Annotated in this window: 52 protein-coding genes and 3 pseudogenes (2 of these 55 running past the window's edge); 28 read left to right on the top strand and 27 right to left on the bottom strand. The window is 59.8% G+C overall.

Annotation, left to right across the window (positions count from 1 at the left end; translation table 11 throughout):
• The 8 genes from KW841_RS04615 to KW841_RS04580 form a co-directional block, all read left to right on the top strand.
• Positions 1–170: the 3' portion of a thermostable hemolysin gene (locus tag KW841_RS04615; protein ID WP_218473942.1), read on the top strand. 508 nt of this gene lie to the left of the window's left edge; the window shows 170 of its 678 coding nt (coding positions 509–678); the start codon falls outside the window, past its left edge; it ends in the stop codon at positions 168–170.
• The gene (locus KW841_RS04610) at positions 160–1,641 is read left to right on the top strand and encodes an AMP-binding protein (RefSeq protein ID WP_218473940.1); all 1,482 of its coding nucleotides are present in this window, start codon (positions 160–162) and stop codon (positions 1,639–1,641) included. The genes KW841_RS04615 and KW841_RS04610 overlap by 11 nt, the downstream gene beginning before the upstream one ends.
• Positions 1,638–2,312: a TenA family transcriptional regulator gene (locus KW841_RS04605; RefSeq protein WP_007979163.1), complete on the top strand. Its 675-nt coding sequence runs from the start codon at positions 1,638–1,640 to the stop codon at positions 2,310–2,312. The genes KW841_RS04610 and KW841_RS04605 overlap by 4 nt, the downstream gene beginning before the upstream one ends.
• Positions 2,299–3,108: an SDR family oxidoreductase gene (locus tag KW841_RS04600; protein WP_218473938.1), complete on the top strand. Its 810-nt coding sequence runs from the start codon at positions 2,299–2,301 to the stop codon at positions 3,106–3,108. The genes KW841_RS04605 and KW841_RS04600 overlap by 14 nt, the downstream gene beginning before the upstream one ends.
• Positions 3,105–3,749 carry a tetratricopeptide repeat protein gene (locus tag KW841_RS04595; protein WP_218473936.1) on the top strand — a complete coding sequence of 215 codons (645 nt, stop codon included), beginning with the start codon at positions 3,105–3,107 and terminating at the stop codon, positions 3,747–3,749. The genes KW841_RS04600 and KW841_RS04595 overlap by 4 nt, the downstream gene beginning before the upstream one ends.
• Before the next feature lie 11 nt (positions 3,750–3,760).
• Positions 3,761–4,423 carry a response regulator gene (locus KW841_RS04590; RefSeq protein WP_033048300.1) on the top strand — a complete coding sequence of 221 codons (663 nt, stop codon included), beginning with the start codon at positions 3,761–3,763 and terminating at the stop codon, positions 4,421–4,423.
• The gene (locus KW841_RS04585) at positions 4,420–5,787 is read left to right on the top strand and encodes a HAMP domain-containing sensor histidine kinase (protein ID WP_218473934.1); all 1,368 of its coding nucleotides are present in this window, start codon (positions 4,420–4,422) and stop codon (positions 5,785–5,787) included. Before KW841_RS04590 ends, KW841_RS04585 begins: the two co-directional genes overlap by 4 nt.
• A gap of 320 nt (positions 5,788–6,107) precedes the next feature.
• Entirely contained in the window at positions 6,108–6,809 is a 702-nt protein-coding gene (locus tag KW841_RS04580; RefSeq protein WP_218474576.1) for a response regulator transcription factor, read from the top strand.
• Here KW841_RS04580 and KW841_RS04575 read toward each other — a convergent pair.
• The 4 genes from KW841_RS04575 to KW841_RS04560 form a co-directional block, all read right to left on the bottom strand.
• Positions 6,806–8,293, bottom strand: coding sequence for a sensor histidine kinase (locus KW841_RS04575; protein WP_218473932.1), 1,488 nt, complete (start codon positions 8,291–8,293; stop codon positions 6,806–6,808). The two genes, KW841_RS04580 and KW841_RS04575, sit on opposite strands and share 4 nt — an antisense overlap.
• Positions 8,294–9,022: 729 nt before the next feature.
• Positions 9,023–10,288, bottom strand: a complete 1,266-nt coding sequence (locus tag KW841_RS04570; protein WP_218473930.1) for a nitrate/nitrite transporter — start codon at positions 10,286–10,288, stop codon at positions 9,023–9,025.
• Positions 10,289–10,339: 51 nt separating this feature from the next.
• Entirely contained in the window at positions 10,340–11,410 is a 1,071-nt protein-coding gene (locus KW841_RS04565) for a sugar phosphate isomerase/epimerase (RefSeq protein ID WP_218473928.1), read from the bottom strand.
• A gap of 112 nt (positions 11,411–11,522) precedes the next feature.
• A complete protein-coding gene (locus KW841_RS04560; protein ID WP_218473926.1) occupies positions 11,523–13,028 on the bottom strand; it encodes a PLP-dependent aminotransferase family protein in 1,506 nt (501 codons plus the stop codon).
• A gap of 329 nt (positions 13,029–13,357) precedes the next feature.
• On the opposite strand from KW841_RS04560, the gene KW841_RS04555 reads away from it, so the two are divergent.
• The 3 genes from KW841_RS04555 (at position 13,358) to KW841_RS04545 (ending at position 16,909) form a co-directional block, all read left to right on the top strand.
• A complete protein-coding gene (locus tag KW841_RS04555; protein WP_116579431.1) occupies positions 13,358–14,230 on the top strand; it encodes a DNA/RNA non-specific endonuclease in 873 nt (290 codons plus the stop codon).
• A gap of 384 nt (positions 14,231–14,614) precedes the next feature.
• Positions 14,615–15,961, top strand: a complete 1,347-nt coding sequence (potE, locus tag KW841_RS04550) for a putrescine-ornithine antiporter (protein ID WP_218473924.1) — start codon at positions 14,615–14,617, stop codon at positions 15,959–15,961.
• Positions 15,962–16,003: 42 nt separating this feature from the next.
• On the top strand, positions 16,004–16,909 hold the full coding sequence (locus tag KW841_RS04545; protein ID WP_218473922.1) for an amino acid ABC transporter substrate-binding protein: 906 nt from the start codon (positions 16,004–16,006) through the stop codon (positions 16,907–16,909).
• A 192-nt stretch (positions 16,910–17,101) separates the two neighbouring features.
• Here the strand turns inward: KW841_RS04545 and KW841_RS29995 are convergent.
• The 3 genes and pseudogenes from KW841_RS29995 to KW841_RS04535 form a co-directional block, all read right to left on the bottom strand.
• Positions 17,102–18,076 (bottom strand): annotated as a pseudogene (locus KW841_RS29995) (methyl-accepting chemotaxis protein); the annotation flags it as partial.
• Positions 18,077–18,388: 312 nt separating this feature from the next.
• Positions 18,389–18,667: pseudogene (locus tag KW841_RS29990) on the bottom strand (PAS domain-containing protein); the annotation flags it as partial.
• A 726-nt stretch (positions 18,668–19,393) separates the two neighbouring features.
• Positions 19,394–20,731 carry an MFS transporter gene (locus KW841_RS04535; RefSeq protein ID WP_218473918.1) on the bottom strand — a complete coding sequence of 446 codons (1,338 nt, stop codon included), beginning with the start codon at positions 20,729–20,731 and terminating at the stop codon, positions 19,394–19,396.
• Between the two features lie 218 nt (positions 20,732–20,949).
• Here KW841_RS04535 and KW841_RS04530 point away from each other — a divergent pair, with 218 nt between their 5' ends.
• Positions 20,950–21,516 (top strand): nucleotidyltransferase family protein, encoded by a 567-nt coding sequence (locus KW841_RS04530; protein ID WP_256357707.1) that lies wholly within the window; start codon positions 20,950–20,952, stop codon positions 21,514–21,516.
• A gap of 73 nt (positions 21,517–21,589) precedes the next feature.
• Here the strand turns inward: KW841_RS04530 and KW841_RS04525 are convergent, their stop codons facing one another.
• Positions 21,590–24,910: an Ig-like domain-containing protein gene (locus tag KW841_RS04525; protein ID WP_256357721.1), complete on the bottom strand. Its 3,321-nt coding sequence runs from the start codon at positions 24,908–24,910 to the stop codon at positions 21,590–21,592.
• A 363-nt stretch (positions 24,911–25,273) separates the two neighbouring features.
• Here KW841_RS04525 and KW841_RS04520 point away from each other — a divergent pair, with 363 nt between their 5' ends.
• The gene (locus KW841_RS04520; protein WP_218473914.1) at positions 25,274–25,435 is read left to right on the top strand and encodes a DUF2986 domain-containing protein; all 162 of its coding nucleotides are present in this window, start codon (positions 25,274–25,276) and stop codon (positions 25,433–25,435) included.
• A gap of 53 nt (positions 25,436–25,488) precedes the next feature.
• Here KW841_RS04520 and KW841_RS04515 read toward each other — a convergent pair whose 3' ends face one another.
• Positions 25,489–26,811: a DUF1329 domain-containing protein gene (locus KW841_RS04515; protein ID WP_218473912.1), complete on the bottom strand. Its 1,323-nt coding sequence runs from the start codon at positions 26,809–26,811 to the stop codon at positions 25,489–25,491.
• A 339-nt stretch (positions 26,812–27,150) separates the two neighbouring features.
• Between KW841_RS04515 and KW841_RS29580 the strand changes: the two genes are divergently transcribed.
• The 3 genes from KW841_RS29580 (at position 27,151) to KW841_RS04500 (ending at position 31,281) form a co-directional block, all read left to right on the top strand.
• Positions 27,151–27,381, top strand: coding sequence for a hypothetical protein (locus tag KW841_RS29580; protein ID WP_007974872.1), 231 nt, complete (start codon positions 27,151–27,153; stop codon positions 27,379–27,381).
• A gap of 370 nt (positions 27,382–27,751) precedes the next feature.
• Positions 27,752–30,676 carry an EAL domain-containing protein gene (locus KW841_RS04505; protein WP_218473908.1) on the top strand — a complete coding sequence of 975 codons (2,925 nt, stop codon included), beginning with the start codon at positions 27,752–27,754 and terminating at the stop codon, positions 30,674–30,676.
• Positions 30,677–30,702: 26 nt separating this feature from the next.
• A complete protein-coding gene (locus tag KW841_RS04500) occupies positions 30,703–31,281 on the top strand; it encodes a DUF4157 domain-containing protein (RefSeq protein ID WP_218473906.1) in 579 nt (192 codons plus the stop codon).
• A 107-nt stretch (positions 31,282–31,388) separates the two neighbouring features.
• Here KW841_RS04500 and KW841_RS04495 read toward each other — a convergent pair whose 3' ends face one another.
• On the bottom strand, positions 31,389–32,672 hold the full coding sequence (locus tag KW841_RS04495) for an MFS transporter (RefSeq protein WP_218473905.1): 1,284 nt from the start codon (positions 32,670–32,672) through the stop codon (positions 31,389–31,391).
• 135 nt (positions 32,673–32,807) lie between these two features.
• Here KW841_RS04495 and KW841_RS04490 point away from each other — a divergent pair, with 135 nt between their 5' ends.
• Entirely contained in the window at positions 32,808–33,266 is a 459-nt protein-coding gene (locus KW841_RS04490; RefSeq protein WP_218473903.1) for a helix-turn-helix domain-containing protein, read from the top strand.
• Positions 33,267–33,364: 98 nt separating this feature from the next.
• On the opposite strand, the gene KW841_RS04485 is transcribed toward KW841_RS04490, so the two are convergent.
• From KW841_RS04485 to KW841_RS04475, 3 genes are all read right to left on the bottom strand, one after another.
• A complete protein-coding gene (locus KW841_RS04485; RefSeq protein ID WP_218474571.1) occupies positions 33,365–33,823 on the bottom strand; it encodes a metallophosphoesterase family protein in 459 nt (152 codons plus the stop codon).
• A gap of 58 nt (positions 33,824–33,881) precedes the next feature.
• Positions 33,882–34,337 (bottom strand): glycine zipper 2TM domain-containing protein, encoded by a 456-nt coding sequence (locus KW841_RS04480; RefSeq protein WP_218473901.1) that lies wholly within the window; start codon positions 34,335–34,337, stop codon positions 33,882–33,884.
• 83 nt (positions 34,338–34,420) lie between these two features.
• Complete coding sequence (locus KW841_RS04475) at positions 34,421–35,119, bottom strand: potassium channel family protein (RefSeq protein WP_218474570.1); 699 nt, start codon at positions 35,117–35,119, stop codon at positions 34,421–34,423.
• 236 nt (positions 35,120–35,355) lie between these two features.
• Between KW841_RS04475 and KW841_RS04470 the strand changes: the two genes are divergently transcribed.
• Positions 35,356–36,129 carry a ParA family protein gene (locus KW841_RS04470; RefSeq protein ID WP_218473900.1) on the top strand — a complete coding sequence of 258 codons (774 nt, stop codon included), beginning with the start codon at positions 35,356–35,358 and terminating at the stop codon, positions 36,127–36,129.
• A gap of 57 nt (positions 36,130–36,186) precedes the next feature.
• Here the strand turns inward: KW841_RS04470 and KW841_RS04465 are convergent, their stop codons facing one another.
• Together KW841_RS04465 and KW841_RS04460 are read right to left on the bottom strand one after the other, a co-directional pair.
• Positions 36,187–37,359: a DUF1624 domain-containing protein gene (locus KW841_RS04465; protein WP_218473898.1), complete on the bottom strand. Its 1,173-nt coding sequence runs from the start codon at positions 37,357–37,359 to the stop codon at positions 36,187–36,189.
• A gap of 153 nt (positions 37,360–37,512) precedes the next feature.
• Positions 37,513–37,860: pseudogene (locus tag KW841_RS04460) on the bottom strand (Tn3 family transposase); the annotation flags it as partial.
• Between the two features lie 125 nt (positions 37,861–37,985).
• Here KW841_RS04460 and KW841_RS29575 point away from each other — a divergent pair.
• Genes KW841_RS29575 through KW841_RS04440 form a run of 3 tightly spaced genes read left to right on the top strand, consistent with a single transcriptional unit; the run spans position 37,986 to position 38,785 of the window.
• The gene (locus tag KW841_RS29575; protein ID WP_256357706.1) at positions 37,986–38,216 is read left to right on the top strand and encodes a hypothetical protein; all 231 of its coding nucleotides are present in this window, start codon (positions 37,986–37,988) and stop codon (positions 38,214–38,216) included.
• A gap of 21 nt (positions 38,217–38,237) precedes the next feature.
• Entirely contained in the window at positions 38,238–38,510 is a 273-nt protein-coding gene (locus KW841_RS04445) for a CopG family ribbon-helix-helix protein (protein WP_218473896.1), read from the top strand.
• The gene (locus KW841_RS04440) at positions 38,510–38,785 is read left to right on the top strand and encodes a type II toxin-antitoxin system RelE/ParE family toxin (RefSeq protein WP_218473894.1); all 276 of its coding nucleotides are present in this window, start codon (positions 38,510–38,512) and stop codon (positions 38,783–38,785) included. Before KW841_RS04445 ends, KW841_RS04440 begins: the two co-directional genes overlap by 1 nt.
• Positions 38,786–38,817: 32 nt before the next feature.
• Here KW841_RS04440 and KW841_RS04435 read toward each other — a convergent pair whose 3' ends face one another.
• Complete coding sequence (locus KW841_RS04435) at positions 38,818–39,129, bottom strand: hypothetical protein (RefSeq protein WP_218473893.1); 312 nt, start codon at positions 39,127–39,129, stop codon at positions 38,818–38,820.
• A gap of 199 nt (positions 39,130–39,328) precedes the next feature.
• On the opposite strand from KW841_RS04435, the gene KW841_RS04430 reads away from it, so the two are divergent.
• Genes KW841_RS04430 through KW841_RS04420 form a run of 3 tightly spaced genes read left to right on the top strand, consistent with a single transcriptional unit; the run spans position 39,329 to position 42,403 of the window.
• A complete protein-coding gene (locus KW841_RS04430; RefSeq protein WP_116579466.1) occupies positions 39,329–40,141 on the top strand; it encodes an ABC transporter substrate-binding protein in 813 nt (270 codons plus the stop codon).
• Positions 40,138–40,983 carry an amino acid ABC transporter permease gene (locus tag KW841_RS04425; protein ID WP_218473891.1) on the top strand — a complete coding sequence of 282 codons (846 nt, stop codon included), beginning with the start codon at positions 40,138–40,140 and terminating at the stop codon, positions 40,981–40,983. The genes KW841_RS04430 and KW841_RS04425 overlap by 4 nt, the downstream gene beginning before the upstream one ends.
• Positions 40,984–41,020: 37 nt before the next feature.
• Positions 41,021–42,403 carry an LLM class flavin-dependent oxidoreductase gene (locus KW841_RS04420; protein ID WP_218473889.1) on the top strand — a complete coding sequence of 461 codons (1,383 nt, stop codon included), beginning with the start codon at positions 41,021–41,023 and terminating at the stop codon, positions 42,401–42,403.
• 440 nt (positions 42,404–42,843) lie between these two features.
• Here the strand turns inward: KW841_RS04420 and KW841_RS04415 are convergent, their stop codons facing one another.
• Positions 42,844–43,620, bottom strand: coding sequence for an ABC transporter substrate-binding protein (locus KW841_RS04415; RefSeq protein WP_218473887.1), 777 nt, complete (start codon positions 43,618–43,620; stop codon positions 42,844–42,846).
• Between the two features lie 156 nt (positions 43,621–43,776).
• Here KW841_RS04415 and KW841_RS04410 point away from each other — a divergent pair, with 156 nt between their 5' ends.
• On the top strand, positions 43,777–44,655 hold the full coding sequence (locus tag KW841_RS04410) for an MliC family protein (protein ID WP_256357705.1): 879 nt from the start codon (positions 43,777–43,779) through the stop codon (positions 44,653–44,655).
• Between the two features lie 56 nt (positions 44,656–44,711).
• Here KW841_RS04410 and KW841_RS04405 read toward each other — a convergent pair whose 3' ends face one another.
• The 5 genes from KW841_RS04405 to KW841_RS04385 form a co-directional block, all read right to left on the bottom strand.
• The gene (locus KW841_RS04405) at positions 44,712–45,413 is read right to left on the bottom strand and encodes a VIT family protein (RefSeq protein ID WP_007974824.1); all 702 of its coding nucleotides are present in this window, start codon (positions 45,411–45,413) and stop codon (positions 44,712–44,714) included.
• A gap of 60 nt (positions 45,414–45,473) precedes the next feature.
• A complete protein-coding gene (locus KW841_RS04400) occupies positions 45,474–46,445 on the bottom strand; it encodes an FAD:protein FMN transferase (RefSeq protein ID WP_371319488.1) in 972 nt (323 codons plus the stop codon).
• Positions 46,429–48,609 carry a PepSY domain-containing protein gene (locus tag KW841_RS04395; protein ID WP_218473885.1) on the bottom strand — a complete coding sequence of 727 codons (2,181 nt, stop codon included), beginning with the start codon at positions 48,607–48,609 and terminating at the stop codon, positions 46,429–46,431. The genes KW841_RS04400 and KW841_RS04395 overlap by 17 nt, the downstream gene beginning before the upstream one ends.
• Before the next feature lie 25 nt (positions 48,610–48,634).
• Complete coding sequence (locus KW841_RS04390; RefSeq protein ID WP_218473883.1) at positions 48,635–49,105, bottom strand: DUF2271 domain-containing protein; 471 nt, start codon at positions 49,103–49,105, stop codon at positions 48,635–48,637.
• Between the two features lie 92 nt (positions 49,106–49,197).
• Positions 49,198–49,521, bottom strand: coding sequence for a PepSY domain-containing protein (locus KW841_RS04385; RefSeq protein WP_218473881.1), 324 nt, complete (start codon positions 49,519–49,521; stop codon positions 49,198–49,200).
• A 132-nt stretch (positions 49,522–49,653) separates the two neighbouring features.
• On the opposite strand from KW841_RS04385, the gene KW841_RS04380 reads away from it, so the two are divergent.
• Both KW841_RS04380 and KW841_RS04375 read left to right on the top strand, forming a co-directional pair.
• Positions 49,654–50,313 (top strand): response regulator transcription factor, encoded by a 660-nt coding sequence (locus tag KW841_RS04380; RefSeq protein WP_218473879.1) that lies wholly within the window; start codon positions 49,654–49,656, stop codon positions 50,311–50,313.
• On the top strand, positions 50,310–51,653 hold the full coding sequence (locus KW841_RS04375) for a HAMP domain-containing sensor histidine kinase (protein WP_007974815.1): 1,344 nt from the start codon (positions 50,310–50,312) through the stop codon (positions 51,651–51,653). The genes KW841_RS04380 and KW841_RS04375 overlap by 4 nt, the downstream gene beginning before the upstream one ends.
• A gap of 8 nt (positions 51,654–51,661) precedes the next feature.
• On the opposite strand, the gene KW841_RS04370 is transcribed toward KW841_RS04375, so the two are convergent.
• From KW841_RS04370 to KW841_RS04350, 5 genes are all read right to left on the bottom strand, one after another.
• Positions 51,662–51,832 (bottom strand): DUF1289 domain-containing protein, encoded by a 171-nt coding sequence (locus tag KW841_RS04370; RefSeq protein ID WP_218474564.1) that lies wholly within the window; start codon positions 51,830–51,832, stop codon positions 51,662–51,664.
• 13 nt (positions 51,833–51,845) lie between these two features.
• Positions 51,846–52,217: a hypothetical protein gene (locus tag KW841_RS04365; protein WP_218473876.1), complete on the bottom strand. Its 372-nt coding sequence runs from the start codon at positions 52,215–52,217 to the stop codon at positions 51,846–51,848.
• A 39-nt stretch (positions 52,218–52,256) separates the two neighbouring features.
• The gene (gene dmeF / locus KW841_RS04360; protein ID WP_218473874.1) at positions 52,257–53,186 is read right to left on the bottom strand and encodes a CDF family Co(II)/Ni(II) efflux transporter DmeF; all 930 of its coding nucleotides are present in this window, start codon (positions 53,184–53,186) and stop codon (positions 52,257–52,259) included.
• A 19-nt stretch (positions 53,187–53,205) separates the two neighbouring features.
• Entirely contained in the window at positions 53,206–53,481 is a 276-nt protein-coding gene (locus KW841_RS04355) for a metal/formaldehyde-sensitive transcriptional repressor (protein ID WP_218473872.1), read from the bottom strand.
• 248 nt (positions 53,482–53,729) lie between these two features.
• Positions 53,730–55,001, bottom strand: coding sequence for an MFS transporter (locus KW841_RS04350; RefSeq protein ID WP_218474562.1), 1,272 nt, complete (start codon positions 54,999–55,001; stop codon positions 53,730–53,732).
• Between the two features lie 301 nt (positions 55,002–55,302).
• On the opposite strand from KW841_RS04350, the gene KW841_RS04345 reads away from it, so the two are divergent.
• Positions 55,303–55,988: the 5' portion of an MFS transporter gene (locus KW841_RS04345; protein WP_218474560.1), read on the top strand. Its footprint extends 442 nt past the window's final position; 686 of the gene's 1,128 nt are visible here — the first part of the coding sequence; it begins with the start codon at positions 55,303–55,305; its stop codon lies beyond the right edge, outside the window.

Raw genomic sequence — 55,988 nt, 5'->3', positions numbered from 1 at the left:
ATCCGGCGCGCCTGGGCGACGACCGCCACGCCTGGGGCAGCTACTACGAAAGCAAACCCTGGGTTCATTTCGGCAATATCCGCTCCGGGTTCATTCATTTGCGCAACATCGGCCTGTTCAGTCGCCTGGGTTTGCCGACCTCCATTGAAGGGGCCTGCCATGTCGCCTGAAATGGAGCATTTCAAACAGACCCTGCGTAATCATGCTGAGCAAAAAAACAACGCCATTGCCTTGTGGGACGACCATCGCAAGCTCGACTACGCCACGCTTTATGCCGAGGTCATTGATCGTCAGCAGCGCTTGCGTGATGAACGGGTCAGGGTGCTCGCCCTGGCCCTGGACAATGGTATCGAAGCCCTGCTGTGGGACCTGGCCGCGCTGTTCGAGGGTTTGACCTGCGTGGCCTTGCCGCCTTTTTTCAGTCCGGCGCAACGCAAGCATTGCCTGGAGCAGAGCCAGGCCGAACACGTCATTGCCGAACCGCCATTGCAGGACGAACTGCAAGCCACTGGATATCAGAAGTGCGGCGAGTTCTGGCACCGCACATTCAGTGGCCCGAACCGGATGCCTGAAGGCACCGCGAAGTTGACCTTCACCTCGGGCACCACAGGCACACCCAAGGGCGTGTGTTTGAGTGCCGACAGCATTCTGCGGGTCGCGCGCGAGCTGGACCTGGCCAGCCAACCCACCGACCCGCAACACCACCTGGCGCTGCTGCCGCTGGCCATTTTGCTGGAAAACATCGGTTGTTACGCCGCGCTGTATGCCGGGGCCACCTTGAGCCTGCCCAGCCAGAAAACCCTGGGGATTGCAGGCGCCAGCGGTGTGGAAGTGCCGAAACTGTTGGGTTGCCTGGCCAGCCGCTCCCCCCAGAGCCTGGTCCTGGTGCCGCAGTTGTTGCTGATGCTGGTCGGTGCTGCCGAGCAGAAGGCTTTCGACCCACAGCACCTGCGTTTTGCCGCCGTGGGCGGTGCCCGGGTCAGTGAAGATCTACTGCATCGCGCTGAACGCGTGCGCATACCCGTCTATGAAGGTTACGGGCTGTCCGAGTGCGCATCGGTGGTGTGCCTCAATCGCCCGCAAGCTCAGCGCCCCGGCAGTGTCGGACGGCCATTGCCCCATGTGGAGATTCGCCTGGCGGATGACGGAGAAGTGCTGATCAAGGGTTCAACCTTGCTGGGCTATCTGGGAGAGGCGCCGCACACCGCCCAGTGGTGGCCCAGTGGCGATCTCGGCGAGTTCGACGCCGAAGGTTTTCTCTACCTCAAGGGACGCAAGAAGCATCAGTTCGTGACCAGTTTCGGGCGCAACGTGAACCCCGAGTGGGTGGAAGCCGAATTGACCCAGCGCGGGCCTGTCGCCCAGGCCTTCGTCTACGGCGAGGCGATGCCCCACAACCATGCGCTGCTGTGGCCGCATCGCCCGGATTGTACCGACGAACAACTGGCCGCCGCCGTGTCCCAGGCCAACGAGGCCTTGCCCGAGTACGCCCAGGTCCGCCACTGGAGTCGGCTCGACCAACCCTTTACCGCCACCAACGGTTTGCTCACCGCCAATGGCCGGCCCCGCCGTGACGCCATCATCGAGCGCTACCGGCGGCAATTGACCGAATCTGCATTTTCCGAGGAATCCGCACCATGAGTTTTTTTGACACGTTGCAGCAAGCCACTGAGCAAGAACGCAATGAGTTGTTCAACCTGCCGATCATCCGTGATGCGCTGCAGGGCGACGTCAGCCTGGAAAGTTACCGGGCCTTTCTGGCACAGGCCTATTACCACGTACGCCATACCGTGCCGTTGATGATGGCCTGCGGAGCGCGCCTGCCTTCGCGCCTGGAATGGCTGCGCAAAGCGGTCTGTGAATACATCGAGGACGAATACGGCCACGAACAATGGGTACTCAATGACATTCAAGCCTGCGGCGGTGACAGGGACGCTGTACGCGATGGGCGCCCTTCATTGCCGATCGAATTGATGGTCAGCTTCCTCTACGACCTGATTGCCCGGGACAACCCGGTGGGACTGTTCGGCATGGTCAACGTACTTGAAGGCACGAGCATCGCCTTGGCGACCCACGCCGCGGGCAGTATTCGCCAGCGCCTGGACTTGCCGGAAAGCGCTTTCAGCTACCTCAGTTCCCACGGTTCGCTGGATATCGAACACATGCAGACCTACCGTCGACTGATGGACACTCTGGATGACCCGCACGACCAGGCCGCCGTCATTCATGCCTCCAAAGTGGTATACCGGCTCTACGCCGATATGTTTCGTGGCTTGCCGCGTAACGGGGAGAACCTGCATGCGCCTGTCTGAAGCCCGCGTCGTGTTGACCGGTGCCAGTGGCGGCATCGGCCTGGCCATCGCCACTGCACTGTGCGCCAGTGGTGCCAAGGTGCTGGCCGTGGCTCGTCACCGAGAACCCCTGGTGCCGCTGCTTGAGCGATATCCCGATAATCTGTGTTGGATCCGTGCAGACCTGACATTGCTCTGCGACCGCCGCGAGGTGCTGGCACGGGCCCAGGGCATCGGCGGCATCAACCTGCTGATCAATGCCGCCGGGGTCAACCATTTCGCGATGCTCGAACAGCTCGACGACAGTGAGATCAATTCGATGCTCGCGGTGAACATCAGTGCACCGATATGCCTGACAAAACTGATGTTGCCACTGCTCAAGCAAGCCGACAGTGCCATGGTGGTGAACGTCGGGTCGACCTATGGCTCCATTGGCTACCCCGGCTACGCCAGTTACTGCGCCACCAAGTTTGCCCTGCGCGGGTTCTCCGAAGCCCTGCGCCGAGAGCTGGCGGACACACGGGTCAGCGTGCTTTACGTCGCCCCGCGAGCGACCCGTACCGGCATGAACAGCCCGGCAGCCCAAGCGCTCAATGATGCGCTCAAGGCCAATGTCGACGATCCGCAAACCGTGGCGGCGGCGGTGATTCACGCCATTGCCGGTGACCGTCGCGACTTGTACCTGGGCTGGCCCGAGCGTTTTTTTGTACGCCTGAACAGCTTCCTGCCCCATCTGGTGGACCGTGGGTTGCGCAAGCAATTGCCACTGATCCGCCGCCTGAGCCAGAAACCCGACCAGGAGAATCTCGAACCATGAAAAAGATCATCGCTTGCCTGCTGCTGGGCGCATTGAGCCAGAGTGCCTGGGCGCTGGATGCTGCCGACCAGCAGCGTCTCAACGGTATCCAGCAAAGCTGGGCGCACATTCAGTACGAGTTGCCGGAGGGACAACGCACTGCGGCTTTTGAAAAGCTGGCCGCCCAGGCTTCGAGCTTCAAGCAGGAACGCCAAACGGTGGCGGAGGCGTGGATCTGGTCTGGCATCGTCACCAGTAGCTGGGCGGGCGCCCAGGGCGGGCTGGGTGCGCTGAGCAAGGTCAAGGATGCCAAGGCCGATCTGGAAAAAGCCCTGGCCCTGGACCCCAAGGCCCTGCAAGGCTCAGCCTATACCAGTCTGGGGGCCCTGTATGACCGCGTACCGGGCTGGCCCATCGGTTTCGGTGATTCGGACAAGGCCGAGCAGTTGCTCAAGCTGGCATTGCAAATAAACCCCAACGGCATCGACAGCCTGTACTTCTGGGGCGATCACCTCTACCGTCAGAAGCGGTATGTCGAAGCCAGGGCAGCGTTGCAAAAAGCCTTGCAGGCTGCGCCCCGACCTGGCCGCGAGAGCGCTGATGCCGGGCGCCGCAAGGAGATCGAAGCGCTGTTGGTAGACGTGAACAAGAAACTCGGCTGACAGGAGACCCTGTGCGTTTATTACTTGTAGAGGATGACATGGCGCTCGGCGAGGGCATTCATCAGGCCCTGCGCCGTGAAGGTTATACCGTCGACTGGTTGCAGGACGGCAACAGTGCCTTGCACTCGCTGCTCAGTGAAATCTTCGATCTGGCGGTGCTCGACCTTGGCCTGCCACGCATGGACGGTCTCGAAGTACTCAGGCGCTTGCGTGACAGCGGCTCCAACCTGCCGGTGTTGATCCTGACGGCGCGCGATGCCACCGAAGACCGCATCGCCGGCCTGGATGCCGGCGCCGATGACTACCTGATCAAGCCTTTCGACCTGGCAGAATTGAAGGCGCGCCTGCGTGCGTTGCTTCGGCGCAGCGCCGGGCGTGGGCAATCGCTGATCGAGCACGCGGGTATCAGCCTGAACCCCGGCACCCAGCAAGTCAGCTACAAAGGCGAACCGGTGGCCCTGACACCCAAGGAATACCAGTTGCTCCACGAACTGCTCTCGCCACCGGGCCGGGTAATGACTCGCGATCATCTGATGCAGTTACTGTACGGCTGGAGCGAGGAGGCCGAAAGCAACACGCTGGAAGTGCACATCCATCACCTGCGCAAGAAACTCTCCACCGACCTGATTCGCACCGTCCGCGGTATCGGTTATCTGGTGGAGGAGCGTCGATGACCTCGATCCGGCGTCGCACCCTGACCCTGATCATTGGCCTGATGCTCGCAGGTCTGACAGTGATCAGCGTGCTGAACCTGCACGACAGCAACCATGAAATTGCCGAAGTCTATGATGCCCAACTGGCCCAGAATGCTCGCCTGCTGCAAGGCGTCATGCGTATGCCCATGGTGAGCAAGGATCACGCAGATCTGTACAAGGCTTTCAACCAGGCCCTGAACGAGGCGACGCCCAGGGACGATGGGCATCCGTACGAAACGAAGATTGCGTTTCAGGTCTGGAATGCCAGGAATGAAGTGCTGGTACATACCGCCAGTTCTCCTTCCTTCAGCCAACCCCCGGTCACACCAGGCTTCAGTGATGTCATCGACCTGAACAACCGGCATTGGCGGGCCTTCCTGCTTGAAGACAAGCAGAACAACCTGCGGATCTGGGTGGGCGAACGGGACGATGTGCGAATGGACCTGGTGGACCGCATCGTACGCCACACCTTGTGGCCTAATATTCTGGGGAGCTTGATACTGGCCGCCATGCTCTGGCTGGCCATCGGTTGGGGATTGAAACCGCTGGTCAACATGGCTGCAACACTGCGGGCGAGGCATCCCGGTTCACTCGAACCCCTGCAATTGACACCGCTGCCTACGGAGCTTGAGCCGATGCAGGCGGCCCTTAACCGTATGCTTGCGCAGATTCAGGAAGTCATGGGACGTGAGCGACGTTTTATCGCCGATGCCGCCCACGAAATGCGCACCCCCCTGGCCGTGCTCAGGGTGCATGCGCAGAACCTGATGGAAGCGGGGAGCGAAGGGGAGCGTCGTGCGTCGCTTGAGCACTTGATTGCCGGAGTGGACCGTACCAGCCGGCTGGTCAATCAATTGCTCACGATGGCCCGTATCGAGCCTAAAGCAGGCGCGCAACCGCCTGTGCCCGTCGATCTGGCAGCCACGGTTCGCGACAGCCTTGTCCAAATGACGCCCTGGTTGTTGAGCAAGGACCTTGAACTGGTTTTCGATGTCAGCGACAACATCGGCCTTGTGAGGGTCGACCCTGCGGCCATCGACATTGCCTTGAACAACCTGGTCACCAACGCGGCGAACTTCTCCCCCCGGCACGGAGTGATCACGGTAAAACTGGTCGAAAAGAGCAAGGGCTACGAACTGTCTGTCGAAGATGAGGGGCCGGGTATCGATGAGCAGGACCGCGATCGGCTTTTCGAGCGTTTCTACAGTCGCGCAAATGATCAGGGGGCAGGGTTGGGGCTGACCATCGTCAAGGCCATTGCGGTTCGCCTGGGTGGACAGATAAAACTGGAGAATCGCATCGCTGGCGGGTTACGTGCCACGTTGGAAATTTGTTGCGTTTGACGTCGGGCCCGGTTTGCCGGGTGCCGTGGTCGCCTGTACCCAAGCGTTGCAGGGCGACTGCTGGTCGGATGGAATACGGATTCGGGTTTTTATGAAGGTTTCTGTTTTTTATGCTCAAATCCATTAAAAACAAAGTGTTGAAATAGAAATATAAAGTGCTTTGTAAGATTTTTTACTTGTTCAGGTTCTGATTGCACCCGACCTAAGTCGGATATCCGGACGACTGGAGCCCGGTACATACAATTGATGACCGGCGGCTTCACGGGTTCCCTGCTATTAATCAATGTGTATCCGAATGCTTATTCTTGCGGGAGCGTCTCATGAGTCCATTCATTCGCATCGGCATTGCCGACGATCACCCGATGTTGCGTGAGGGCGTTGCCAATACGTTGAGAAAACGGGCGGATCTTCAGGTTGTGGAGCAAGGTTCCAATGCGCAGGAAGCCATGGATATTGCGCAGAAGGAGTGTCCGGACGTGATGTTGATGGACGTCAATATGCCGGGCGACGTGTTCGCCGCGGTGCGATTCATTTCCACACAGCTGTCGGATGTGAGGGTGCTGATGCTGACGGTTTCGGAGTCCGAGGATGATGCCTTCCTGGCACTGGAGGCCGGCGCGCGCGGGTATGTGTTGAAAGGTGTCAGCGGGCCGGAACTGGTCCTGGCGATCAGGACGGTTGCCAAGGGTGAGTCGTATATCACCCCCGAGTTTGCCAACAAACTGCTGAGCAATATCAAAAAGCACGAAGCGGAAACCCGCAAGTTCGATCTGACCCACCGCGAGGAGGAGGTCATTCGTGAAGTTTCCAAGGGGCTGACCAACAGGGAAGTGGCGCAAAAGCTGTTGATCAGCGAAAAAACCGTCAAGCACCACATGGGCTGCGTGATGCAGAAGCTGAACGCGCGAAATCGAGTCGAAGCGGTCACGGCTCTGCGTCACTACCGGGAGCGTGAAGCGATCGGGCACCTTCACATCGGTTTGGCGAAAGCGCCAATGGATGCCGAAGCGGCGACTGACTAGAGTTTGAACTGCGCATTGACCGACGTACCCGCGTCGCAGGAGTCGATGCTGAACAACCCGCCCAGCGATTCGACGCGATAACGCAATCCGGCGAGGCCCAATCGGGTCCTGCCGGATTTCTCGAGCTGCATCGCGTCCGCCGCCATGCCTGGCCCACTGTCCCTGACGCTGATGTTCAATACGCCATCGATGTATTTCGCGAGGATGACCTGACCCTCGCCGTTGGCGTGCCGGTAAGCGTTGTTGAGGGCTTCTTGCACAAACCGGTACAAACAGAGTTTGAGCGGCAATGGCGCGGCCTTCGGTAGCTGCCCCAGGGTCAATGTGACCTTGGTGCCAGTGCGTTGCTCGTGCCGTTGCGCCACCAGTTGCAACTCTTCCACCAGGCTCACGTCGTTGATTTCCGGAAGTGCCAGGCCACGTGATAAATCGCGGACCTCACGCAATGCGTCGGTGGCGGCGGCGCGGATGGTTTCCAGCGATTCCTGATCGACCGCCGTGCAGTTTTCGGCCACGTCGTCGAGCCGGATCAGAATCAAGGTCAATAGCTGCGCGGGCCCATCGTGCAGGTCTGCGCCAATGCGCCTCAAGGTGAGCTCGTTGACTCGGGAAAACTCCTGGGTAGCCGTTGCCATCTTGTGCTGGAGTTCAGCATTGCTGATGTGCAAGCGGGTTTGTTCGATCAGCCGCAAGTGCAGTGCCACCTGCTGTTGCTGGATAATCTTGTCGCCGCGTCGCACGATGAAGAAAAGCAGGGTCAGCATGGCCAGTGTCGCGGCGCCGACGACCCCCCATACCTCTTCCCGGACCCGATTGATCTCGCGCCTGAGGCTGTCGGCCTTTTCATAGAATTCGCCGACCGCGATGATTTTCCCGGAGCGCGAATCCCGCAGGGGCGCGTAGATTTCATAGAGCGGGACGTTGAGCTCGCGCTCGAACGCGTTCTCGTCCTGGGTCAGTTCCTGAAGATCGGTGACCACTTTGCCCTTGAGTGCCTCGGTGATCTCATCCAGCGGGAATTGAACGTTGGTGATGTCTCTGTTCGTGCTGTAGACCACCGTGCCATCCGCTCGCCAGATCTTGATCGAGACAATGTGCTGTTTCAGCGAACGACTTTCCGTGAGGCGATCCAGGGACTGGATACTTGCAGCCGATAAGGTGTTGTCCTGGCTCAACTCCTGCACAAAGGGCTCCAGAAACGTATCCATGTACTGAGCGCCTGCTTCTGCTGCGCTATGTACCGCGGCACTTTCGATGCGCACGCTCACCAGATTGCCGACGAAAAACATGGTCAGCCCCAGGATCACCGCAGCGGCAATGACAAACTGGGTCGAGTGACTCAGCTTGCGCGCCCGGCCCCTGATCCATGTACGCCAGAGGCCGTTGCGACTTACATCGCCAACAGGCGCTGGTTCGTCCTGCGCCTCGGCTTGCTGCGCGGTGAACGTCTGGTTTTCGGATTCCGCTTTTGCATTTTTTGCCATAGGTCCGGTTCCCTGATCATCGAGACAGGTCGGTTGCAAACCCGGCAGTTCAACGCCCATCTGGAGATTGACGCCAAGCCCATGACTGACAGTAGATCACTGCATGACGATCCGACAGTTTCACGGATGATCAGCCAGGCCGCACCGCGTTGCGTTGCAACACGTATAAAGCTGGCTCCTACAGTTTTAGCGTGGGCACGGCCCCTTGTAGGAGCTGGCCTGCCAGCGATGGTCGTGAACGATGACGCGGGTGAGCTGGATAAACGCGGCGCACTCGAGTCCATCGCCAGCAGGCTGGCTCCTACAGTTTTCCCGAGGGGGCACGTTCCCTTGTGGGAGCTGGCTTGCCAGCGATGGTCGTTAACGATAACGCGGGTGAACTGGATAAACGCGGCGCACTTGAGTCCATCGCCAGCAGGCTGGCTCCTACAGTTTTAGCGTGGGCAGGGTCCCCTGGGGGAGCTGGCCTGCCAGCGATGGTCGTTAACGATAACGCGGGTGAGCTGGATAAACGCGGCGCACTTGAGTCCATCGCCAGCAGGCTGGCTCCTACAGTTTCGGCGTGGGCGTGGCCCCTTGTGGGAGCTGGCCTGCCAGCGATGGTCGTGAACGATGACGCGGGTGAGCTGGATAAACGCGGCGCACTGGAGTCCATCGCCAGCAGGCTGGCTCCTACAGTTTTAGCGTGGGCACGATAACGCCTATGAACTGGGTAACCCCGGCCTATATTCAGGCTTGCGCGGCGCTGAGCTCGCCAGTGACCGTGGCGTTCTTGCGCACCGCTTGATACAGCAGGCTCGATACCATGAACCCGACAACGGCCAGCAGGCTCATCAACGAAAATACGTAGTTGTAGCCTTGTTGACCCGGGAAGTGGTCGAGTATCGCGCCATAGATGACGTAGGCAAACATGCCCGGCGCATAGCCGATCAGGCAACCAATGCCAAAGGCCGAGCCCGTGATGTGCTGGGGAATGCCGACTTCACCCATCGGTGCCCAGAACACACCGCGCATGGAAAATACAATCAACGCGAAGGAGAGGGTGGCCGCCATGCCTGCGTAGATGTAACCCGGGCTTTTCGGGATGAGCATGATGACGCCCATCAGCGGCAACAACGCCAGGAATGCCCACTTCAGATAACGGCTGGAACTCTTGAACTGCTTGTCGGCAATGAAGCCGCCAGCGGGGCCGCCGAGGATCTTGAGAAAGTACTGGTTGATGATCCCGTAAGCCCCCACCAGGGCCACGGGCAGTTCGTACATGTCCTTGAGGTAGGGAATGAAATAGGTCAGGCCGCAGTAGACGATGTAGACCATGAACACGTTGAGGCTGACCAGCCAGATGCCCGGCACCTTGATGGCCTCGAGCAGGTTCGACAGTCCGTTCTTCGGCTTGACGGTCGACTGGGTTTTGCCGCTCTTGAGCAACAGCCAGGTCAGGGTGCCGGCAAGAATGTCGATGACCGAGTAGAACAGGATCGCCGACTTCAAGCCGTTTTCACCGGAACCCATGGCGACGAAGACGCCCAGCGCAGAAAACGCGACCAGGGTATCAATGACGCCACGCCCGCCTTCGAGCAGGCCGAACAGGCGCCCCTGTTCCTTATCGTCACCCAGGTTGCGGATGGCCTTGAGCAGCGATGGCCAGAAGAGGCAGTCGGCACACACGGCCAGCAGGCAGAACACAACCAGCAGATTGCTGAACGGCGGAAAGGTCGCCAGGTAAAGCCCCAGGCCCCCGGTACCGATCAGGCCGAGGGGGATCAGCTTGCGTGTGTCGTACCGGTCGGCGAGCATGCCGCCCACCACGAACAGCGCGGTGGCGACGATGGCGTTGGCGCTCAGCAGCACGCCGATTTCAGTGTGGGACAGCCCCATGAATTCTTGCATGGGGATGTAGAAGGCGTCCTTGAGGCTCGCCAGCTTGTAGACGGTGCCGCCACCGAGGATGAGAATCAGGAATCTGAGCCATTTGGCCTTGTCATGGGATGTCATTATTGTTCTCCAGGCGTATTGGGGTAGGCAGTGCCGCTCGGCACGTCAGGTTCAGGCGTCAGCGCAATGCGCCAGGGTCAACTCGGCCAGGGTTCGGAACTCGGCCAGCAGACCTCGTACATAGGCGACCTGGTTGTTTGCCCAGCGGTGTTCATCGGCCAGCATTCGCTCCAGCGAGAAGCCCTGCGGCAGCGCTGTCTCACTCATTTCCCGGTACGCAATGAACGGGTCGGCGGCTTCGTCGAGTTGGCGGAACGCCGGTGCCACGTAGTGGTTTTCCTGCTCGAGAATGAAGGCGATCACTTGCGGGGTCGATTCGCCGAGCATCAGCAGTTCGAACAGCATGCGTGCGTTGGGCAGGTCGTCTTCGTCACAGCCTTGCAGCACGCCGTAATGCCCGAAGCCGTTTTGCTCAGGCACGATGCGCACACCCTTGAGGTGGGTCTGGCGTATGTGCGGGGCCAGGGCGCGCAGTGCCGCAAGGGGCTGCTCGCAGGCATTGATCATGTTGCCGAAGTCGAACAGGGCGTGCAGGCGCGGGTGGTTCAGCCGGCTCAGCAGTTGCGCGATCTCGCCGCTCTTGAGTTCCTCGTGCTGCTCGAAATCGAAGAACAGGTCGTGCGCGTCTGCCTGTTGCGCGAGGTAGTGCAGGTCGGACTCGATCACATCCATGACCCGGGACAGCGCCCCTTCGTAGCGTGAGTAGACACGGATGTTGCAGGTGCCCAGCGCCTTGGCGATGGCGATCGCTTGATCGACATCTTTTTTCAGGGTGCTGCTGATTTCCAGATGCACGTCCAGCCCGAGGGCATTGGCCTTGGCCGCGAACGCCTGGAGCTGCGCGGCGGTCATTTGGCTCAGGCTGTTTTCCTCACCGTCGAGCAGGTGCAGGCTCAGGCCCTGGAGTTCGTGGCGATAGGCGAAGTCCAGCAGGTCGCCAGGGGTGACACGGCCGTGGGTCAGGTTGGTCAGCAAGGGGTAGGCGTGGGCAAACAGGCGCAGTTGCCCAAGTCGGTCGAGCAACTGGCGGGCCAGTGTCTCGGTCAGTAGGGGGGGAGCCTCGGCCTCGACAGCCTTATGGCTGAGCAAGGCGTTGAATCGTTCCTGGATCTTATTGTTCATTCGAGTCGTTCCTGGTTCAGACACCGGGTCTACCGGCGCAGCCTTTATCGCGCCAGTCAGGAACTCTCGATAGATCCATTATCAGTTAAATCATAAGACCACTTGCCCGGCGTCAGGTGGCCGGCTGCAGGTAGCCCATTGTGTCCAGGGCCTGGGCCAGCGCTTCGACCCGCGCCTGGGCCTGGTCCTCGGGGGTGCTGGCAAAGCCGATCAGCAGCGCCGGCGGCAGGACATGTTCGACGCAGTAGTCGCTCAGGGGATAGGTGTGAATGCCATGCTGGTCGAGCGCCCTGGCCAGGGCATCGTCATCGAGATGCGCGGGTAACCAGGCGATCATGTGCATGCCGGCTTCCACCGGAGTGACCCTGAAGAAAGTCCCCAGTTGTTTCTGCAGCTGTTCGACCAGTGCCTGCTGGCGAGCCTGGTACAGGGCGCGCATCCGCCGAATATGGCCGAGGAAGTGGCCTTCGCGCATGAAGTCCGCGGTGGCGGCCTGAAGCAGCGTGGGCGGGCTGCGATCCATCACCGCCCGCAGGGTGCAGAAGGGTTCGACCAGGGCGTTGGGCAGTATCACGTACCCCAGTCGCAGCGAGGGAAAGAGCACCTTGCTGAAGGTCCCCGCGTAGATGACCCGGGCCCACTGGTCCATGGCATAGAGTGCCGGCAGGGGGCGGCCGTTGTAGCGAAACTCACTGTCGCAATCGTCCTCGATGATCCAGCTTTGATTCTGCGCGGCCCAGTCGATGAGTTCCTGGCGTCGTGCATAACTCATGGTGACGCCCAGGGGATGCTGGCGAGACGGAGTGGTAAACACCAGGCGGGCGTCAGGACACACAGCCAGGCCTTGCCGGACATCGATCCCCTGTTCGTCGATACGCAACGGCACGACCTGGCCACCCTGGGCCTGGAGCGCAATACGCGCTGCGATATGCCCCGGATCTTCCATCCAGAAGCTGTCCTGCGGATTGAGCAACAGCATGCCCAGCAGGTTGAAGGCTTGCTGGGCGCCGGACACGATGACCACCTGATCGGCACTGCAATCAATGCCGCGGGCATCGAAGACGTACTCGGCAATCGCCTCGCGCAGGGCCAGCAACCCCTGCAGTTCGCCATAGCCGAGCATGGCCTTGGTCGGCTTGTGCAGATGACGATTCAACAGACGCTTCCAGACCGATTGCGGGAACGCATCGTAGGCGCTGTGACTGGGCAGGAATGACGTCGGGCTGTCCGTAGCCCAGCCAGCATAGGACACGCCACGGAAATGATCGCTGCGCAACGACAGCATCGACTGGCTCAGGTCAGACAAGCGAGGCGGCTGGCGCAGCTGCTCGTCATCAATGCCGCGGCCTTCCCATTCATGGCCGACGTAAGTCCCGGCCCCGGTCCGCGACGTCAGGAAACCTTCGGCAATCAGTTGATCGAACGCATTGAGAATGCTGATTCGCGACAGTTCGAGCTCCTTGCTCAGGGTCCGCGTGGACGGCAGGCGCACGCCACCCTGAAGCCTGCCACTGAGAATCTGTTTGCGAATCTGCAAGTAGAGTTGGCGGTACAAGGGGATGGAACTGGCACGGTCCAGTTCGATACCCGACAACAGCAAACCTGCGGAGGATTTCATTATTCGTTCGTCTGGATGGAATGTGGTCTGGCCTGAATCGCTGTCAGGCACCCGGGTGCGAAAGGGTAGCGAGGGGGGCTGGATAAGTCATCCACCCCAGCGTCACAATAACAGGGCCGGCGAGTGCGGCATTGCACTAACCGGTCTGGTCATGATCCATAACCCCCGCACGACCCTCAGCGGTCGAACCGACCGGCCCCGCATCGGTAATTGATCAAGGACAGTGAAAGCATGCTCGTCGCCACATAATCAGCAACCCCCTCTACCCGGTTCCGTGAATCGGGACTCGCCGTACGTTTACCCCTTAATTCCTTTCGAAGAATCAACCCATGTACCTACGCAAAATTGCAGTTGGGCTGTCGGCCCTTGTTTTGCTCTCGCCCGGGGCGCAAGCCCGCAGTCTGCTGGACCTCCTCAAGCCACCCGCCGCGCAACACGAACAAGCGTCCCGCTCAGGCTCGATCAGCCAGAGCGCGGCCCTGGACCTCTACTCAAGCAAACAGAAACAGGCCTCGTTCGATGGCTGTGCTGATCTGTTCCCGGCAGCGAAACCGATCAACACCGCCACTGTGCCTGCATCCATGAAACCCCTGGCCTTGTGTTCCGACAATTTCGCGGTGCTGTACTCGCAAACCAGCAAGACCCCGCTGGTGGTAGTCGAACGCCTGAATGCGGCCCAGTTGCGGGATGCCAAAGGGGAAGAGCGCACCAACCAGTTCTACCCGGACCCACGCATTCCCAAGGGTGGGCGTGCAGAGTTGAGCGACTACCGCAGCCAGCATCCGGCCGTGGACCGTGGTCATCAATCTCCGGCAGCCGATGCACCGAACCCCAAGGCAATGGCCCAATCCTTTGCGCTGTCGAACATGGTGCCGCAAGACCCGACCAACAACCGCAAGATCTGGAGCAAGGTCGAGTCGGATGTCAGGAAGTTTGCCACGCGAGCCGATGGCAACGTGTTTGTCTTTACCGGCCCGCTCTTCGATCCAGGCCACTCGACCGTCGGCGACAACCAGGTCTGGGTGCCGACGCGCCTGTTCAAGCTGGTGTACGACGCCTCGTCCCAACGGGCCTGGGCCTACGTACTGCCCAACGCTGAAACCCGTGTCCAGAAGCCGATGGACTACGACACTTTCGTGAAGAACACCGGGCTCAAATTGCTCGGGAACCTGCCCGTTACAGGTTCCGCCGGGCGCACCTGACGGCTGGATGAGCAGCATCCCACTGGTTGGAGGCAACCTGTGGGGGGCTGCATTCCTGGAAAAGGAGGGCGCCTGATCGTCATGAGCATGCCCAGGCGGTCCAGGAATAAACTCGGCAAGAAGTAACAGATTGTAAAATTGAACTATACCCAATAAGGCAATCGCTCCTGGCCCAGGGACATGATGCCTCCACAGATATTCGTCCCAGGAACTTCAACGTCGGACAGACCGAGAAATTCTGGTGATGAACTCTTTGAAAATCCCTGCCAGCAATGCGGTGCGTTTACAGGCTCAAGGTCTGATTAAGCATTAGCCCCTGTCCGGCCGTGTGCTGCACGTCGCCAGGCCCAGGTTCAAGACTCTGAACAAGGCAAGGAGTTTGCGATGGCTGATTCAAGCAAGAAAATGAGCCTGATGGGGCTCACGACGCTGGTAACGGTCAACATGATGGGCTCGGGCATCATCATGTTGCCCACCAACATGGCTCAACTGGGTGCCGTCTCGCTGCTGTCATGGATCTTCACCGCGATCGGCTCGATGGCCATCGCTTACTGTTTTGCCCAGTGCGGGGTCTTCTGTTCGCGATCCGGCGGCTTGTCCGCCTACACAGAAGAGGCCCATGCGAAGTCGGGCTTTTTCCTCTGCTCGTACCTGTACTTTCTCTCCTTGGCCATCGCCAACGTGGCCGTGGCCATTTCGGCGGTGGGCTACATGACCGCCTTCGTGCCCTGGCTGGGCACGGGGGCCATTCCGCTGTGTGTCGGCACCATCGGGCTGATCTGGCTGACCACCTTCGCCAACTTCGGCGGCCCGGGCATCACCGGCAAGATCGGTGCGTTCACGGTGTGGGGCGTGATCATTCCGGTCGCGGGCCTGAGCATCATCGGCTGGTTCTGGTTCAAGCCCGATGTGCTGGCCGCCGCCTGGAACCCCAACAGCCTGCCGATTTCCGAAGCCATCAGCAAAGCCATTCCCCTGACCCTGTGGGCCTTCCTGGGCATGGAGTCGGCGGCCCAGGCCACCGATGCCGTGGAAAACCCCAAGCGCAATGTGCCACTGGCCTGCCTGTTCGGCACCCTCGGTGCCGCCGTGGTCTATGTGCTGTCGACCACCGTCATCCAGGGCATCATTCCCAACGCCGAACTGGCCAAGTCCTCGGCGCCCTTTGCGTTGGTCTACGCCACGATATTCAGCCCGATGGTGGGCAACATCGTCATGGCCCTGGCGGTCATGGCCTGCGTCGGCTCGCTGCTGGGTTGGCAATTCACCCTGGCGCAAACGGCGAAGATGACGGCTGACCAGAACCTGTTCCTCAAGCTGTTCAGCAAGGTCAACTCGATGAATGCGCCCGTCGTCGGCATGATCGTCTGCGGCGTGCTGCAAACCCTCATGGCCCTGTCGACCATCTCGCCCGACGCCGCCGCGCAGTTCAGCAAGCTGGTCAGCCTGGCCGCGGTCACCAACCTGATCCCCTATATCACTGCGCTGACCGGCCTGCTGGTGATCATGCACAAGGCCGGGGTCTCGTCAGCGATTCGCACGCGTAACGTGGTGGTCTTGCTGATTGCCGTCACGTACTCCCTGTATGCCCTGTATGCCTGCGGCAAGGACGCAGTGATGGGCGGCACCCTGGTACTCGCTGTCGGCTACCTGCTCTACGGATTCCTCGCCAAGCGCTTCACCGAAGTGCCAGTGACCAATCAGGCCAGGGCCGCAAATCCTCAGGCGTAGCCATCAGGACTGCACAGACATCTGCATACGGGGAAACCGGACATGAACGTACCATTTGCCACAACCACCAGACTGCTGCTTGCCTTCGCACTCTTGACGCTGCCATTGGTAGCCGGTGCCAACACCCTTGAACGCGTGCGTAGCAGCCACACCTTTACCTTGGGATACTTGCCAGACCTGGCGCCCTTCAGCAAGCAGGAAGGCGACAAGGCCAGCGGTTATGCCATCGACCTGTGCCTGAAAGTCGCCGACAAGCTCAAGAGCGAGCTGGGCCTGCCCGAGCTGCAAGTGCACTACCAGCCGGTCACGGTTGCGGATCAGGTCAGTGCCGTCAGCCAGGGCAAGGTGGATATCCTCTGCACGCCGACAGCGCCTACCCTGGAACGGCGCAAGATGATCAGCTACTCCATCCCGGTCTACACCGCCGGCCTCTCGGTCGTGGTGCGCAACGATGCGGCCGAACCCTTGCTCAATGTGCTCAATGGCAAGGTCGCCAATGCCGGCCCGACCTGGCGTGCCAGCATCAACAACGGCCTGGCCAACCAGACCTACGCGACCCTCGAGGGCGGGGTGACCGAAGACTGGATTCGCGAGCGGATGCGCCTGCTCAACGTGATCGCCTCTCTGGTGACCGTGGCCAACAACGACGAGGGCGTCAAGCTGGTCGCCGAGGGCAAGGCCGATGCCTTCTTCTCCGAACGCATGCTGCTGCGAAATGAAGTCGCCAAGGGAGGTGCGGCGCAGAACCTGATGATCCTGGACCGCATCTTCGAGTACTCGCCGGTGGCGATGATGGTCGATCGCAACGACGAAGACTTCCGCCTGCTGGTCGATACGGCCCTGAGTGAAGCCTATTACTCGGGCTTTGTGGAAAAGGCCTACGACCAGTATCTGGGTGGGAGCAACCTTACCGTGAAGAGACTGTTCAGGGTGTATGCGTTGCCTTAGTGAAATCGTTGGCAACGACCGTCCGCCGACGTATTGCTACTGTAGGAGCGAGCTTGCTCGCGATGGACTCAAGAGCGCCGCGTTCAGTCTGTGAGCACGCGTTATCGTTGACGACCTTCGCGAGCAAGCTAGCTCAGATGATCAGCATCAATGGGCTAGGACCCTGACGCAGCAGGATTCACCCTGTCGCCACTATCGGTTAAAACGCTCGGCCAGGCTGTGCAGGTAGTCGGCCATGGCCTCAAGATCCTGGCTGATTGCGGCGCCTTGTTTGGCCTGCCCGGCGCTGTGATCACAGAGTTGGGCAATACGCGTGATCTGTTGATTGATGTCTTCAGCCACGTGACTTTGCTCTTCAGACGCCGAGGCCATCTGCTGGCTCATTCCGGTAATCCGGGTGACGGCCTGACTGATGCCGACCAGCGCCGACTGCACCGCCTCGACACGCTGCATGCTTTCGCGGGAGATCTGCTCGCCACGGCTGGCCGTGGACACTGCGCGATCGGCACCGTCGTACAGCGAAGCAATGATGCCGTGGATCTGTTCGGTGGAGGTGCGAGTGCGTTGTGCAAGGGAGCGCACCTCGTCGGCAACCACGGCAAAACCGCGACCTTGCTCACCGGCCCGGGCCGCCTCGATGGCCGCATTGAGCGCCAGCAGGTTGGTTTGTTCGGCAATGGAGGTGATGACATCCACGACACTGCCGATCGATTGCGTTTCACTGGCCAATGCGTTGACCGCCTTGCCGATCTCGTTGACCGCCTCATGCATGGTTTCCATGGCGCTCAGGCTTTGCCGGGCCAGCTCACTGCCGTCACGCGTCAACTGGTCGGCCTGCGATGCGGCATGCGCGGTGCTGATGACGTTCTGGGTGACTTCCTGGATGGTGGCGGCCATCTGTGAGATGGCGGCGGCTGACTGATCGGTTTCACTGCGCTGACGATCAAGCGACTGCGCTTGCGATCCGGAGAGTTCGGACGACTGCGCGGCCTTGGCCTTGACATTGACCCCGGCATCGACGAGTCGGCTCAGGGCGGTCTGCAAACGCGCTTCCTCACTGACCATGGCCATGTCCAGGCGACCCTGGGGACCATGGTTGTCGCTGTAGGTGAGCGCGACCAACGGATCGGAAAAGGCTTTCGGATGCTCGGCCAGGGTGCGCTCGATGGCTCTGCGATGCCGGGACTCGATCAGGTACCAGGCCATACACAGGCTCGCCACCATCAGCCCCTGTGCCGCTGCATTGGGCAGCCACTGCTCGGCGAGCAATGAAACTGCGCCGGCGATCAGCAACGGCCAGCCGTGTTGCAGCGGCCGGGAAATCCGCGTGCTCAGCGAAACGATGGGCTTGCCGGCCCGCATCCGTGCATAGAGTGCTGCGGCCCGACGGACCTGGTCGCGGCTGGGCAGCGAACGAACCGACTCGTAACCACTCAGGCGTCCGTTTTCATGGATGGGCGTGACGTAGGCACTGACCCAATAGAAATCACCATTCTTCGCGCGGTTTTTCACAATGCCCATCCAGGGCTTGCCTTGCTTGATGGTGTGCCACATGTGAATGAATACCCCGGGAGGCATGTCGGGGTGTCGAACCAGGTTATGGGGCTGGCCCACCAATTCGTCGTAGGTGAAACCGCTGATGGCAACAAAGGCCTCATTGCAGTAGGTGATCCGGCTATCGAGATCGGTCGTGGAGATCAATCGTTGTTCGGCGGGAAATACTCTTTCATGCTCGGTTACGGGTAAATTCACGCGCATACAATGCGGCCCCTCTGATTATTATTATGATGTTGAGCCTGTAAACCAGCACGGGCCCGCGTTCAGATCGCGGTATTCAACGCGTGCGGGCCCGAAGAGGAATTTATGGAGGGGGGCGGCTGACGGCCATTCATTCGACGACAATTTCTTTTCATTTCATGACAAGCCCACGATGTCGCTGTGGAATCATGGGTGACGTCGAATTGAGTTGGGGTTGGCGCGCGAGGCATGACCTCCGGTGACGGATGTCGTCGCCTCTCTATTCAAGGCACGAGTGACGTCTGTCGAAAAAAAGATTCTTTGCGCATTCCCGGGAAACTGTAGGAGCCAGCCTGCTGGTGATGGACTCGAGTGCGCCGCGTTCATCCAGTTCACACGCGTAATCGTGAACGACCATCGCTGGCAAGCCAGCTCCCACAAAAGACCGCGCCCACGCTGAAACTGTAGGAGCCAGCCTGCTGGCGATGGACTCAAGTGCGCCGCGTTCATCCAGTTCACACGCGTAATCGTTAACGACCATCGCTGGCAAGCCAGCTCCCACAAGGGGTCATGCCCACGCAGAAACTGTAGGAGCCAGCCTGCTGGCGATGGACTCAAGTGCGTCGCGTTGATCCAGTTCACCCGCGTTATCGTTAACGACCATCGCTGGCAGGCCAGAGGCCTCGCCAGTCAAAGGCCTCTGAGGGAAACCTCGCTGACTTGACGCCTGCCGGCCCGTTTCGTGTGTCAGGCGGATGCCCCCACGCCTTCGGCTTTCTCCTGCGCCGCCACGTCATGCAGGGAGATCCTCGAGGTCTCCGGCAATGCCAGTCCCCCGGCCAGCGCGAGTAATGCAATCACGATCAGGTAGAACGCCGGCGACAGGTTGCTGCCGGTGGTGCTGATCAGCCACGTCGCTACCAGCGGCGCGGTGCCGCCGAACAGGGTGTAGGCCATGTTGTAGGTGATCGCCGAGGCGGTGTATCGAGTGCGGGTCGGGAAGGTTTCCGAGAGCAAGGCAGCTGTCACTACGCCACACAACACCGCGCCAATCGCCAGGAGCATGACGCCGACGACGGACGCTGCGAACGAGCCGGAGCTGGCCATCAAAAATGAGGGATACACGACAACGATCAACAGAGCGCAGGCCGTCATCACCGTCATGCGACGCCCGACCCGATCCGAGTACAGCCCGGCCAGCGGGCAGATCGCCGCGGCGAACAGCAATGCAATCAGTGACACCAGCAACGCGGTTGCGCGGTTCAGGCCACCGGCGACTTGCAGGTACGTCGCGAAATAGGTGGTGAACATATAAAACGACAGGGCGGTCAGTGACACGAAGGCACCCAGGCAACAGATCGCCGCCCCATGGTTGCGCAAGGTGTCCTTGAGCGGCGAGTGGGCGACCGCATGTTCCTGGGTCACCGCCTGGAATGCCGGCGTCTCGTCAAGTTTCCAGCGCAGGTAAAGCCCCACCAGGCCCAGCGGCGCAGCAATCAGGAAGGGCAGGCGCCAACCCCAACTGCCCATGGCTTCGGCCGACAATGATGCCTCGAGCGCGTAAGCCACCACGGCTGCCGCGGCGAAGGCGGAAAATGTCGACACCGGGATGAAGCTGCCGTACCAGGCGCGTTTGTCGCTCGGTGCATGCTCCATCAGGTAGGCACAGGCACCTGCGTATTCGCCCCCGGCGGAAAAGCCCTGGGCGCAACGGATCAGCGACAGCAGAATCGGCGCCATGACCCCGATCGCCGCATAAGTGGGCAGCAGACCGATCAGGGTCGTCGCACCTGCCATCAGCAGAATCGTCATCGCCAGGGTTCGCTTGCGGCCGATCCGGTCGCCCAGCATGCCGAAGAAAATCCCGCCAAGGGGCCGAAACGCGAAGGCCACGGCGAACACCGCAAAGGTCTTGAGCAGCGCGGCGCTGGCATCGCCGCTGGGGAAAAATTGCTGGGCGATGGTCGTGGCCAGGAAGCCATAGACGGCGAAGTCGAACCACTCGACGAAATTGCCGATGCCGGCGGCGACAATCACTCTTCTCAGTGTTCCCGGGCTGACTTGTTCCATATTTGCGCTCGTCATGCTTGACCTCGACAGTTCGTCAGTAAGCTATCGATTATCGGGGCAGGCACGGCGGCGGCTCACTTCAAAAGTGTCATCCACGTAGTCAGTACCGACGAGATAACGCTGAATGGCACCTGATTGGCCGGATAAGGGAACGGGCAGTGTTTTTCGTGAATTTGTAAAGCAGCGGGGGTATTGTCGGTCGCCAGGATCAGATCGATAGGGAAGGGATGAAGATGACATTGACTGCCGAAAGCCTGATCAGGATCGCAATGACCAATCCGGTCAACGCACAAATTTACACACGCTTGCCCGAGCTCGGCTTGAACCAATGCATGCTCACGGCCGGTTGCCTGTTCCAGGCCGTCTGGAATCATCAGTCGCAGCGACCGCCAGAGTGGGGAGTGAAGGATTACGACGTCTTTTACTTCGATGATGATCTGTCCTGGGAGGCAGAGAATGAGGTCATCCAGTCAGCTCGGCAGCTGTTCAACGACCTCGACGTGAACGTTGAGGTCAAGAATCAGGCCCGCGTTCACCTGTGGTACAGCCAGCGGTTCGGCGGGGATTATCCCAGGCTCCAGTCGGCCAGGGACGGGGTCGATCGCTACCTGGTTGCCGGTACCTGCATAGGTTGGGATGTCGCCACCGGCGAGGTCTATGCCCCCAACGGCCTGGCCGACACAGAGCACGGGCTGCTTCGAATCAATCCAGGAAATCCCAGGCCGGACCTGTTCGATCAGAAGGCCAGAAGTTATCAGGCTCGCTGGCCATGGCTCAGGATCATCGCGCCGCACAGTTGAACCGGACCAACCGAACTGACCGATTCGGGCCTCAGATCCATTGAGGCCCTCGTCGCTAAAGCCAGGTTGAAACTCAGTTCTTCACTACCGGCACCGTCACGGTTTTGCCAAAGGCCGACTTGATGGTCGCCGTCGGGGCAGCCGCTGGGCCGCTGCCGACGGTTGTCACCGCTATATTCCAGCGCGCGCCTGTAGGCGTCGTGGTCAGGGTGGCGGCGCCAAGGTTCACCGTGCCGGTCGTGGTCGTGGCCGTCGCGGTGATGGTATTGCCCGTGCCACGCGAGGTGGTGCCGGACAGTACCCAATACCAGCGGCTGCTGCTGCGGGCGGTGACGGTGGCGCTGGTGACGATCAGGTTCTCGACGACCCCTGCCGAGACCGCCACGGACACCGTCGCCGGTGCCGACTCCGCGTTCTTGGCATCGCTGGCCCTATAGGTAAAGGTCGCGGTGAACGGCGCGGGGATCGTGGCCGGTGGTGTGTAGATCACGCGCAGACCGTCGGTGCTGACCGAGCCCTTGCCGGAGTCCGGTTGCTCCAGACCCACCACTTTAAGCGGCACGTTGCCGTCAGGGTCGGTGTCGTTGGCCAGCACGTTGATGGTCACCGGTTGGCCGGTGTTACTGATGGCGCTGTCGGGGTTGGCGACAGGTTTCTGGTTGGCGAGGTCTTCGACACGTTCATCGCCAGTGCGGAAAGTCGGCAGCGCGGCGGAGTTGACGTAGGTGACGCCGTCCCAGCCAGGCAGTGGCGTTGGCATCAACTGGAACTGGCCGGGGTGCTCGACATCCCAACGCATCAGCATGGACGTGTCCTCGTGCTGGGTGTTGTGGCAATGCTCCAGGTAGGTCCCGGCGAACTCGCGGAAGCGGATCGCAATGTCTACGTCCACGGAACTGTCGATACCTTGGCCGATGAGATAGACGTCCTTGCGCGCCCATTTTTCCCATTCCGGCGGCGCCTTGCCGTCGCGGTTGAGGACGATGCCTTCTTCGAAATGCACGTGCACCGGGTGACTCCAGCCGTTGCCGCCGTTCCTGATTTTCCACACTTCCAGGGTGCCATCGCCGGAGAACCCGGCAGGGGTCGGACCGGTGGCCAGTTGCGGAGCGGCGCTGATGATCCGAGGATCCATTTGATAGCCGAAACCGCCATCGGTCTTGATGGTCCAGGGTTCTTCGTCGGTGCCGTCGGAGCGACCGAAGATGAACTCGCGATGGCGCGCAGCCTTGAGCTTGGCCTGCATCGTCGGGTCGTCGCGATTGATCGTCAACGGGATCATGCTTTTACCCACTGGCTTGCCCGGTTTGGCGGGTTCGTAGTCGGCGGGGTTCATGCTCACGTCCTGGCCGGCATATGGCTGGACCACCATCTGCATGAACTTGCCCACCACCGGGTCTCCGTCCTCCCATCGCAAGCCAGTACTGGTCAGCTTGAGCACTGCCTTGTACCTGCCGGCCAGGACATCGGCCAAGCTCAGCGCAATACTCTCCGGACCCTTGCCGTTCTGGTGCTCCATCAGGTTGACGAAGTACAGCTTGTCGCCGGTCTTGATCCCGTATTTCGAGAAGTTGACGATGATGTCGAAACGCTCGGCAATGCCCTGGGCGGGCAGGATCGCGTTGTGGTCCTGCAGGTCTCCGTCAGCGTCCAGATCCAGGCTGCCGTCGAACGGCACGGCGTGTTCCATGAGGTTGCCGTCGTTGGCGATCAAGTGGAAGGGCACGCGGGTATAGGACAGGCCGGAGCCTGTCGGGCCGGGGAATTCGCCACCGGTGCCGACGACTTCACGCACCAGCGCGATCCTGAAGAAGCGCGACACCGAGCCATTGAGGATGCGGAAGCGATAGCTGCGCGCCCGCACGTTCAGGCGTGGTTGGTACTGCCAGTTGACCAGCATCTGATCGCCGAGGAAGCCGTCGGTGTTGAACGGGTTGAACCACAGCTGGCCGTTCTGATCCCAGGCCTTGTCGGCCAGCATCAGGTTGACGTCGTAGTCTCGGTTACCCCAAGGCAAGGCCGAGCCGCTGGGCAGGCGCAGGTTGACACCGTCTTCCAAGGCTTCGTTCCCGCGATCCAGGGCGCTGTAGTAGTTCATCATCGACGCGCTGCCCTTGTAGACGTTCTGCGCGGTGAAATCGAGCATGTGGTCGTGGAACCAGTGGGTGCTCATGGTTTCGCGCCAGTCGCCACGGATCTTGATGGTGCCGTTGTTGCAGGTCTTCAGGCCCGGCGTGGCATCGTTGACATACAGGGTTTCGCCCGGGGCGCAGGGGAACGCCGCGCGCGGATCCTGGGCGCTGGTGTTGATGCTGTCGTAACCGGCCAACTGGATCGGCCAGCGATAGTCGAAGTACTGCCCGGGAAAGAAAAACGCATTGGCATAGCCGTCGCTTTCGGCCGGGTTGTGGCCGTTGTGTTCGTGGGTGCTGAGGGTGTGCAGGCCAAAACCCATGTTGGCTGATGGATCGATCGGCAGGGCGTTGTAGTGCCGCATCAGCACGCCCTGGCCGTAGCGCACCATCAACAGTTTTGGCGGGAAGGTGCCGTCGAAGGTCCAGAGCGCCTTGTGGTTCTGGATCGGCATGTTGGGGTGAAAACGGGTATCGATGCCTTTGGTGGTACCCGCAATGATCGGGTTGTCCGAAGTCTGGTTGTAGAGCCCGCCCGGCCCGAACTCACCGACGGCGTAGTTGTGCAGCTGGCGACGGTCGCGCATGCCGCCGTTGAGTTTGGCGCCTGCTTGGGCGGTCTTGAAGGCGACCTGTGGGTAGAACTCGTTCCAGCGCTGGTGCGACCAGCCTTTTCCTGGCGGACGCCCCTCGGCCGGCGAGCCGACCGGATGGCGGTTGAGGAAGGCTTCTACCTGCGCTTTCCACGGGTTACGGTCCAGCACGTTGGAATACTGCGACGGAAACGGGTACAGCCCGGGCTGACGCATGAAGGCTTCGAGCGCCGCAGCCGAAGGGCCGCTGCGGGCGATGCTGTTCGGGTCCTGGGTGGGCGCCGGGCCGACAATCGGAGGCGGGAAGGTCAGGGTGGGCGGCGGCAGTGTCGGGTCGAGTTTTTCCGTGCCGAATTCTTCGAACAACAGCAATTGCTGGGTGTACGGCTGCGCCCCGAACAACGGGCTGGGCTTGCCGTTGGTGGGGATCTTGAACGATGTCTGCAGCGCTGGTGGCAGCACGTTGTCGGTCGTCGGCGTGGTGCGGGTACCATACACGCCATTGGGCAGGGCGAAGGCCCCCGTGTTGGTGGGTGGCATGGCCTCTACAGCATCCACCGCGGCCTGGGGGTCGGCAGGTGGATTGGTAAACGCCGAAGGGTCCGTCGGTGGTGGCGGGCCGAAATCATCCAGTGGTGCGGCGTCTGCCGTGGCCAGGGTAAAGAACATCGCACAAGGCAGGCCTGTTTTGCGCAGCCAGTAGAAGGAATTGCCTGGTTGAGTCGTGCGTTTCATGTTTCACCCCTTGCGTGATGTCCCGTCGTCTCCATGTCCGGGACGACTGCTGTTGTGGGCACAAGGGGGCGTGTGCAACTAATGAGCCATCACCCGGGCAAAGAAAAAACCCAGGTTAATGAACAAGTTGCTGACGGATTTGCATTCGGGAGACGCGGGGAGAAAGGGGATGTTCCTCCAATTTGGTGGTAATTACCCGGAAGGGTGGGTGAAGTAACCCAGTTATGGGGAACGCGGCAGCCCGGCCTGAATGTTTAAGCTGATATCATTCAGGAAATACCGGTTGAGCAGAAAAACATGAATCGTCGCAAGAAAATAAACCAGCTGCTGAAGGCGCACGCGAAAAAGGCCAGTGCCAAACTGGCCCCGCAAAAAAAGGATAAGTACATCAGCAAGGCTGACCGGTTGAAGCTGGCTGCCGAATCTGCTCAAGACCCGGTTGTGGCCTGCGACAGCTGATCCCTGCAGGTCCTGCCCCCTTTTTCGATTCGGGGGGCCTTGTCACCATCCACTCAGCGAATACCGGCGCCCGCCATGGACTCCGGCACCCACTGCGCCGTCGATAGCGGCTCGATGTAGCGGATGCCGCCATGAGGGCCGACCACGCCATTGATGTTGTAGGTGCCTTTCGACAGGTCGTACGTCATGAAGGGCGTGGCATCCGGGACTTGCTGGTCATAGCTCTGGCTGAAGAACGCGAAGGAGCCACGATACAGCTGGCCACGGGTGTCGTACTGATCGGAGGCCACCGCGGCCCAGGTATCTTCATCCAGGTAAAAGCGGCGCTTCTGGTAAATGTGCCTGGCGCCGGGCTTGAGGTTGCCCTCCACGACGTAGACCCGGTGTTTTTCCCAGCGAACGAAATCCGGGGCAATGAAATTCGGCGTGGTCAGGGATTTGGCGTCGCGAGCGTAGGTGAGCTTGTAGGTATTGTAGGGCACGATCATTTCCTGCTTGCCGACCAGCGTCCAGTCATACAGCTCGAGCGCACGGGCAGTACCGGGGTTGGGGGTGTCGTAGGCCAGGATCGAAATCTGCTTGACCCGGCGCTGGGCCGGCATGTACTGCCAGGCCCGGCCGGGAAACTCCGATGGATTGGTGGCGTTCTTGAGCATGATCGACTCGCCGGCTCGGCGCGCAGGCCCGGTATAGGACAGTTTCAACTGATAATAAATGTCCGAGCTGTTGAACGGCTTGGACATGTTCTCGTAGATCGGGAAGGACACGAATGCCTCGCCGGTGACCGCCAGGCTCGGTACGCCGGCCGTGTCGACCGTCCAGGAGTCGTACTTGGAATGGATGTTGACGCCCTGGTAGCGCAGCAGGAAGTTCCACATCGCCTCGGCGCCTGATTGCGGGATCGGGAACGGCACTCCGGGCATCACATTGTCGATGGCAATCCCGCCGTTGAGGGACTTGGCATGGGTGGCATTCCTGCGGCTGTTGTCCAGTACCGCCTGGGGCAGCGATGCCGTGCGGTGGGTCGGATACACGTCGATGCGAAAGCCGGGGTAGCGTCTGGCCAATGCTACGGTGGTGGCCGTTAGCATGCCTTTGTACGAGTCGACGTTCTTGCCGTTGATTACCAGCAGCGGTTTTTCGCCGGCAAAAGGGTCCGGACGCATGCTGTCGCCGGTCTTGAAACCGGGTGGGGCGGTGGTCAGTCCACCGTTGTAGGGCGGAATGGAGCCGTCGGCATTACCGGCCTTTTCGGCACCCACCCACGTCAGGCTGCTGCCCAGTCGGGCGGCTTCCTGGCTCGATACATAGGCTTGGGCATCGATGGCCAGCGCCATGAGGGGTACGGCAGCCAGAAGAGTTTTCACGAATTTCATATTGTTGTTCTCCTGCCTGGTGTTCCAGGCAACTCGTGACTCAGGCGCAGCGTCGCTTACGTCGACTCGTCGCCAGAGACCTTTTCAGTACTGCCATTAGATAACCCCCGTGTCAGGGGCGCTTTTCTTTTGACGACAGCCCCTTGGCTATTGATGACACGTCCGGTAGGTCTCGGCGGGCATTCGATGGCGTGGTCGCTGGGAGTGAGCGTCACTTGTTTGTATTTCCCAACGGAATCATTGAGTTACCGAATGGTCATAGCCATGGCTGAACACTGCCCGGATAAACGTTTCGAGCAGCCGTGACCCTTCCATAATCCCGACATTCAGGACGTTTTCATGAATCGCGCAGTAATCTTGATCTTGGCCATTTCCAGCGCCGTGTTGTTGGGAGGCTGCGGCCCGCATTGGGATGACGGAGAACGGTACGGGCGATATCACGATCATGATCATCGACGTGGTTACGACTGGAGAGGGGACGATGATCAGGGTTATGACCGTGACGATGATCGTCGTGGCTATGATCGTGAACACCGTCGCTACCGTGATCGCGATGACAATGACGACTGATATGTCACATTGAAATGCAGGGGGGAGTCACAGCCTGTGTCCGATGGCTGAGACAATCCATAGACAGCATCGCTAAAACGCCACTCGGTGGCAGATCGTGTGAAAACGCGGCCTGCCACCGAGTGGTGTTTCTTTGTCTGCGCCGCTAGCCGCCACTGCGGTTCTCGCGTCATAGAGGACGATGGAACCCATCATCCTGGAGGCGCTGGCCCGGGTAATACGCAGCGAATAAATTGCAGCCCGTCTCATACCCGGCACTAAAGTGAACAAAGCATTGAAAAAAACGCTATAAGCTATAAATAAGATGATAGATGGCATATTGCTAGCAATCAGTCAGTGAGTTTCGCCAGTTTTGGCTCAGGGAGCCCTGATGAGTTTTCGTACATTGACCGACTCCCGGCGGCATTCGAGCCAATGCGAAGTGGCCGAGCTGCAACCCGTAAAGAGTCCGGATACTGTCGGCAAGGTCTACGCCGGCAATGACGACTCGATCGAGCACGTGCTGGACTCAGCGCGCCACTGGGCCCATAGCACTGCCTGGGTGTTCTACCGCGCCGGCGAACAGATGCATTGGGTCGGGCAAGGCGATCCACGGGTGCAATGGCCTTCGAGCATTGCCAATGAGGCGTTTGAAGCCTTTTGCCGGACTTCGAACCTGCACCGTTGGCCGACCGGCAGAGGCGAAAGTGAGTTGGGTTGGCTGCTCGCCCCCGTCAACGATGCGGCTGAACCCGCGTTCGCGGACTTTGCCCAGCGCCTGGGTATCGAGCTACAGACCAATACCCTGGCCCGTGCGCAGATCACCCAGCGTGTGCTCTATGAAATTACCTATCTGGCCAGTTCGACCCGTGACCGTTCAGTGTTCCTGGTGGGGGTTCACCGGCTGCTGGCCAGTCTGATCGACGCCGAGAACTTCTACCTCGCGCTGTATAACCCGCACACTGGCAAGATCGATTACCCGTATTACGTCGACATCATCGACGTCGATGCCCTGGAATCGGAAAACTATGAATACCTTGACCCTTCGCGCCTGTCGTTGACCGGGCAGGTGTTGACCAGTGGCCAGCCTTTGCTGATCGACGCCGCCGGCATTCTCGAGGCCCAGGCACAGAACCGTTTCCACTGCGTGGGTGATCGTCCCGAGTTCTGGATGGGCGCACCGTTGAAAAACGCCTCGGATGACGTGTTTGGCATGCTGGCGATGCAGGTCTACGACGTTTCGCGAATCTACAGCGCAGAAGACCGCGCATTGTTTCTGGTGGTCGCCCGTCACGTGGCCATGGCGCTGGACCGGATCCTGCACCGTGAGGACCTGGAAGAAACGGTGATACGTCGCACCCTGGAACTGTCCGCACTCAACGATGCATTGCGCCAGGAAGTGGCGGAGCGGGAACGCGCCGAACATCTGCAGAGCGCGCTGTTCCAGATTGCCGAACTGTCCAGCCAGCCCGGTGACATGGCCGAGCTGTTCAAGACCCTGCATGGCATCGTCGGTGACCTGCTGTTCGCGCAGAACTTCTACATTGCGCTGTTCGACGACACCACCGGCGAGGTGACTTTTCCCTATTACGTGGATGAACGGCAGACGACCTGCCCGCCGGCACGGCGAGGGCGCAGGGGCCTGACCGAGTATGTGATCCGTCAGCGCCGACCTTGCCTGATCGACGTTGCCGAGGCCGAACGATTACACGCGCAGGGCGAAATCGAAATTGCCCATGAGTCGGTACGCTCTTACTCCTGGCTGGGCATTCCCTTGTTCGAAGACGAGGCGGTGCGTGGCGTGCTGGCGGTGCAAAGCTATACCTCGCAGGTACGCTATACCCAGCGTGACCAGGAACTGCTGACGTTCGTGTCGCGGCACATCGACACGGCGCTGTCGCGACGCACGGCCGCTGAAGCGATCCATGCCGCCAACCTCAAACTCGAAGCCCGGGTGCAGAGCCGCACCCGCGAACTCGATCACGCCAATGCCAAGTTGCAGCACGAAAACGCCCACGATGCGCTGACCGGGCTGCCCAATCGCACCTACCTGCAACAGCGCCTCAATCTGGCCTGGTCGCGGTTCGGCCGCGAAGGCGGGCACCTGGCGGTGATGTTCATCGATCTCGATCGTTTCAAGATGGTCAACGACAGCTTCGGCCACCACTTTGGTGACCTGCTGTTGATGCAGGCGGCCCAGCGTTTGCGCGGTTGTCTGCGCGAGACCGACATGCTGGCACGCCTGGGGGGCGATGAGTTTTCGGTACTGGCGCCCGAGGCCCCGCTGGACGTGATGATCGAAATCGCCGAACGGATCCTGGTGGCGTTCGACCTGCCGTTTTTCATCAACGGCTATGAGGTTTTTTCGTCCTGCAGCATCGGTATCGTCAGCGCCGACAGTCAGTTCCATCACGAACCCGCCGACTTGCTGCGCGATGCCGATGCGGCGATGTACCGGGTCAAGAGTGCCGGCCGCGACAGCTACGCGGTGTTCAACCAGGAGGTGCGTCGTGAAGTTTCGGACCAGGTCGAGCGGGAAGGGGCCTTGCGCAACGCGCTCAAGCGTACTGACGAACTGCTGCCGTATTTCCAGCCGATCGTCAGTGTCGAAACCGGCGAGCTGCTGGCCCTGGAAGCGCTGATCCGTTGGCATCAGCCGGGCGGCCGGGTGATCGCGCCGGGCGAGTTCCTGCCGGACGTCGAAGGCTTGCGCCTGATCGGTCGACTGGACCTGTACATGCTGACCAGCATTGCCCAGATTCTCGCGCAGCCCGAGCACGCCAATTGGCCTGCGGTGCACGTCAACTGTTCCAGCTACAGCATGACGCGCCCCGGCTTCGCCAGTGAGGTACTGGAACTGTTGGCGCAGCACCAGGTGTCGCCGTCGCGGATCTGCCTGGAGTTGACCGAAGGGGCGCTGGTTGCCGAGCCGGCGATTGCCCGACAGACCATGCAGCAACTGGCCGACAACGGCATGTCGGTGGTGCTCGATGACTTCGGCGCAGGGTTTTCCTCCCTGAGCTATGTGCATCAGTACCGTTTCAGCGGTTTGAAAATCGACAAGTCGTTCATCCTCGAACTGACCACCAGTTCCCGCAGTCGCGCGATCGTCCGGGCAATCGTGCGGATGGCCGAGTCGCTGGACCTGAGTGTGGTGGCCGAAGGCGTCGAGGATGAGGCGACACTGGAACTGCTGCGTGAAATGGGGGCAGGACAGGCCCAGGGTTATCACTTTGCCAAGCCGATGGCGTTGAAAGCGCTGCTGGCGAGTGAACTGCTCGGACTCCAAGGGGTAGCCTCACCCACATCCGGTTAATCACTTTCCGCTGCATGGAGCACCAAATGCCGTCCATCACCACGCCCCTGGTGGCGCTGTTTGTGCTTTGCCTGGCGCTTGAAGTGCCGGCCCAGACCAGCGACTGCCCGGCTGGCGAGAGACAGGTGTGCCTGGACGGCTGCATCTGCCTTCCGGACGTGGTGCCCGAGGACGTTTACCAGATCGCGACGCCGGCCCTGGCACTGTGGCTGAGCCAGGCCCGTGATGCAGCCGCCATCGCCGGTAGCCAGCCCATTCCTGCGCACATCCGTGAGCAACTACTGCCCTGGTACGATCCCGGCGTCCTCGATGCCGCGCGCTACAAAATCAGCAACAACGGACAATTCAGCGCCGCCACGGCCATGCTGCAGAACCCCGATGTCGGTGCCGTGACGCTGATCGACATCATCCTCTTCCGCGACCCTCAATCCGCAGAGCAGGACGTCGCGCTCTGGGCTCACGAACTCAAGCATGTGCAGCAGTATCAGGAATGGGGTGTGCAGGGATTTGCCCAGCGCTATACCCATGACTTCAATGCCGTGGAGGCTCCGGCCTATGCCATACAGGCAGAGGTCAGGCGGGCGGTGCGCAAAGGGCCTGACTGAAGCCGTCCCGACTCAGCCCCGGTTGGCGCAGACGAAAAGTTTGATCACTGAGAGATTCACGCCCCTCATGGCCGCAATCGAAATGGCGAGCAAGAGGTGTCGGGTTTTCATGCGAATCTTCCTTGATCGATCGTTGAGGAATGACAACTGATCAACCACAGCACCAGGGCCGTCGCACTGATCGAGGCACCCAGCAGGCTGACGGCTGTCCAACCCCAGTGCGCATACACCTGGGTCGCGGCCGCGGCCCCCAGTGCGCTGCCCACCGAATAAAAGCACATGTAGGCGCCCACCATGCGGCTTTGGGCGTCGGGGCGTGCGGCAAAAATGAGGCTCTGGTTGGTGACGTGTACGGCTTGCACCGCGAAGTCGAGCAGGACCACTGCGCACACCAGCGCGATCAGTGACGTCTGCGCAAACGCGCTGGGCAACCAGGACAGCGTCAGGATCACCAGCGAAAGACCGGTCACGCGTTGCCCCAGCCCCTGGTCGGCCCAGCGACCGGCTCTTCTGGCAGCAAGGGCACCGGCGACGCCGGCCAGGCCGAACAGGCCGATGGCTGTGTGCGACAGCGACAGCGGAGGCGCGCTCAGTGGCAGCACCATGGATGTCCACAACACCGAAAACGCGGCAAAGATCAGCAAGGCCAGCAGACCCCGGATGCGCAAGACCGGTTCGGTCATGAACAGCCTGAACAGCGAACGGATGAGTGCCGGGTAGGTGTTTCGGTTGCGTGGAGACACGGTGGCGGGCAGCACTTTCCAGAACACCGCCGCGAGGACCAGCATCAATCCTGAAGAAACGAAATACACGGCGCGCCAGCCCGCCAGATCGGCGATCAGCCCAGAGGTAAACCGCGCCAGAAGAATGCCCAGGACAATGCCGCTGGTGACGGTGCCCACGGCCTGGCCGCGTTGTGACGGCGTTGCCAGTACGGCGGCATAGGCCACCAGCACTTGAACCATCACCGCCAGCAATCCCACGATGACCATGGCGCCCAACAGGGCCAGCCATTGCTGCGCTGCGCCGACCCCCGCCAGTGCTACCGCAGACAGCAGCACTTGCGTGAGGATCAACCGCTTGCGGTTGAGCAGGTCGCCCAGCGGGACGATGAACAGCAACCCCAGCGCGTAACCGACCTGGGTAGCCGTCACCACGACCCCGATCATCGATGAGGCAACCCCCAGGCTCTGAGCCATTGAATCGAGCAGGGGTTGAGCGAAATACACGTTGGCGACTGCCAGCGCGCAGGTGACGGAAAACAGCAGCGTAAGCGACGCAGACAGCCCGGCGGTCCTGTCTGCGCGGGCGCTTTCTCCATTATCCGCATCGGGCAGGCCCGAAGCCTGCGGGTCGAAAGGGCAGGTGGCTGAATCGGCATCGGCTGTCACAGGAGCCTCCGTGGCGCTAAACTGGTTTCAATTAAAAACTGGATTGAATTGTTATCGAGTCAGGTTTTAAATTGCAACCACTTTGCTCGGGATTGCACGGCAGGCCCGGCAATCTTTATCCGGAAGGTCAATACGATGGTCGAAGACACTTCATCCCACAGCAGCGAATGCCCGGTAGCCAGATCACTGGAGGCCATTGGTGATCGATGGTCGCTGATGATCATCCGCGACGCATTCGATGGCGTTCGCCGATTCAGCGAATTTCAGAAAAGCCTGGGCGTGGCCAAGAACATACTGGCATCGCGCTTGAAAACTCTGGTTGAGGTCGGTGTGTTCGACGTTCAACCCGCGTCAGACGGCAGTGCCTACAAGGAGTACGTGCTTACGGAAAAAGGGCGGGCGATCTTTCCGGTGGTGGTCAGCCTGCGGCAGTGGGGTGAACGTTTCCTGTTCAAGCGCGAAGAGACGCGTTCTGTGCTGCTGGACAATGAGCTCGGCCAGACGCTGATGCCGATTGAAGTTCGTTCCTCGAGCGGCCAGAAACTTGGGCCGGCCGACTGCCACAGGGTCAGAGTGGTTGCCGACGAGTCGTGAATCGATGGCCCATGCGTTCGAGGGGGCAGTCATTGTTCGATGTTTCAATTTTTCGGCTTGGCGCTGTATGACCCGTGCGCAGGTGCCTGGCAGATGAATCAGTCGAGCAGTGACACCAGCCGAGGTTCGATGGACTGTGCAGACAGGTCCAGCAGCGCCAGGGTGACCGGTAACTTGAAACGTCGACGCCCGGCGCTGCCCGGATTCAGGAACAGTCGTTCGCCGCGCCATTCGATGCCTGGTTTATGCGAGTGACCGGTGATCACCAGGTCGATATGCTCATCTGGATGGATTGCAAGGTCGGCGATGTCATGCACCAGCAGCACCTTCCAGCCGTTTAGGTTCAGGCGCAGACAGTCGGGCAGCTCGCGCGCCCAGGGTGCGTCCAGGTCGTTGTTGCCACGCACCCCATGCACCGGTGCAATGGCCGCCAATTGGTCGAGGATGTGCGCGCTGCCGATGTCGCCGGCGTGAATGATGCAATCGCTGCCCAGCAGGGCGGCGATCGCTTCGGGGCGGAGCAGGCCGTGGGTGTCGGAGATGACACCGACTTTCATCGCGGGCGGGTCGAGCGGCATTCTGACGGGCCTGTCTGCTGTGCGATTGTCGCCGCCACTAACCTTGCGGCACCACCCGCGCTTCGTTTCCAGTGCCCTCGACATAAACCTTCAGGCCTTTTGTCAGCGCCGGATTGATTGGCTGGGTCACCTGAACCAGCACGCCGCTTTGGGTCCGGACGATGATCTGCTGAGCGTCCACGGGCTGATCATACTTTTTCTTTTCGACGTAATTGCCGCCAACCCCGCCGGCGAGGGCACCGGCAACCATCGCCACATCCCGACCGGTTCCCTGGCCGACCAGGCTTCCCAAGGCTAAACCGCCAAGGCCGCCCAAAATGGCGCCGACGCCGCTATCGTGGTTGGTCTGCATCTGTGTGAGTGTAATCTGCTCGATTTTCCCCGAACGGATCTGCGTCTCGCCAGCGCCTCCGCTCCCGGCGCCGACCGCGGCACAGCCGCCGAGCACCAGCCCAAGAAACGTAACCGACAGCCAGGAAGCGATAGTTTTCATCGTCGAACTCCATTTTCAGGGGAATAGATCATGCAAACGCTTCAATTCACGTTAGACGAAAAAGCCTGGTGCATTCGGTTCTTTCACTTGGCCTGATTCGATGGATAAAGACCGGCGAACCGCGCAATCACGACACCCACGTAAAAAACGCCGGAAAATTCTTCGACCATCACCAGTGAACGGGCATGGTTGGTCATCGGGATAAAATCACCGTAACCGGTGGTTGTGAGCGTCGTGAAGCTGAAATAAATCAGTTTGAAGAACGTGCCGGGCTGTGTGAAGTCGAGGTGGCCTGGGCCGAATGAACCGGCACTGGACATCTCGACCAGGGCATATACGAACGACCAGACGAAGGCCAGCATGATGTAACCCGCAAGCGCGCCATGCAGCTTGTCCGCTGTAATCGGTCCGCGCTTTAGAATATAGCGAAGCACTCCGCTGAACGAGACGGCAAGAGACGCCGTATAAGCTATCCCGGCAAGGCCAAGAATCGCGGTACTTTCAGCCAACAACGCCGCCCATTGAAGACCAACCCCAAGCAGCGCCAGTCCCAGCTTGAGGATGAACCCCCGCCGAGTCTGCCGGGTGGCGAAAGCACCCACGAGCAGCACGATTGAAAACAGAATGCCAAGCAACGTACGAGCAAACAGACCTTCTTCAAGAAAGGGAAACAGCAGGATCAATCCCAGCAAGAGCAGCAATAGATAGGTGCAGGGACCTTTCCCTATAAGCATCTGAGCTAAACCCTCGTCGGAGTCGGGTTTATCTTGCGGATCTGTCATATCGGTTTCCCAAAGGGCCAAGTAGTGCTTCGGACCTGACGTCGCACGGTTGAAATCAGACTTGGCTTCAGAATAGTCGGCAGTACGATTCAAGTCGTGAATGGGTGTGGAATGCTCTAGTCCGCGCCTTCAGGCAACCCCTGTCGTGAAACTGTAATATTGCAGTCATAGAATTGACATGACCGCTTACATTTACTACAGATGGCCTTTGGCCTTTTCATGGATGAGCAAGCCACATGCGTCGTGTCGTATTCAATCAAAAAGGCGGCGTTGGAAAATCCAGCATCGCCTGCAATCTTGCGGCTGTGAGTGCTGCCGAAGGGTACCGAACGCTGCTGGTTGATCTCGATCCCCAGGCAAACTCGACTCACTACCTCACGGGGCTGAGCAACGAGCATATTCCTGCCGGCATAGCCGATTTCTTCAAGCAGACGTTGTCCGGCGGCTTCGAAGGCAGGCGCCATCGGGTATCCATCACCGAGACCCATTACAACAACCTCCACCTGGTGACCGCGAGTCCCGATCTGGCAGACCTGCAGGCAAGACTCGAGAGCAAGTTCAAGATCAACAAGCTGCGCAAATTGCTGGTTGAACTGTCCGAGGATTATGAGCGCATCTATATCGATACGCCGCCTTCGCTGAACTTCTACACCTTCAGCGCTTTGGTGGCGGCGGACAGGTTGCTGATTCCATTCGATTGCGACAGCTTTTCTCGCCAGGCAATGTACCGGGTCATCGCTCAAGTCGAAGAACTGCGACTCGATCACAATGAGTCACTTGAAGTGGAAGGGGTGGTGGTGAACCAGTTCACCGGGCACACCGGTTTTCACCAGAATGTCGTCAATGAACTGCTGGCCGAAGGCTTGCCAGTGCTGCCGGTTTATCTCAGCAGTTCCGTCAAGATGCGCGAGTCTCACGAAGTGTCTGTCCCCATCGTGCATCTGGCCCCGCGCCACCGGCTCTCACTGGAGTACGCGGGCTTGCTGGATGCACTGGAGCGGGCGGCCTGACAGCGCGTCCTTGTCTACGCGCTATTACCAGCCGCCCGCGAAAAACCTGTGCCCTGATCAGAAGTATTTGAGCCAGCCAATATCACGACGACGAGCCTTCAATGCGGCAAACCAGCGTACAGGTAGAAACAGCGTTGTAGCCAAGAGCGCGGCCATCAGCCACACCGCCCAGATGCTCGCGAAACCGAAGTAGTTGCCCTGATTCAAACCGAACAACGCCACATGGGTCAGATACAGCATTTTCAGCGCGTAAAGATGGAGCAGGTAGAAGAACATCGGCGCCGCGCCAAATACCGCCAGAGTGCTGATCCACTTGCGTTGCTGAGCCCGCTCCAAGCCAGGCAGCAGCAACAGGCCCACCCCTAGCGTCAGCGAGAGGAACAGCAGGGACGGTGGGTACTTTGTGATGTTGAAGAAACTCATGAGGGTTTGTGTGGTGCTTTCATAGAGCACCCAATGTGCCTCGCCATAACCGTTAACCAGGCGCAGTGCGATGAAACCGGTCACTGCGCTGGCCCCGGCCAGCAAAAGATAACGCTGACGCACGGTGGCCGAGGTTGAGCGTGTGAACCAGGGGCCGATGCAGTAACCCAGGGCGATGACACCGATCCACGGCAGCAGGGGGTAGGAAGTGCGCAGGCGCAAGCTGTCGGAGAATTCGATCCAGCCGCGATCATGCAAGATTGCCCAGGGCAGGTGCATCGCTGATCCGACCGGGAAGTGCAGAGAATCGAGCAGGTTGTGCCCGGCGACGATGACCAGACCCAGCACACACAGGAACGGCCGAGGGAGCCAGACCAGTGCAGCGAGGGCCGTCATGCTCAGGCCAATCGCCCAGATCACCTGCAGGTAGATCACATTGGGCGGCAACTGGAATGTCCAGGCGAAATTCACCAGGGTGAACTCCAGCAGAACCAGGAACAGACCACGCTTGAACAGGAACATCGACACAGCTTTCTTGCCCTGGTGCTTTTCGCCGTACAGATAGGCGGACAGTCCTGTAAGAAGAACGAACACCGGCGCACACAGATGGGCGAGGGTTCGGCTGAAAAACAGCGCCGGTTCGGTGGTGTCGATGACCATCGGGTCGGCTACCTGGCGGTGTAGCAAGAACGTCTCGCGCACGTGATCCAGCAGCATCAATAGGATCACCAATCCCCTGAGGGCATCGATGGATAGCAGGCGCTGGCTTACGCTCGTGGCGGGCGGAATCTGATTGAAGTTTGTCATCGAAAGTCGCAGGCAGGGAGGGTGGATAGCTCTGCCAGTAGCCACCGACAGATTATTCGTAGTTACAGTATAACATAATATAGACCTGTCCCGTGAACGCTCTGGCCATTGATTCGATATGGGGAGCCTACAAAACTCGGAGAAAATCGTACGCTAAGGTTTTCCGACCTGCCGTAGCGGCCTGAATGTACCGTCTTCCAGCTTGCGGCTCTGCCGCCAGATGTAATCGCCGGTCAGGTTGACGTGTTCCCAACCCAACGGCGACAGGTATTGAAACAGGTCGGTGTTCACCGGCTTTCCAGCGTCAGTCAGCCCTTGGGTTGCCCGCTCCAGGTAGACCGTGTTCCGCAGCACAATGGCGGCGGTCACCAGGTTGAGGCCGGTGGCCCGGTAGTGTTGCTGCTCGAAGCTCCGATCCCTGATTTCACCGAGACGGTTGAAGAACACCGCCCTGGCCAAGGTATTGCGAGCCTCTCCCTTGTTCAAGCCTGCATGCAGCCTGACATCAGGTTAGGGTATAACCCAACCTGACGGTACAACTTGATGATGTATAATTATTCACTATGATTAGCATTAAATCGAACTGACCAAAATTAGTGCAGAGTAAATCTGTCAAGGATCGGCCGATGAACCATTCCAGCCCATTAACTCTCCAGAATGCTACCCATCGCGATTCCGCGTGGGAACGCGCAGTCAACTACGAGAAGGAAGAGAGACCGATTCGCCCTGTGTGCAAAATTTTGGTCAAGGGCGAGAAGGCCCGCGTGGCGGGTTCTGGAGACATCGTGAACCGTGGTAGTCCCCCGATCCGCGATCATTCCGTTGCAGGATCCGGCGACATCAAATTCAAGAAGTAACGATCAGGAGTAACCCTCATCATGGCAACCACCGCGAAAACTCGATCTGTCACGGCTCACGTCCCTGAGCAACTGGCCCAAAAGGTCGATTTGATGGCCGAGCGTCTGGAACGCTCCAAAAACTGGATCGTCAAACAGGCTCTGTCCGCTTGGATAGAGCAGGAAGAAGAGCGTAGTCGTCTGACCCGTGAGGCCTTGGCCGATGTTGACGCTGGTCGCGTTATTGACCACCAAGCAGTCCAAGCCTGGGCTGATAGCCTCAGCGCCGACACTCCGTTGCCGGTGCCGCGCTGATGGAATTGAAGTGGACACGCAAGGCGCTTTCCGACATTACCCGACTGTACGAGTTTCTGGCCTCGGTGAATCAGCCAGCCGCCGCTCGAACAGTGCAGCAACTCACAGCCGCACCTACCACGCTGCTGACCAACCCGCGCATTGGCGAACGCTTGGAGGAGTTCGAACCAAGGGATGTGCGCCGAATTCAAATCGGCCAATACGAGATGCGTTACGAGATACTGGATTCGACTATCTACCTGCTGCGCCTGTGGCACACCCGTGAAGACCGATAGCCTGGCAGGACAGAGGCCTGAACCGGCCTCTGTCATTTGCAGATAGCAAGACCCCGTAGCATTGAAACGAGAGCCGCTACACCTAAGCAGGCGATCAAAAACGCGGCTTCTGGATCGGGCAGGTGTTTGACGTTGACCCGTACACCGATATTGGCCACCACCAGATTGGCGAATTCTTCGGTGCTGTAAAACGCGGCGTCAGGCGCAAAAGTATTGGGCCAGAGCATGGCGACGGTACCCGCAATGCCACCTGCGACAACCCCTGCGCTGACGGCAGCACCGGACAACCCCAGCGACAACGAGCCACCGGCTCGCACATGGCTTACGTTGGTTTTTGGTTCCATAGCTCCCCAACCCCCAACCTGGCAGACCTACTCCAGATCAAAAAGCCTGAGCGTACGATTTTTTCCGAATTCTGTGGGCTCCCAGATATAGCCTGAAGCGAGTTGCTTATTCCATAAATAAAGTACAAATGTGTTTTATAGTGCGTTTTAATCTATTCAAGATTTTTTGAATTGATTGGAGCATTTGTCTTTGAAAACTATGGCGCTTCTACCCTTTGGCCTGGCGTTGCTCGCTACCTGCTCAACGGCTTTCGCGGGTGCGACCCTGGATCGCGTGACACAAAAAGGCGAGCTGACCGGCGTCCTGATGGAAAGTTATCCGCCGTTCTCGTTTCTCAATGAGCAGAACCAACTCGACGGGTTTGACGTGGATGTTGCCAAGGCTGTTGCGCAACGCCTCGGGGTCAAACTCAAACTGGAAACACCGTCCTGGGATGTGATTGCCGCCGGCCGCTGGAGTGGGCGCTATGACATCTGCGTCTGCTCGATGACCCCGAGCAAGGCACGGGCCGAGGTGTTTGATTTTCCGGTCGAGTATTACCAGTCGCCGGCCGTCATCGTGGTGAACGCCAAGGACAAGGACATCACGGCGGGCAAAGACTTGTCCGGCAAAAAAGTCGGTGTGATCAGCGCGTCGACTTACGAAGCCTATTTGAACAAGGATCTGGTGATTGAGGGCGCCGAGGACAAGCCGTTGAACTATCCGTTCGATAACGTCCAAGTGGCCCCTTATGACAATGAAACAGTGGCCTTCCAGGACTTGGCGCTGGGCACAGGCGTGCGTCTGGATGCCATGGTCACCAACCTCATCACCGCTCGCGAGCGGATTGCCCAGGATCCGCGCTTCAAAATAGCCGGCGAAACGTTGTATGCCGAACCGAACGTCGTGGCCATTGAAAAGGGCGATCCGCAATGGAATGCCAAAGTCACCGAGGTCATTACTCAACTCAAGACTGACGGTACGCTGAGCAAGATTTCGCAGAAGTGGATCGGTGCCGACATCAGCCAATGACAGCCCTCAACCCACACCCGGCCAAGGCGACTGCCGCCCCTGCAATCGAGACGCGCCGCCTTAGCCAATTGTTTGGATTTCGCACTCGCCTGTATTTGACGTGGGCGGCGTTGTCTGGATTGTGCGTCCTGTTCTTCATGAGCTTCGATTTGAAGTTTTCGATCATCCTGGAGAAATGGCCCAATCTGGTCGGCCTGCACCTTGGGCCAAACGGTTTCCTGCAAGGCGCCGCGCTCACGTTGTTCCTGTGTTTCTGTTCGATCTGGCTTTCATTGTTCCTTGGCTTTGTGACGGCGCTGGCGCGACTGTCACGCAGCGCGGTGGCATTCGGTATCGCCAGTTTCTACGCGTCTTTTTTTCGCGGTACACCGCTGCTGATCCAGATCCTGCTGATCTATCTGGGCTTGCCGCAGTTGGGCGTTGTACCCGGGGCAATCAGCGCGGGGATCATTGCGCTTTCGCTTAACTATGGGGCCTATCTGAGCGAGATCTTTCGCGCCGGCATCCTGGCTGTCGCACCCGGGCAGCGCGAAGCGGCGAAGGCGCTGGGTCTTGGGCCAAGGGCGACCTTTGTGCACATCATCTTGCCGCAAGCCATGCGCACGATCATTCCGCCGACAACCAGCCAGTTCATTTCAATGCTCAAGGACTCATCGCTGATTTCGGTGATGGGGGTGTGGGAGGTCATGTTTCTGGCGCAGTCCTATGGCCGCTCTTCCTATCGCTACATCGAAATGCTCACCACCGCAGCGGTCATCTATTGGTTGCTGTCCATCGGGCTGGAATTGATACAGCACCGCCTTGAGCGCCACTACGGCAAAGGTTTCAAGAATCAGCGGTGAACCGCCGCGTTTAATGACTTTATCTATAGGAACCACGATGTCTGATCCAAAACCTCTTTTGTTTGCGCTCTATGAGCAAGCCAGTGTGGGCTGTGGCGGCGCGCCAAGCCTTTGGACCCATCCCGCTGACGAACGACTGGCGATCAATTCTCTGGGGTATTGGTCGAACCTGGCGCGCATTGCCGATCAGGCTCACCTCGACATGCTGTTTTTTGGTGATGTGCTGGGCTTCTACGATGTATTTGGTGGCAACGCCGATGCGGCGATGAAGTGGGCCGTGGAAGCCCCGGCGAACGATCCGCTGATGATCATTCCGGCATTGGCCGCCGTTACGGAAAACCTGGCCTTTGGCGTTACCGTGACCACCAGCTACGAACATCCCTTCACCCATGCCCGTCGCTTCAGCACGCTGGATCACCTCACCAACGGCCGGGTCGGCTGGAACATCGTCACCTCATACCTGTCCAGCGCCGCCCGAAACTTCGGCCTGGAGCAGATGATCAAGCACGATGACCGCTATGAACGTGCCGAAGAGTTTCTTGATGTGGTCTACAAACTCTGGGAGGGCAGTTGGGCCGACGACGCCGTGGTCGCGGACAAGGCGCGCCAGCTCTACGCTCGGGGCGAGCGCGTGCGGCCGATCAATCATGAGGGTGAGCATTACCGGGTGGCCGGGCCGCATTTGACGTCCCCATCGCCACAACGCACGCCTTTGTTGATTCAGGCGGGCTGGTCGGGGCGCGGTCGTGAGTTCGCCGCCAAGCACGCCGAATTGATCTTCATTGCCAAGTCCAACCCGCAGGAAATTCGCCTGGGGCTGGAGGAAATCTGGGCCAAGGCCCAGGCACGTGGCCGTCAGCGTGAGGATGTGAAGTCCCTGACAGTGCTGCGAATCGTCACCGCGAAAACCGAGATTGAGGCTCAGCGCAAGTACGACGAACTGCAAAGCAACTATCACTTGCAGGCGCAACTGGTCAGTTACGCGGGCGACACCGGCATTGATATCGGCCGCTATGCCGACAGTGAGGCGCTTTCCACCTACACCGAGGGCATGACCTCCTATGTGATGCATCCCGATGGCAGTGGCAAACCGTTGACGGCAGGCGACGTCAAACAGCGTTTTGCCAACGTCACCCGAGGCAGTGATCTTATTCTTGTGGGCACCCCTCACCAGGTGGCCGAGCGCATTGAGGAACACGCAAGGATATCCGGTACCAGCGGTTACATGATTAACCCGCTGATCAGCCCGGGCAGTCTTGAGGATTTCGTAGAACTGGTGATCCCTGAATTGCAGAAACGCGGGCTCTACCGCACCCAACCGCAAAGCGGTACCTTCCGCTCGCGGTTACGGGGTGACGGTTCAAACCATTTGCCGGCGTCGGCTTATGGCGCTTCGTTCCGTTTCAATGAAGGTTTGTAGTGGTCAGGCCTGGAGGTCACTTGTAGGCGCTGGCTTGCCCGCGATGGTCGTTAACGATAACGCGTTTGAACCGGGTAAACGCGGTCCTTTGTAGCTGGCTTGTCGGGTCGCCGCATCGCAGTGATGGTCGTTAACGATAACGCGTTTGAACTGGATAAACGCGGCGCACTGGAGTCCATCGCCAGCAAGCTGGCTCCTACAGGACGCGGTCACTTGTAGGAGCTGGCTTGCCAGCGATGGTCGTTAACGATAACGCGGGTGAACTGGATGAACGCGGCGTACTTGAATCCATCGCCAGCAGGCTGGCTCCTACAGGACGCGGTCACTTGAGCTGGCTTGCCAGCGATGGTCGTTAACGATAACGCGGGTGAACTGGATGAACGCGGCGTACTTGAATCCATCGCCAGCAGGCTGGCTCCTACAGTGAAACCCTGGGCGATTCACTGCTCAGGAAACCAGCGCTGGTGAAGCTTCTTGAGCACACCGTTGGCCTCGATGCGTCGATAGCCTTCGTCATACTTTTCCAGTGCTCGCAATCCGTCTGGATGGGACAGGCTAAAACCTATCGTCGAGTTCACCAGTCCGCAATTGAAGGCGAAGCGCACGGTATCTTCTGTCCCTGACTGCTGAGCCTTTCGGTTTCGGACCTCGAGGTCGTTGCTCATGATCACGGCTGCCTGAAAGCGCCGAGCAGCGAGTTTCTGGAGGCTCGTCAAGTCTGAGAGGGAATTCTCGAACACGACCCCTGAAGCCTGGAGTGCCATGACCTGGGCTGAGTATTCGTAATCTCTGGTGATGCCGACGACGGTGCCGGGCGGCAAATTACATTGACCGTCCGGGGGCTTCGGCAAGGGGGTCTTGATGGATTCAAAAACATCGTTACTGACGTTGAATATCGGTCGCGTCGCCAGTTTGATCTTGCCCTGGAATTCGGGTTGCCAGCTCATGTTGAAGCACGCGGCGACCTGGCCGTTGAGCACCATGTACTTGCAGCGTGAATAGGGCACTACTTTTAACCTGGCCTCCATGGCCATCTCTTTGAAGGCGGCGAGGACCACGTCGTTGGCGTACCCTGTACCGTCGCGGTTTGACCAGGGTGCGGCGGCATCTTCTACCATGATTGTCAGCGTTTCATGCGCCTGCTGTGCGGCGTTGGCACTCGCTGCCAGCAATTGGAGGAGACACGCCAGAAGGGTCGGAGCAAGATATGGCCACATTCTGCGATAAGTCCTTTTATAACCCTGGAGGCTTCATTGAGTGCTTCATTCCAGCGCTGGCGGTCAGGTATTCAAGTGTCGGCATGCTGTCCGGTTTCTGTTCGTCCTCGCTGATTATAACAAGCCCGTAGTGGTCGACCCGACGGATGTCGGCTTATGCCGTTGTTTGACGACGGCCCGGATCAAAAAGGACTGCACATGACCCAGTATCTTGCCTTGCTTTTTGTCGGCGCTACAGGAATTGCCCAGGCGCAAACCCTATGCTCTGACGCCTGGTACCAAGCGATCGAAAAGAGACTGCAAACTGCCGATGCGCAAGGGCACGGGCCTGATATTGGCTCCGACGAATGGAAATCGGTGATCGAATTCAAAGCCGGGGTTCGCGGTGGGGCAAACGTCCCTGAACGAAACTCCGAAAAGTGGTGCACGTACATTGATCAGCAGACCAAGGCGATGCAGGCGACCGGGAGCGACGCCGGAAAACCCCTGACGGTCAATGGGACGCCTGGCCCTTCTTACGATTGCGCCAAGGTGGAGCCCGACGGTATCGAGGCGATGATCTGTGAGGACAAGGACTTGTCCGCGCTCGATCGCCAGCTGTCGCAGGTTTATGCCAGTGCGCGTATCAAGGCCGGCAACGAGCATCCTCCCACGCTGAAAGCAGAGCAACGTGGATGGATCAAGGGGCGCGATGACTGCTGGAAGAGCGATGACGCGGGTGCCTGCGTACGCATGGAATACCAGCGCCGCATCGCCGAGTTGCAGGCACGGTACCGACTGGTAGCGGGCACAGGGCCGGTTTACTACGAGTGCGACGGCAACCCGGCTAACGAGGTCACGGCCATGTTCTTCAACACCGATCCGCCGACATTGATCGCCGAGCGTGGCGATAGCGTATCGCTGATGTACCAGCAGCCAGGCGGCAGTGGCATTAAATACCTTGGGCGCAATGAGACCCTTTGGGAGCATCAGGCCGAGACGACAATCACGTGGGGATACGGTGCGCCCGAGTCGCACTGCAAAAGAAAACCTTGAACCTGCGCGCCTGATCAAAGCGCGCAATCAAACTCTGAGGTCAACGCAGTCGCCCGCTAGACCACTGCGCCAAACACGTGCCCCACCAGTGCAGTAATCCCCATGGCCAGGGCCCCCCAGAATGTTACCCGCCAGGCGCCGGTCATGACGTTGGCCCCGCCAGCCTTGGCGGCAATGGCGCCCAATGTCCCGAGAAACACTAATGACATGGCCGATATCCAGGGCCCGACGCTGTGCGCCGGGGCGAAAAAAGTCACGGCCAGGGGCAACGCGGCGCCCACCACGAAACTGGCGGCGGAGGCCAGGGCGGCCTGCAAGGGTTTGGCGGTGAGGGTGGCGCTGATGCCCAACTCGTCCCGGGCATGAGAGCCCAGTGCGTCATGGGCCATCAATTGATCGGCCACTTGATGCGCCAGTTCGGGTGATACGCCGCGATGCATGTAGATGTTGGCAAGCTCGATGTGCTCGGCTTTCGGGTCGCTCGCCAGTTCTGCCCGTTCCCGGGACAGATCGGCCCGCTCGGTATCGGCCTGGGAGTGCACGGAAATGTATTCGCCAGCGGCCATGGACATGGCACCGGCCATCAGCCCTGCCATACCGGTAACCAGCAACGTGGCATGGCTGGCGTTGGCGGCCGCGACGCCGATCAGCAGGCTGGCGGTAGAGACAATCCCGTCGTTGGCCCCAAGGACGGCGGCGCGCAGCCAGCCGATACGATCGCTTCGGTGTGCCTCGGTGTGCCTGTGCATGAATTTCATTGTTTAACGGGACTCACTGTCATTAGGCGGTTCACATCGGACGCGGGCCGGCAAACGGCGTCAGCGGGTTTCAATCTGCGCCTGCAACCGGCCGCCGACAATGGATATTTCTTTGAACTGTGTACCTTGGCGCAGCACGAACAGCGCGTCCATCCCGCGTTCTTGAGCCAGACGTGGGCCCTCGGTTTCGCCCAGCACCATCAACGCCGTGGCCCAGGCATCGGCAAGCATGCACGAGGCTGCCACCACGGTGACGGCGGCGAGCGAGTTGCACAGCGGCGTGCCGGTGGCCGGGTTCATGGTATGAGCATAGGACTGACCGGCCACATCAATCCAGTGTCGATAGTCCCCGGAGGTGGCGATTGCGGCATCGCCAAGCTCCATCACGCCCATGACTTCACGCACGCCCCGGTTGGGCTTTTCCAGGGCCACGGCCCAGCACTGGCCGTCAGGTTTGACGCCCCGGGCGCGCATCTCGCCATCGATGCCGACCAGGTAACGGTCGATGCCCAAACCGTCCAGGCAGCGGGCCAGTTCATCCACGCCAAAACCTTTGGCGATGCCACTCAAATCAAGGTTCAACGGCGCGCGCTTGCGCACCTGATTGCGTTGGGGCTCAACCACCAACGCGGCGCTGGCTGACAGTCGGGGACGCGGCGCAATCGAGCCGATCGCCTGCTCCGTGCCCCTTTGCTCCCCGGGGCCGAACCCCCAGGCGTTAACCAGGTCGCCGACAGCAATGTCGAAGGCGCCGCCGGATTGCTGACTGACGCGCAGTGCTGCTGACAGTACCGTGGCCAGTTCCTTGGGCACGGGCACCCATTCCTGCTCGGGGGCGGCGTTGAGGCGGTTGAGGTCCGAGTCGGGTTTCCAGGTGGACATTTGCTGGTCCACCCGGGTTACGGCACGCGCCAGGCGATGGCCAATTTCGTCGGTATCGATCCCGGCTTCGGCATAAAACAGGGCGGTGTAGCGGGTGCCCATGGTTTCGCCGTTCAGGCTGTAGCGTTGCAACTCAGTAGACGTCTTCACGGTAGCGTCCTTGTGTCTTGAGGGTCAGCACACTCAGGTTCAGAGGCGCCAACACTTCATCGAGGGCCTGCATCACGCCCTTGGCCATTTCGCGACTGCCACAAACCAGCACCTGGGCACCTTTTTCAATCAACCGGCGCAAGGCCAGGGCATCGCCGACCAGTCGGTCTTGCACGTAGCAACGGTCCTGAACCTGAGAGAAGGCGGCGCGCAGTGCCGTCAGGCGTCGGTCCGACAAGTATTGGTTGAGCTCCGGTTCATAGAGAAAGTCCGAGGCCGGGTTACGCCCGCCCCAATACAGGTGCATTGGGTGTCGGGCCTTGTTGTTGCGAATAAACCCGGCCAGAGGACCGATGCCGGTGCCGGCACCGATCAGGATTACCGGGTGCGTGCCCGATGCCGGCCGAAATTGCGGGTTGGGCTGGATGAAAGCTTCGATATGCGCGCCGATGGTCAGGCCATGAAGGAATTCCGAGCACATGCCACCGTTGTGTTTACGCACACAGATCTCCAGCACACCGTCCTGGGAACCGCTGGCCAGCGAGTAGAAACGCGGGATCGGGCTGCCCGGGGGCAGAATTCCGACCAGGTCACCGACCAGAAAGCCCGGTAGCTCGCCGCAGGCTTTGAAGCGCAGTACGTGGGTCGGCGCATTCACCTGTTCGCCATAGGCAATCCGCTCTGTCAGCTGCAATTGATGCTTGCGCGGCGGCTGCGGGGTGTGAACCAGCACCAGATCCTGACCCAACACTTCGCCGAGCGCGTGGCCCCAGCGCGCAAACTCCTGAGGTGACTGGCGGTTGACGGTTTCCAGCCCCAGCAAGGGCGAGCCACCGGCCTGCAACATCGCGTCCTGCACCTGATGGGCATACTGGCAGAACTGCGCGAACTGGCGGTCGCCCATGCCCAGCACCGCATAGGGCAGGCCAGGCTTGAGGCCGCTTTTGGCCAGCCGCGTCAGGAACTGCGAAGCCGAGGCCGGTGCATCGCCGTCACCGTGGGTCGCGGTGAGGATGAACACCCGTTGGGCATTGCGGTAATCGCCGCTCCATTCATTCATCGCCGCGCTGTGCACCTGGTGGCCACTCTGGTGCAAGGCGTCGTGCAGGGTTTTGGCAAAACCCCAGGTGCTGTTGTTTTCGCTGCCCACCAGAATCACGCTGTCGGCGCAGTGGGCCGGGCTGTTATGGCGGATGTTCGGGCCAGACTTGCGGCGTCGCCACCACAACAGAATGCCGGTCACGCTCATCAAGGGTACGCAGAGGGCGCAGAGCCCGAGCGGCAGGCCCAGCCACCACAGACCTTCGCCGGTGTGCAGCTGATAGATCAATTGGTAGAGGTTGTGCATCGAGTCGTGGGTTTGATAGGACAGCAAGGCGCCGCTGGCCTGATCCACGTAGCCGTCGCCTTGGGCCGTGCGCAGGGAAAACACGTCCCTCGGGTTGTCGGGACTCGGGAAGACCAGTTCGCGCAAGTCATTCAGGTCGGTGGCTTGCAAGGCTTGCAGGTTCGCCACCGGCAAGGCCGGGCCGGCGCTGACATGGGCGGGGAAGGCCGGTTCACTTTGACTGCCGTCGGCGATAAAACCAAAAGTGGTGGCGGACATGTAGAGCCCGCTCAATGCCGACAGCAGCAGCCCGAGCAGTGCCAGTCGCCCGACTTCGGCATGCCAGCGCTGACTGAAGGTGCCCCGCAGTGGCTGCAGCAGGTTGCGCCAGCCGCCCAGGCGCCGGGCCAGCAATAGCGCACCGGACACCGACAGCATCAGCATGAACAGCGCACCGACACCTGACACGCCATGGCCCGGCGTGCCAAGGAACAGCGAGCGGTGCAGGTCTTTCACCCAACGTGAGAACGCGGATGGCGCGTAAGGTACGAGGCCTTCGCCGGTCAGTGGGTCGACCTTTTCCGCCCCGGCCTGGCCGTTCTGGTTGTAGTAAACGATCAGCGTGCCGGACGCCGTGCGCTGGATCTGCTCCACGCCCGGAAAGTGGTTGGCTACGCGCCCGGCCAGTTGGCCGACGTTGAGTTGTCCGGCAGGCGAGGGCGTGCTGTGCAGGCGTTCCAGGGCCGGGTCGACAGACAGGATCGCGCCGCTGATGGCCAACAGCATGACCAACAGGGCGGCGATCAGGCCAGGCAGGGAATGGAACTGACGAAGCATGTTCAGCCTCCAGAATTGGCGGGTGCTACAGATCGTAAGTAAAGGAGTCGACGTAGGTACTGCCGGTTGCCGGCTTGCCTGCGCCCTTGGACGTCAGGGGCACGCTGACATCGGCGCGGGCGTCACGTTTGTCCTCGACGGCGCTGTCGATACGGATCTGATACCCGGCATCAATCAGGGTGTCTGCCAGTTCGACGCTGACTTTGAGCGTGCGCCCACTGCCGACACTGGCGCCGCTGACGCCGTCAAACTCTCTCGGGTTCATCCCGCTGCCACGAACCCAGTCGCCCAGGTGTTTGTAATATTTGGCCTTCTTGCCGGCCACCCAGAGGGTTTTCTGGTATTGGCCATTGGCGTCGGTGACGTAGATCGCCAGATAGGCATCATTGCCGCCGTAGTCCTTGAGCTGTGTGGTCAAGGTCACCTCACGGGCCTGGGCCACTCCCGGCAGGGCAATGGCCACTGCGAGGCAAGTTGCTGTGATGATCTTTTTCATGGCGGTGTCCTTTTGATCGTTAGGTCGAGAGCCTGGACTTGCTTGCTGACAGCAACCTGAAGCGCAGGAAAAACTCATCGACAGGCGGGGTGTCATTCGGTGAGCGGGCTGCCGAGGTAATCCCTGGCATCGCCGTCGTCCCGGAAATGGATCTCGAGTGTGTGCAGGCGCAGTGATGCCGGTGAATAGCTGGCTTCGATGCCATTGCCTTTGCGGTCCAACCCCTTGAGCTCGTAACAACCGTCGTCGACCTTGATGCGCTGCACGCTCCAGCCATACTGTCGCTCTACCTGCTGACGCAAGGTTTCGCGCGGTTGCCAGTCGCTCACCGGGTCGCTGCAGTCGTCATCGGCCAGGGCGTAACCGCTGAGCAGCAGGCTCAACAGCGTGGCAATGGCAATAAAAACTGATTTCATGATCTGTCTCCCGTCGAGGTCGGCGTCTGAGGCATACCCTAAGGTGCATTCCTGACAACCAGCTGAATCTTCAGATTCACGTCAGGTAAGGCGATTAAGGTGCTGCACGACAACCATCACAGGAGGGGCCAGATGCGGGTTTTATTGGTCGAGGACGCACCGGGATTGGGGGAGGCGGTGCGCGAGCAGATCGCCGATGACGGTCACGCGGTCGATTGGGTGCAGCGCCTGGACCATGCGCGCAACAGCGTACGCACCACGCGTTACGACCTGATCCTGCTGGATCTGATGCTCCCGGACGGTCGCGGGCTGGATTTTTTGCGTCAGCAACGCTCGGCAGGGGACGTGACCCCGGTGATTATCCTGACTGCCCAGGATCAGATTTCCGATCGTATCGCTGGCCTCAACGCCGGTGCCGACGACTACCTGGTCAAACCGTTCGACCTGTTTGAGCTCTCGGCCCGTGTGGCGGCGGTGGCCCGGCGTTACAGCGGCAATCCCAATCCACAGATCAAGCTCGGTGATCTGCAGGTCGACATGAGTGCACGCACAGTGCAGCGGGCTGGGGCGACGGTGGACCTCACGGCGCGCGAGTGGGCGCTGTTCGAGGCATTTGTGCAGCGCCCCAGCGCGCTGCTGTCCAAGTCGCAGCTGGAAGAGCGGCTATATGCCTTCGGCGCCGAAATCGAGAGCAATACCATCGAGGTCTATATCAGCCGTCTGCGTAAAAAACTCGGGCGCGACCTGATAGAAACCGTGCGGGGCATGGGCTACCGGTTGGTGTGCGCATGAAGCCGTCGTCAAGCCTGCAAAAACGTCTCGGCCTGGGATTGACCTTGGGCACGACCTTACTGTGGCTGGCGGCAACCGTCGGTGCCTGGCTGGTGGTGCAACATGAATTGAACGAGGCGTTCGACAGTGCGCTGGAGGAGACCGCGCAGCGCATCCTGCCCCTGGCGGTGCTGGAAATCAGCAATCGGGAAAATCCCCGTGAGGCACAACATGTCGCCACCCTGAAAATGCACAAGGAATACCTGACGTATCTGGTGCGCGATGCCAAGGGCCAAATCCTGATGCAGTCCCACGACGCCAACCCGAAGATCTTCAACCAACAACCGGCCGAAGGCTTTTCAACCACTAAAAAATACCGCCTGTACGCCGCCAGCGCGCTGCGTCAAACGGTGTTTATCGAAATTGCCGAACCGCTTGAGCATCGCCGTGAAGCGGCACGCGAAGCGTTGCTTGCCTTGTTGTTGCCGTTATTGGCGTTGATTCCCATCAGCCTGTTTGGCACCTGGATGTTTGTGCGCATCAGCCTGCGCAGTGTATTGGCCTATCGTCGTGCAGTGGAGGCTCGGGGCGTGGGGGATCTGTCGCCGATCCAGGTGGCCCGCCTGCCGGCCGAAATCAATCCGTTGGCCGAAGCGGTCAACCACCTGCTGGAGCGTTTGCGCAAGGCCTTGGAGACCGAGCGCAGCTTTACCGCCAACAGCGCCCATGAACTGCGCACACCACTGGCCGCGACCCTGGCGCAGATCCAGCGTTTGCGTCACGAAGCGCCCGAAGGCCCGTTGCGGTTACGCGCAGCTAAAATTGAAAACGCGTTGCGCGAACTCACGCGGCTCTCGGAAAAACTCATGCAACTGGCCAAGGCCGAGGGGGGTGGGCTGTTGTCCGAAAGGCCCCAGGATCTCATTCCGTTGTTGGCGCATGTGGTTGATGAATGGAACCACAGCGGTGGGCACCGAATCGAGTTGCACCTGCCAACCCAGACGAGCCTGTACTCGACGATTGATCCGGACGCTTTTGCAATCCTGTTGCGCAACCTGATCGAGAATGCGCTCAAGTATGGCACCGCGGATCAACCGGTCGAAGTCAGCCTCACGGACCAGGCGCTGCTGCGGGTGGTCAATGGTGGCCCGCCGGTGCCTGAGCCTGTGTTGCAGAGGCTCACCGAGCGCTTTGTGCGGGGAAACAGTGAAATCAGCGGGTCAGGGCTGGGGTTGGCGATTGCCAAAACCATTGTGCTGGGGGTCAACGCGAGAATGAAATTGATCTCACCTGCAACAGGTCGACGGGACGGATTCGAAGTGTGCGTCTGGTTACCACTTGCATCGACTGTTGAATGGTGAGGAAGTGATTAACCCTGTGCTTTCCTGAGCCCTTTCAAGCGCACGTTCGCCCGTTGCACAGCGGCCATTTTTTCAGGCCGCTTCATGCGTTTCCACTTTCTGATGTCTTCCTTGCTTCGCCCGCAACTGACACACAGATCACCACTGAGCTGGCAAACGGCAATGCAGGGGTTTTCGATTTCCTAGCCATTGTCAGTCACCTTTGGCCACCCGTGATTGAGCCAGGCGACTTTTCCAGTCGCCACCGTGAGTACGTTGGCACTCTTGCTCAGAGTCGAAGCGGACATTGCGGTCTGAAGGGGTCAGGTCGATATTGGCCTCACGCAGCGCGATGGCCGTCAACTCAAGGATGCGCGCCTTCGCGTCAACCTGGGCGAGTTTCCTGTCAGCCAGGGTTTCGAACACCCAGATGACCTTCAGGGTTTCAGCCAATGCATTCAGGTCAGCGGTGTGGGTGAGCCAGGTAAAGCCTTTGATTTCACCTTTTGCTGTTTCGCACGCATCGGTGAGCGTGGTGATCAACCGGCGTTCGATCCGCGCCAGTTCACGTTTGCCTGGTGGCATCAGGGGTTCCTTTGGAGACAAGAGTGGGGAGGTGCGGGATCAGGCCGGTCGAAACTCGACCGTCAGGTGGCTGACTTCGTGCACAGGTTTAAGACGTTCACGAATGCTGTCGGCGCTCGCCGTGGCTTCGCCAAGGACGCTGACGATGGCCGCATGAGCTTGCGGCCCGACTCGCCACACGTGCAAGTCCGTGATGGTGGCATCCCCCGGTTTCTCGACTAGTTCGCGTATTTCCTCGGCAACGTGCGCATCGGTCTGATCGAGCAGCACACCAGCGGTGACCCCCATCAAGGTCCAGGCCCAACGCGCGATGACGATGGCGCCGACGATGCCGATCACCGGGTCCAGCCATACCCAGCCCAGATACCGGCCAGCGAGCAAAGCAGCAATGGCCAGCACCGAAGTCAGCGCGTCTGCAATGACGTGGACGTAGGCTGATTTCAGGTTGTTGTCGTTACCGTGATGGGCATGGGGATGGGCATGGCCGTGATCCTCATGATCGTGCCCATGACTGTGATCGTAGCCCAGCAGCAGGGCACTGATGACGTTGACGATCAAGCCGGCAATCGCGATGAGCGTCGCGGTGCCGAACTGAACCTCTGTTGGCTGCAAGAGGCGCATGACAGACTCAACGCCAATGCCCAGGGCGACCATGCCGAGGATCAGCGCCGAGGCGAACCCGCCCAGGTCTCCAACCTTTCCGGTACCGAAACTGTAGCGCTGGCTGTAGGCATGGCGCTTTGCGTATCCGTAAGCGGCCGCCGCGATGCCCAATGCACCGGCATGGGTTGCCATGTGAAAACCATCGGCCAGTAGCGCCATCGAGCCCGTGATGTACCCGGCGGTGATCTCGCCAACCATCATCACAAGGGTCAATGCCACAACCCAAAGCGTGCGCCTGGCATTTTCGTCGTGCGCCGGGCCAAGGAACACGTGGTCGTGCCTGTAGTTGATGGGGGGGCTGCTCATGATGTCTACCTGGATGCGTTCACTTGGAGTAACGGCGAATGGCTTCAAGCAACTCTTCGACGCCCTTGTTGCGCTCTGCTTCGCTCAACGCAGGGTTCGCGACATGTTCACGCGCGTGTTCCTCGATGATTTCTTCCATCAAGCCGTTGATGGCGCCGCGAGTGGCGGCCACAAGGTGCAGTGTCCTGGCGCAATCGAGATCCGACTCCAATGCGCGTTCAACGGCCTGGATTTGTCCGGCGATGCGTTTTACACGCTTGAGAAGATCGTCTTTGTTTGCTGAGATATGGCCCATTGGATGGATACCCCCCCTACCTATGCTTTGCGCATGATAGGCATACCCCCTATACCTATGCACTACATTTTTTGCGCGAGTTCTTGGGCCATGTGCATTAACAGTACCTCCCATACCCCCAGCCACGCATCGACTCGCAAACGCTGACGAGATTGATCCATCAACGAACGGGTCGAGGGCGAATTCACCATCACCCTCGATGCCTATGAAGGCCTGGCACTGCGTATCGCGAGCAGTTCGCCGATGATCTAGGCGCTGGTGTTGTTGACGACGGACTGTTTTACGCGCTTGTCGATTTTTGGCGCTCTCATCAGCAGTGGGCCAAATGTGGCTAGCAGGCCCAGCATGATCAACGGGAAAAACATCAGCGAATCCAGACCGAAATGGCTGACGATCACGGTGATGGCGGCGGGTCCCACGAGCATGCCCGAGAAGCCGATGCAATTGACGATGCCAATATTGCGGCCTGCATGTTGCGGGTCCCGGCGTCCGGCGGCGGAAATCATCAGTGGCGCGATGCAGGACAGGCCGAGGCCGAACAGTGCGAAGCCGAGGATGCCGGTAACAGCCGTGCCGCCGACGATGGTGAGGGTCATGCCGAGGACACAGACCGTCCCGCATGCGAAAACCACTTGAGCGTTACCAAAGGTCGCCGCCAGACGGTCGCCGAACAGGCGCCCGATGAAAGCCGCACCGACGAATATCGACACCGCCATGCCCGCGGTGGAAGTCGATGTTGAGAACTCGCGGCGAATGTACTCCTGGCCCCAGTCGGCAATCGCGTTTTCACCCATCATGCTGCCCAGCAGCAGAGCGCCGAGTGCAATCATCACCAGTAGCGTTCTGGTCGATGGACCCTTGCCGATTTCATCAGCGGACTGAGCGTCTGTTTGCCAGTCGTCGGATGATGCGTCTGGAACGTCATGCTTGCCCAGCAGCCACCGGCTGAAAATACAGCCGACAATCAGCATGGCGATGCCCAGCACGGTAAATGGCACTTTTACGCTGTCGGTGTAGAAACCCGTCAGCCAACTGCACGCCATCCCGAGCAGAAAGCCACCCAGCGAATAGAACGCATGGAAGCCGGACATGATCGAGCGCTGGTAAAACCGCTCCACTTGAACGCCATGGGCATTCAACGCGGTATCCAAGGCGCCACGCAGCAAGCCCAGCACAACGCCAAAACACATTGCAAACCAGAAACCGCTGACGAAACCCAGCGGGATAATGGACAGGGGGTAGGCGAGGGCGCACACGGTGATTACCGGTTTAGCACCGAAGGTGTCCAGCAGGCGGCCTACCAGCAGCGCTCCCGTCGCCGAGCCGACGCCGACCCCGAGTGCGATCAGGCCGAAGTTCGCATCACCCAGTTCACCGGTAAAGCCCAGTTGCGTCCTGAAGACACTCACCCCGGTCGACCAGATGTACATCATGGCGCCGATCATCATGAATCCGAGGAGCGTCGCGATACGCGCCTTGCGGATGCGATAGGGGATCGGTGTTTTTTGAACGTTATTCATCACGCTGCATTGTCCCTGTTGTTTTTGTTGGGTGTTCATGCGAAAGCTGAGTAAGGCAAGAGTTATACGTATAACTCCGTTCAAAAATAACATTGGTGACAAGATCGATGTCAACTTTTTCGTGGCTATTCTCAATTCAGGCGACGTATAGCATGTAGTTATGTGTGACGAGGCTGTTGGTTTTGAACGGATCCTGTGGCCGAACGGGTTATTATGAGTTATACGTATAACTCGAATTGATCCAAGCACAGGGGTTTCCGTGTCATCTCAGGAATTGCTACTGCCGTGCGCTACACCTCATATGCTGGCCTATCGATCGACGTTCCTGTTGTCGGGGTTATGCATGGGCGCCTGGGCTCCGTTGGTACCTTATGCCCGCACGCGAGCGGGGATCGACGACGCGGCCCTGGGGCTGCTGTTGCTGTGCCTTGGCTTGGGTTCGCTGGTGATGATGCCGCTGGCGGGTATTCTCAATGCGCGCAAGGGTTGTCGCTTTACGATGCACGTGGGTATTGCGCTGGTGTTGCTGACCTTGCCCTTGTTGGCGACGACTCACTCCTTCGCCGGTTTGATGTTCGCCCTGACCGTTTTCGGGGCAGGGTGCGGGTCGGTCGACGTAACGATGAACGTTCAGGGCGTGATGGTGGAACGCGCGACGGGACGCTCACTGATGTCCGGCTTCCATGGGCTGTTCAGCCTCGGCGCGATTGTCAGTGCTGCCGGTATCACCGCCTTGTTGTGGCTGGGCGCCACGCCGTTGATGGCAAGCAGTGCGGTCATGGCGACCCTGGTTGCCTTCGTCCTGACGCATGGCCGACAGTTGCTGGGGCGCAGCGGTGACGAAGGCAGCCCGATATTTGTCAGGCCTACCCGAAAGGTTTTACTGCTGGGTATGCTTTGTCTGTTCGCCTTCCTTGCGGAGGGCGCGATTCTCGACTGGAGCGCGGTGTTCCTGGCTGACGAGCGAGGCGTCCAGCATTCCCTGGC

Origin of the sequence: Pseudomonas sp. PDM28, from assembly GCF_019219115.1 — a bacterium.
GTDB classification, from domain to species: domain Bacteria; phylum Pseudomonadota; class Gammaproteobacteria; order Pseudomonadales; family Pseudomonadaceae; genus Aquipseudomonas; species Aquipseudomonas laurylsulfatiphila.
Note: the sequence above shows the minus strand (reverse complement) of the source record. Positions and strands in the feature narration are given on the sequence as shown.

What these genes read in the sequence shown, in the direction of transcription:
- KW841_RS04535 (WP_218473918.1), bottom strand. Translation starts at nt 20,731, where the DNA reads ATGACGAGCGCAAATATGGAACAAGTCAGCCCGGGAACACTGAGAAGA.
- KW841_RS04405 (WP_007974824.1), bottom strand. Translation starts at nt 45,413, where the DNA reads ATGAAATTCATGCACAGGCACACCGAGGCACACCGAAGCGATCGTATC.
- KW841_RS29580 (WP_007974872.1), top strand. Translation starts at nt 27,151, where the DNA reads ATGAATCGCGCAGTAATCTTGATCTTGGCCATTTCCAGCGCCGTGTTG.
- KW841_RS04505 (WP_218473908.1), top strand. Translation starts at nt 27,752, where the DNA reads ATGAGTTTTCGTACATTGACCGACTCCCGGCGGCATTCGAGCCAATGC.
- KW841_RS04610 (WP_218473940.1), top strand. Translation starts at nt 160, where the DNA reads ATGTCGCCTGAAATGGAGCATTTCAAACAGACCCTGCGTAATCATGCT.
- KW841_RS04355 (WP_218473872.1), bottom strand. Translation starts at nt 53,481, where the DNA reads ATGGGCCATATCTCAGCAAACAAAGACGATCTTCTCAAGCGTGTAAAA.
- KW841_RS04410 (WP_256357705.1), top strand. Translation starts at nt 43,777, where the DNA reads ATGCCGTTGTTTGACGACGGCCCGGATCAAAAAGGACTGCACATGACC.
- KW841_RS29575 (WP_256357706.1), top strand. Translation starts at nt 37,986, where the DNA reads ATGAACCATTCCAGCCCATTAACTCTCCAGAATGCTACCCATCGCGAT.
- KW841_RS04600 (WP_218473938.1), top strand. Translation starts at nt 2,299, where the DNA reads ATGCGCCTGTCTGAAGCCCGCGTCGTGTTGACCGGTGCCAGTGGCGGC.
- KW841_RS04415 (WP_218473887.1), bottom strand. Translation starts at nt 43,620, where the DNA reads ATGTGGCCATATCTTGCTCCGACCCTTCTGGCGTGTCTCCTCCAATTG.
- dmeF (WP_218473874.1), bottom strand. Translation starts at nt 53,186, where the DNA reads ATGAGCAGCCCCCCCATCAACTACAGGCACGACCACGTGTTCCTTGGC.
- KW841_RS04440 (WP_218473894.1), top strand. Translation starts at nt 38,510, where the DNA reads ATGGAATTGAAGTGGACACGCAAGGCGCTTTCCGACATTACCCGACTG.
- KW841_RS04585 (WP_218473934.1), top strand. Translation starts at nt 4,420, where the DNA reads ATGACCTCGATCCGGCGTCGCACCCTGACCCTGATCATTGGCCTGATG.
- KW841_RS04490 (WP_218473903.1), top strand. Translation starts at nt 32,808, where the DNA reads ATGGTCGAAGACACTTCATCCCACAGCAGCGAATGCCCGGTAGCCAGA.
- KW841_RS04430 (WP_116579466.1), top strand. Translation starts at nt 39,329, where the DNA reads ATGGCGCTTCTACCCTTTGGCCTGGCGTTGCTCGCTACCTGCTCAACG.
- potE (WP_218473924.1), top strand. Translation starts at nt 14,615, where the DNA reads ATGGCTGATTCAAGCAAGAAAATGAGCCTGATGGGGCTCACGACGCTG.
- KW841_RS04580 (WP_218474576.1), top strand. Translation starts at nt 6,108, where the DNA reads ATGAGTCCATTCATTCGCATCGGCATTGCCGACGATCACCCGATGTTG.
- KW841_RS04365 (WP_218473876.1), bottom strand. Translation starts at nt 52,217, where the DNA reads ATGCCACCAGGCAAACGTGAACTGGCGCGGATCGAACGCCGGTTGATC.
- KW841_RS04480 (WP_218473901.1), bottom strand. Translation starts at nt 34,337, where the DNA reads ATGAAAACTATCGCTTCCTGGCTGTCGGTTACGTTTCTTGGGCTGGTG.
- KW841_RS04395 (WP_218473885.1), bottom strand. Translation starts at nt 48,609, where the DNA reads ATGCTTCGTCAGTTCCATTCCCTGCCTGGCCTGATCGCCGCCCTGTTG.
- KW841_RS04570 (WP_218473930.1), bottom strand. Translation starts at nt 10,288, where the DNA reads ATGACATCCCATGACAAGGCCAAATGGCTCAGATTCCTGATTCTCATC.
- KW841_RS04515 (WP_218473912.1), bottom strand. Translation starts at nt 26,811, where the DNA reads ATGAAATTCGTGAAAACTCTTCTGGCTGCCGTACCCCTCATGGCGCTG.
- KW841_RS04380 (WP_218473879.1), top strand. Translation starts at nt 49,654, where the DNA reads ATGCGGGTTTTATTGGTCGAGGACGCACCGGGATTGGGGGAGGCGGTG.
- KW841_RS04435 (WP_218473893.1), bottom strand. Translation starts at nt 39,129, where the DNA reads ATGGAACCAAAAACCAACGTAAGCCATGTGCGAGCCGGTGGCTCGTTG.
- KW841_RS04545 (WP_218473922.1), top strand. Translation starts at nt 16,004, where the DNA reads ATGAACGTACCATTTGCCACAACCACCAGACTGCTGCTTGCCTTCGCA.
- KW841_RS04425 (WP_218473891.1), top strand. Translation starts at nt 40,138, where the DNA reads ATGACAGCCCTCAACCCACACCCGGCCAAGGCGACTGCCGCCCCTGCA.
- KW841_RS04525 (WP_256357721.1), bottom strand. Translation starts at nt 24,910, where the DNA reads ATGTTCTTTACCCTGGCCACGGCAGACGCCGCACCACTGGATGATTTC.
- KW841_RS04560 (WP_218473926.1), bottom strand. Translation starts at nt 13,028, where the DNA reads ATGAAATCCTCCGCAGGTTTGCTGTTGTCGGGTATCGAACTGGACCGT.
- KW841_RS04385 (WP_218473881.1), bottom strand. Translation starts at nt 49,521, where the DNA reads ATGAAATCAGTTTTTATTGCCATTGCCACGCTGTTGAGCCTGCTGCTC.
- KW841_RS04555 (WP_116579431.1), top strand. Translation starts at nt 13,358, where the DNA reads ATGTACCTACGCAAAATTGCAGTTGGGCTGTCGGCCCTTGTTTTGCTC.
- KW841_RS04530 (WP_256357707.1), top strand. Translation starts at nt 20,950, where the DNA reads ATGACATTGACTGCCGAAAGCCTGATCAGGATCGCAATGACCAATCCG.
- KW841_RS04375 (WP_007974815.1), top strand. Translation starts at nt 50,310, where the DNA reads ATGAAGCCGTCGTCAAGCCTGCAAAAACGTCTCGGCCTGGGATTGACC.
- KW841_RS04500 (WP_218473906.1), top strand. Translation starts at nt 30,703, where the DNA reads ATGCCGTCCATCACCACGCCCCTGGTGGCGCTGTTTGTGCTTTGCCTG.
- KW841_RS04485 (WP_218474571.1), bottom strand. Translation starts at nt 33,823, where the DNA reads ATGAAAGTCGGTGTCATCTCCGACACCCACGGCCTGCTCCGCCCCGAA.
- KW841_RS04575 (WP_218473932.1), bottom strand. Translation starts at nt 8,293, where the DNA reads ATGGCAAAAAATGCAAAAGCGGAATCCGAAAACCAGACGTTCACCGCG.
- KW841_RS04420 (WP_218473889.1), top strand. Translation starts at nt 41,021, where the DNA reads ATGTCTGATCCAAAACCTCTTTTGTTTGCGCTCTATGAGCAAGCCAGT.
- KW841_RS04520 (WP_218473914.1), top strand. Translation starts at nt 25,274, where the DNA reads ATGAATCGTCGCAAGAAAATAAACCAGCTGCTGAAGGCGCACGCGAAA.
- KW841_RS04565 (WP_218473928.1), bottom strand. Translation starts at nt 11,410, where the DNA reads ATGAACAATAAGATCCAGGAACGATTCAACGCCTTGCTCAGCCATAAG.
- KW841_RS04445 (WP_218473896.1), top strand. Translation starts at nt 38,238, where the DNA reads ATGGCAACCACCGCGAAAACTCGATCTGTCACGGCTCACGTCCCTGAG.
- KW841_RS04350 (WP_218474562.1), bottom strand. Translation starts at nt 55,001, where the DNA reads ATGAATAACGTTCAAAAAACACCGATCCCCTATCGCATCCGCAAGGCG.
- KW841_RS04595 (WP_218473936.1), top strand. Translation starts at nt 3,105, where the DNA reads ATGAAAAAGATCATCGCTTGCCTGCTGCTGGGCGCATTGAGCCAGAGT.
- KW841_RS04465 (WP_218473898.1), bottom strand. Translation starts at nt 37,359, where the DNA reads ATGACAAACTTCAATCAGATTCCGCCCGCCACGAGCGTAAGCCAGCGC.
- KW841_RS04390 (WP_218473883.1), bottom strand. Translation starts at nt 49,105, where the DNA reads ATGAAAAAGATCATCACAGCAACTTGCCTCGCAGTGGCCATTGCCCTG.
- KW841_RS04470 (WP_218473900.1), top strand. Translation starts at nt 35,356, where the DNA reads ATGCGTCGTGTCGTATTCAATCAAAAAGGCGGCGTTGGAAAATCCAGC.
- KW841_RS04475 (WP_218474570.1), bottom strand. Translation starts at nt 35,119, where the DNA reads ATGACAGATCCGCAAGATAAACCCGACTCCGACGAGGGTTTAGCTCAG.
- KW841_RS04605 (WP_007979163.1), top strand. Translation starts at nt 1,638, where the DNA reads ATGAGTTTTTTTGACACGTTGCAGCAAGCCACTGAGCAAGAACGCAAT.